This is a genomic window from Geopseudomonas sagittaria (assembly GCF_900115715.1).
Lineage (GTDB): Bacteria > Pseudomonadota > Gammaproteobacteria > Pseudomonadales > Pseudomonadaceae > Geopseudomonas > Geopseudomonas sagittaria.
Genome location: NZ_FOXM01000010.1, coordinates 1 through 55,777 on the forward strand (window position 1 = coordinate 1; position 55,777 = coordinate 55,777).

Sequence of the window (55,777 nt, forward strand, 5' to 3'; positions counted from 1 at the left end):
GCGGATTGCCGAGCAGGCGATCCACACGCTTGATGGCGTGCTTGGGGTAGGCCTGCCCCGGCAACGAGCGTCCCAGCGCCGTCAGGGTCAGGCGCTGACCTTGTAGCAAGGCGCTGACGCAAGCCATGAGTGCGGTCAGGCGGCGAGCGTGAATGGTCGGCAGTGCTTGAGCGAACGCGGTATGTAAAAATTGGACGGCCTGCATGGGGAACGGGTGTGGTGGCTATGTTTGGCGACAACCACCGTGCCCGCCCATGCAGGCATCTTCAAGCCCTATCCTTTTGATTCGTAAAGATTTTTTGTGGGGATTCCTCAGAATCTGTCCCCTTTCTTTCTTATTTTACGAGCGATTTTAACCATTTGTTAGCCATTGAGAGGTTGTCAGGGCTCATCAGACAGGAATCTGGCAAATTCTAGGTCGTGAGGGACTGGCTCAAAGAGTGCCTGGATATCTGACTCATACATTTTTGTCAGTACTCCAAGGTTAATTCTGCTGGGGCTGGCGAACTTTTGCTTGCACCATTCCTCCAGCATGCCGTCAATGTATTGCTCTGCTATCTCTGCATCAATCCTGAACCACTCTGACTTACTATCTTCATGGTTGTTTATTCTGTAATCTTGAAATTCATAGTGAATTCCTGACTCGAATTTTTCAATTTTACCGAGGTGCTCTGGTATGTAGTAGGCGACAACCAGCGCAAGACATGGATCCCCTGTGCGCAACTGCCTATATCTAACAAGAGGGTTATTAATGGTTTTGCCTATCTTGCAGCGACTGTAGTCTGCAGAACTAAGCAAAATGTATATCCAGCCGCCAGGTAAGTTTCTCATATTCATATAGCTAACGTTTGGTTAAGGGGACGACTTTAGCCGGCCCCGAGTGAGCGAAGCGAACGGTTTTAACCAGTTGCTAGGCTGCACCACTAAAGTGACCAATACTTTTTTGCCAACCACTCGATATCGTCTCGATCAATAAAAAACACACTTCCGCTTAATTTCTTATCAATTTTTTCATTTATTTTTCTGACGGCATTTTCGCTTATTTTTCCGCTGATTATTATAAATAGTTCAGATATGTGATAGTTTTTTGCCTGTCCAGGCCCCTGCACTGGCATTGAGAAGGCATCATCAATTTGCGCAATTATGGTGTCGATTAATGAGTTTGCTCCACCACTGATGTCTCCGACCTTTACTTGTGCTGCGCATCTACGTGAATTTCCAAAGCGATCAAGTTCACTAAATAAAACATCTCGACCGAATTCTGTGGTTCCGTGATTGTATCTTACATGCTGGAATCCCATCTTTTGCATCAGAGGGATTATTAATTCTTTCGTAAATACACTCTCAACAACATCGAATTCCTGTTTCCAGTAAAATCCAAGCAGCCGAGACTCCGCCTGAACTACAAGATCTTTTGCCAGTTGTAGCTTTTCTGAAATTAGATTAAATAAGTCTTCATTGTTACTAGCAATGTCGGCATAGATGAATATATCCCCATCAGCGTACTCGGAGGAAATTTTATCACCGCAATCATTAATCGTTAGCAGTTCAGAAATTTCTCTGTGCATAGCTTTGGTAGAAAGTTTTTCGCCCCAAACACCTTCTTCTTCTCCGAATGAAATAGAGAATGAGTAACCTTCGCCCGCTCTATATATGCAGTATCTGTTCGCCTTAGGTATAAGGAGGTCTTGACTGATATTCAAGCTGGCAATTAATAGGTCAGGTAATTCGGAGGCCTTTAAGCCTTTCAAGTCCGAAAGATCACATTCGACTTCGCTCTCAAGGATCTCGCTGTGGCTAATTAGTTTAATTTTCTTTTCGTTTATATATGCAGCAGGTGGGTTTCCGGTTATCAAAAGCATGCGAGTCTCTTGCGTAATTTGCCTAAAACTGGAATTAAGCCGCCCGCTTTAGCGGATCGACTTAAACGACTTATTAGAGGATTTACAGCGCGAACTGTTGTAACACATTGCGAAGCCTTGATTCATGAGACTGGCTTCGCTTGCAGTTTTCCAAAAGGTCGCTGGCGAATTTTTCAAGGCCATCAAGGAAGGCCAGATATGTATCTTCAATGTGGGCGGGCACATGAGCGCCACTATCAATTTGCCTTGTTGCAGTGAAAAAGGCGAGAGCCATTGGGCTATCTTTTGGCCCCGAGCAGTACTGAATTTGTCTTGCCTTGCCGGCACTAGAAAGGTCTGATTGTGCAGTAAACGTGTGAAGAACCGAGCAGCGAGCAGCCCAGAAATCGACTTCGTTAAACTCAAGGCCGGGATAGGTAAGCATGTATTTATTTACCCAATCCTTGAATGATTGACCCGAAGCGCTAGTTTGATTTGCTGGCGCATCCAGTAGCCCCATGGAATCAATGGACGAGTAAATAACCACCATTAAATGGCCGTACAGGCTGTTAGAGTATAAAAGGTGAGTAGCCTTAAGAGTATTGATAATAAAGCAATTGATCAAGTCTTCTATATTCTGCCGCACTTAGTTAAATCCTCTACCGATTAATAGACACCAATATTCACAACACCCCGAACAGGTTTGGTTAATAACATCACCAGACAGGAGAAGGGAGCCGCTCTGGTATGCGGCCTTGAGAAAGGCACTGGGTGTGAAGGTGGCTTATACGCCATGACTGCAAATCCCTTGCTTGCGGGGGTATCCAACAAGCACCGAGGGTATCGCGCGCCCCCAAAAAAGAAAACCGGGACAGCCATCGCCGTCCCGGTTCTTGAAGCGAAAATACGATTTTGTCTGCCGACCGCCCTACCCCAACCGCTCCTCGATCGCCCGCCGTACCTCCGGGTCCTGCTCATCCAGCACCCGCAGCGCCTCCAGCGGCGCGTTCTCCACCGCCGCCAGGCGCACGGTCCAGTCGGGGTCGTGGAGCATGTCGATCACGTCCTCGCCCTTGAGCCGCGAGGCGACGATGCGGCGCACTTCCGGTTCGGGGTCCTGGGCCATCAGGCCCAGGCTCATTTCCGGCAGGCGCTTGGCGACCAGCTTGCGCACCTGGCGGTCTTCGTCGCGGATGAAGCGGAACAGCCGGCCGGGGGCGATGCGCTGGACCACGTAGGCGCGCACCAGGTAGTCGCGGTCGCCGGCCATCTGTTCGAGCTGTTCGAGTGGCAGGCGGTCGGCGACGGTGATGCGCACTTCGCGGTCTTCGTCCTGCATCAGCGCGACCAGCTGCTCACGGGGCAGGCGATAGGCGACCGCACGGCGCACCACCTCGTCGCTGTCGCGGATCAGCGGCGTGAGCGCCTCGACCGGGGCGTAGCGCACGGCGATGGCGCGGCGCTCCCAGAACGGGTCGCCGAGGTACTGCCCGGCCACCTGCGGGTTGTTGCGGAAGAAGCGGTCGATCTGCCGGCCGCTCTCCACCGCCACGCAGGCATCGCCCGGGGTACAGCGGCCGGCCAGCAGCAGGCTGCGGTGGAAGGGGCATTCGCGGCAATCGCCAATGGGGGTGTGGTCTGGGCCTTGATCGTCGAGCATGCCGCACCTCAATCGGGGATGACTTCGGCCAGGACGATGCCGGAGGCGGCGTCGGGGTCGTTGCTCAGCACCGAGCAGTGATCGCTGGAGTTGACCAGATAGAGGTTGAAGCGCGGACGTTCGACCAGCGGCTTGGCGTTGACCATGATGTCGTCGTCCATGCACCAGGTGAAGTGCACGCCGGGGTTGGCGCTGCGCAGGCTGGCGAGCAGGGCGTCGTCGAGCACGCCCTCCTCGGCCCGGCGAACGACGTCGTCGATTACGGCTTGGCTGATCATGGCTGTGTCCTCATCCTGAACTATCGGAAGTGAATCGCACGCGCTGGCCTGGCTCGGCGCCCATCGCCTTGGCCAGCCAGGGTGGTGGCGTGGTCGCCAGCACGCGCTGCAGCTCCTCGACGATCTCGCGAGCCGGCTGCGCGCTGGCGTGCTTGATCGGGTGCACCCCGGCGCGGATCACCTTGGCCGCCGCCGGGCCGCCGATGCTGAGGGTGTAGAGCAGCTGGCAGTCGTGGAGCAGTTCGGCACGGCGGGTGTTGCGGTCGTCGTCCTCGCTGCAGGGGCCGGGCTCGCGCAGGTCGATCAGGCGGCTTTCGCGCGGCGAGATCTGGTAGATCAGAAAGCGCGCGCAGCTGCCGAAGCTGCCGTCCAGACGCTCGCCGCTGTTGGAGGCGCAGGCGATGCGCACCGAGTCGGGCAGCTCGCCGTCGCGGTAGGGCTGTACAACCGGCAGCGGCTCTTCGGGCATGCGCACGCCGCGGCCCTTGAGCAGGCCGACGGCACGCTGCAGCTGGCGCTCGGTGAGTTCCGGCTGCGGCGCCTCGTTGGGCCCCGGAGTCAGCAGCGCGGCACGCAGACGGGCCATGCGCAGCTTGCTCAGGCGGGCTTCGGTAATCGGCTCGCCGGTCACCGCCAGCAACGCGCGCAGCAGGCGCGCGGTATCCACGTCCTTGAGCTCGCGTGCCGCCAGGGCAATGCGCAGCGCCAGATGGCCCGGCAGTTGCGCAGGCCTGGACAGCGGTGGCGTGGCCATGGCTCAGGCCTCGCCGGCCCGCTTGGCGCGCAGGGTGATCGGCAGCTTCGGCGGTGCCGAAAGCGGTTCGAGATAGTAGCTGGAGCCGTCAGCCAGGGTGACTTCGCCGCCCCAGCGCTCGGGGCTGTCGAACTCCAGCGCGGTGACGATTTCCTCCTGGTCCTTCTTGGCGATGTAGAAGGTCAGCTGACCTTTGGCGTTGTGACGAAGCATGACGCTGGGCATGGCACGTTCTCCAGGAACAGGTGGCTGGCGTCGGCGGCGCGCGGCGGCCGGTGGGGCCGCCACGCGTGCGGATCGCCAGTGGAAAGGCCGGGGCGGACAGCGCCGCCCCGGCCGGTACCACAGTCAGACAACCGACCTCAGCGCACCAGGTCGTAGTTGTAGTCGGTGGTCTGCATGCCACGGGTTTCCTCGTCCAGACGCTCCAGCACCGAGTTGACGATGGTGGTCAGCATCTGCATGGCACCCTCGTAGCCCAGGGTGGTCTGGCGGTGCAGGTGGTGACGGTCGAAGATCGGGAAGCCGAGGCGGATCAGCGGGACTTCGAACTCCTTGCCCTTGTGCAGGGTGTCGCGCTGGATGAACTTGCCGTAGCTGTTGCCGATCATGAAGTCCGGCTTGTTGGTGAACACCAGCGAGCGCAGGTGCCAGAGGTCCTTGCCGATGTAGACGGTGCAGTCCTTGCCGTACGGCGAAGCTTCCAGGATCGCATCCAGGGCCTTCTTCCAGCGCTTGCTGCCGTTGTTGCAGAGGATGTGGGTCGGCTCGCAACCCAGCTCCAGCAGGAACTTGGCCAGGCCCATGACGAAGTCCGGGTCACCCCAGATGGCAAACTTCTTGCCGTGCAGCCAGGTGTGCGAGTCGGTGATCATGTCGACCAGGCGACCACGCTCCTTTTCCAGGCTGGCCGGGATCGGCTGGCCGGTGATTTCGCTGATCTTCATCAGGAATTCGTCGGTCCAGTCCAGGCCCATCGGGATGCTCAGCTTGGGTACTTCGTGCTTCCAGGTGCCTTCGACCAGCTTCTTGGTCTTGTCCAACTGCCACGGCTGCAGCAGCAGGGTGGTGGTGGCGTTCGGCGCGTCCTTGATTTCGGCCTGGGTGGTGCCGCCGGCGTACATGCGGAACTGACCGTCAGCCGGGGTATCCAGCACCTCTTCCGGGTCGGAGAGGAAACTGTAGTCGACGTCCATTTCCTTGAGCATGCGCTTGATGACGCGGAAGTTGCCCAGGTAGGTCTCGAAGCCCGGAACGATGTTGACCTTGCCGTTGCTGCCAACGACCTTGTCTTCCATGTAGTTGAGGGTGAAGTAGCGGGCGATGCCTTCGAACATGTTGTCCCAGCCGGTCACGTGGCTGCCGACGAAGCTCGGGGTGTGGGCGTACGGAACCGGGTAGTCCTGCTCGATGAACCCTTCCTTCTTCGAGTTGTTGATGAAGGCGTTGAGGTCGTCACCGATGACCTCGGCCATGCAGGTGGTGGACACGGCGATCATGTCGGGCTTGTAGGTCGCCTTGCAGTTCTGCAGACCGTCCTTCATGTTCTGCTGGCCGCCGAACACCGCCGCGTCTTCGGTCATCGAGTCGGATACGCAGGACACCGGCTCGCGGAAGTGGCGGTTGAAGTAGGTACGGAAGTAGGCGACGCAGCCTTGCGAACCGTGCACGTAGGGCATGGTCTTTTCGAAGCCCAGCGAGCAGAGCACCGCACCCAGCGGCTGGCAGGCCTTGGCCGGGTTGATGGTCAGCGCTTCGCGCGCAAAGTTCAGTTCCTGGTATTCCTGGGTGGTGGTCCACTGGAAGACTTCGTCGATCTTGTCCTGCGGATGCTTCTCTTCGAAGTCATCGCGCTTGCGGTCAAGCATCTGCTTGTATTCTTCGTCGCGGAACAGCGGGTAGCTGGGTTTGATGTTGTCGACTTGCTGGCTCATGACTCTTCTCCTGCGCCTCACTCATCTGTGAACGGCGCTAGCGGAAATCGGCCGCGGGCATGCCCTTGCTTGCAAGGGGCCGCCCGCAGCGGACGTTGCGTACGGTTGCGGACAATCAGGCGCTGACGGCGACTTTCTCGGCGGCGGCTTCAGTCTTCTGCCAGGGAGCCTGCAGCTTGCTCCAGCACGGATTGTTCAGGGTCATGTCCATGTCACGGGCGAAGATGGCGAAGCCGTCGAAGCCGTGGTACGGGCCGGAGTAGTCCCAGGAGTGCATCTGGCGGAAGGGGATGCCCATCTTCTGGAAGATGAACTTTTCCTTGATGCCGGAACCGATCAGGTCGGGCTTGACGCGCTTGACGAACTCTTCGAACTCGTAGCCGGTGACATCGTCGTACAGCAGGGTGGCGCTGCCCATTTCCTTCATGGTGCGGTCGTAGTCGTCGTTGTGACCGAACTCATAACCGGTACCGACCACTTCCATGCCCAGATCTTCATAGGCACCGATCACGTGGCGCGGGCGCAGGCCGCCGATGTAGAGCATGACGCGCTTGCCTTCCAGGCGCGGACGGTACTTGGCGACGACGGCTTCCCACTCGGCCTTGTACTTGGCACACACTTCTTCGCACTTGGCCTGGATCGACTCGTCGAACTGGGCGGCGATGGCGCGCAGCGACTCGATGGTCTTGGTCGGGCCGAAGAAGTTGTATTCCATCCATGGGATACCGTACTTCTCTTCCATGTGACGGGAGATGTAGTTCATCGAGCGGTAGCAGTGCACCAGGTTCAGCTTGACCTTCGGGGTCAGCTCGATTTCGGCGATGGAGCCGTCGCCGGACCACTGGGCAACCACGCGCAGGCCCATTTCCTCGAGGAGGATGCGCGAGGACCAGGCGTCGCCACCGATGTTGTAGTCACCGATGATGGCCACGTCGTAAGGCGTGGTCTGGAAGGAGTTGTCCTCGTCGCGGGCACCCAGCACCCAGTCGCGCACGGCGTCGTTGGCGATGTGGTGACCGAGGGACTGCGACACGCCGCGGAAACCTTCGCAACGCACCGGCACCACGGTGGTGTCGTGCTCGGCAGCCTTCTTCTTGGCGACGGCTTCGATGTCGTCGCCGATCAGGCCGATCGGGCACTCGGACTGGATGGAAACGCCCTTGTTCAGCGGGAACAGGGTTTCGACTTCGTCGATCAGCTTGGCGAGCTTCTTGTCGCCGCCGAAGACGATGTCCTTCTCCTGGAAGTCGGAGGTGAAGTTCATGGTGACGAAGGCGTTCACGCCGGTGGTGCCGATGTAGTAGTTACGGCGGCCCGCACGCGAATACTGCCCGCAGCCGACCGGGCCGTGGGAGATGTGGATCATGTCCTTGATCGGACCCCAGACCACACCCTTGGAGCCGGCGTAGGCGCAGCCGCGGATGGTCATCAGACCCGGCAGCGACTTCTTGTTGGAGGTGATGCACTTCTTCGATTGTTCCAGGGTCGGATCGTTCGGAGACAGGTGCTTCGCGCGGTCCTTGCGGGCCTTCTCGGGATAGACTTCCAGGACTTCCTGGATGAGGCTTTCGACCTCTTCGCGTGACATACCGGACATGGGTATGACTCCTCTTGCCTTGCGTTCATATGCGGGTAACGGATCAGTCGCACTGCGCACCGCGCAGTGCGACTATCCGGCAGGGCCCATCTGCCCTGCCCCGTCCTGCTGCAACGGTGCGATCAGGCACTGACCTCGTCGGCGGCGGTCTTGCCGACGATGCTCTCGTCCTCGACATCCATGACGCCGAACTCCATCAGCAGGGCTTCGAGTTCGTCCATGGTGATCGGGGTCGGGATGACCAGGTTCTTGTTCTCGTAGATCTTCTTGGCCAGAGCGCGGTACTCGTCGGCCTGCTTGGCGGCCGGGTCGTACTCGATCACGGTCATGCGGCGGATTTCGGCGCGCTGTACCACGTTGTCGCGCGGTACGAAATGGATCATCTGGGTGCCCATCTTGTCCGCCAGGGCCATGATCAGCTCGTCCTCGCGGTCGGTCTGACGGCTGTTGCAGATCAGGCCGGCCAGGCGCACGCTGCCGGAGTTGGCGTACTTGACGATGCCCTTGGAGATGTTGTTGGCGGCGTACATCGCCATCATCTCGCCGGAGCAGACGATGTAGATTTCCTGGGCCTTGTTCTCGCGGATGGGCATGGCGAAGCCGCCGCACACCACGTCGCCGAGCACGTCGTAGAACACGAAGTCCAGGTCCTCGTCATAGGCGCCTTCCTCTTCGAGGAAGTTGATCGCGGTGATCACGCCACGGCCGGCGCAGCCAACACCTGGCTCCGGGCCACCCGACTCGACGCACTTGACGCCGCCGTAGCCGACCTTGAGCACGTCTTCCAGTTCGAGGTCTTCCACGGTGCCGGCCTCGGCAGCCATTTCCATGATGGTGTTCTGGGCCTTGGAGTGCAGGATCAGGCGAGTGGAGTCGGCTTTCGGATCGCAACCGACGATCATCACCTTCTTGCCCATCTCGGCCAGGGCTGCCACGAGGTTCTGGGTGGTAGTGGATTTGCCAATCCCACCCTTACCGTAGATAGCGCATTGACGCATTGCCATAATTGAGTTCCTCAGGTTTCGTTTCCACATCAAGTGGGCTGTAGGCACGAACAAGCCTGCGCATCGAGATAAATGCAGTGTCTGTGCCAGCCTCGAAAAACAAACCCAAGTTATTGTTTTAAAAGGAGTTATTTTTATCATTCGAATTGTCGCGGACGTTTGATACACAACAAACGCGCGCCGCCCGATGTATCAATGGCGACAACCCAACAAACTTCCCGATAACCACCAGCACACTCTCCAGTGAACTTTGCGCAGTTGTGGCAAATACGACAATTGTCGCGAAACAACTCGCTCCAGCCCGTCAAAGTGCGCTACGTTAAACTCCCGAACATCAATGAATCCTTTCAAGATCAATGAGTTGTAACGATCACAAAAAGTGGCGCGGATATTGCGATTGGACACTGCAGCACTACGCCCTTATTCCCAGCAGGAGAGTCCAGTGAACAGCAGCCAGATAAAGGAGATCCTTGCCCAGCTCGGCAGCGGCGACGTCGTTCCCTACCTGGGCCCCGGCGTCCTCGACGGCGTGGTCGACCGCGTGAGCGGCCAGCCGATCCCCGCCGACAGCGACAGCCTGATCCTCGCCATGACCGGCGGCCAGCCGATGTCGCCGCGGCTGATGTACGAGTTCCCGCGCGCCGCCATGCACCTGGAGAACAAGAAGGGGCGCAGCTACATCGAGCGCTTCCTGACCCAGACCTACGGCGGCGACAACTGGACGCCCTCGCCCATGCACCAGTGGCTGGCCGACCTGCAGCTGCCCTACGTCATCGACTGCAACCGCGACACCCAGCTGCAGCGCTGCTATGCCGACCGTGCACACACCCTGGTGGTCGGCGCCGCGCGCCTGGCCGGCACGCCCTACCGCTTCGACCTCTACCAGGGCGAGGGCGGCCAGTACCGGCCGATCAGCCTGGCCGAGGTGGATACGGCGCTGCCGGTGCTGTTCAAGCCGCTGGGCACGCCGCTGCCCAAGCCGAGCTTTGTTGCCTCGGATGCCGACTTCGTCGACTACATCACCGAGCTGATGGGCGGCTTCGCCGTGCCGGCCTGGGTCAAGCTCAAGCGCCGCAACCAGCGCTACCTGTTCCTCGGCATGCCCTTCAACCGCGACACCGAGCGCATGGTGATGAGCGACCTGATCCACGACGCCGCCACGCCGGCCGGCTGGGCGCTGATTGCCGCACCCGGCAACAGCGCGCGCAAGCTCTGCGCGCGCAAGCACGTGCAACTGATCGAGGCCGACTGGAGCAGCCTGTTTGCCCTCGGCAACCCCGCCACCGCCGCCCACGCCCCCTGCGGCGGCCTGAATCCCTTGACCGACATGAGAGCCTGACCATGCTGCTGAAAACCTACGAAGCCCAAAACCTGCTGTGCAACCTGAGCGTGCTCGGTGCCACCAGCCGGATCGACACCTACGCCTTCCGGGGCGACCTGGTGCTCGAGGAAGGCGAGATCGCCGACGACGCCGGCCGCCGCCTGCCGCCGACCGCGGTGGTCAAGCAGTCCATCGTGCTGGTGAGCGGCAACAAGCTGGCCATGGTCGCCGGCGGCCTGGTGCATCTGCGCGAGCTGCCGCTGTTCATCGAGCGCTATCGCGGCGACCTGGCCGCCGGGGTCAGCGTGCTGTTCTACGTCGAGGACCTGACCAAGGCGCTCATCACCGAGCTGGACGGCGTGCCGATGATCCTGCTGCCGCACGAGGAAGGCGCCATCTGGAACACCCTGATGGGCGACCTGCGTCTGGACAAGGAGGACTTCAAGGGCCAGAGCGCCGAAGACAAGGTGATCACACAGTACGAAGCGCTGAAGACCTTCAAGCCCAAGCTGGAAACCGTCGCCTTCGAGACCGCCCTGACCTTCGTCAGCAAGATCCAGCGCGAGCATCGCGGTCCGGTCTGATTCATTTGCTCTACAGAGTCCCGCTTGGCCTATAAGCCACTCCCCCGCTCCAGGGGGAGTTTTTCTTTGCGCGGCCTACCGCGGTCGCCGCAGCGCGGTAAACGCCCCCAGCTCCCACTCGCGCAGCGCCAGCAGCAGCCCGCAGCCGTGCCGCTTGCTCAGCGGGGCGGCGAGACTCTCCTCGTGCAGTTCGGCGAACTTCTGCCGCAGCTTGCGGATCTCCGCCTGCAGGCGGGCCTGTGCCGACTCGGTGAGCATGCCGTGGGAGAACGCCAGCACCTCGTCGCTGCCGGTGAAGTCGCTGGCGAGGAAGTCGGCCAGGCCGCGGCGACGGAAGAACGCGCGGATCGGGCCGTCGGGCAGCCAGTCGAAGTCGCGCGCCACGTTGAGGCGCACGCGGTTGCCCGGCAGCAGCTGGATCAGGCGCAGGCGGTCCAGGCGCGCCAGGCGCTGGATGCACTCGGCCTCGCTCAGTCGGTATACGCCGAGGATCTCCGCCAGGGTCCACTGGTTGAGCACGCACACCGCCACCAGCAGCAGCTTCTCGTCGCCGATCAGCTCCTGTTCCTGGTCTTCACTGAGGGTGTGCAGGCGGCTTTCGCCGAGCGCCGCCTCCTGGGTCAGTTCGGCGAGGGTGAAGCCGAGCAGGTGGCTGATCTCCAGCAGTCGTTCCAGACTGAAGCGTTGCGTGGCGAACATGCGCTTGATGCTCGGCTCGGAGACGCCGAGGGCGCTGGCCAGCTCGCGGTAGGTCATGCCGTGGATCTTCAGGCGGCGCTTGAGGGTGGCCACCAGCTGGTCGAGTTCGCTCATGGGAAAGTCGCATATTCCGATACTTTGCCGGTCAGTCTACGCGCCTTTTTCCGCCAAAGTTCAACCAATTCTTGCCGGCAGGCATCCTGAGCCCGTCCATTTCAGGGAGAAATGCCATGAACCGCCTGCGCCACCATCTGCCCCTCGCGCTCACCGCGCTGCTATGCATCGCTGCCCTGCTCTACGGCCCCATCGCCCAGCTGGCCAACTACCACGCCTTCGCCGACCAGAGCGAAGTCTTCGGCATCGCGCACTTCGCCGACGTGCTGTCCAACCTCGGCTTCGCCCTGGTCGCGCTGTGGGGTCTGTGGCGCCTGGTGCCGGCGCGCCACTCGGCCGCTCTGGTTCACGGCTGGCCCGGCTACTGCCTGTTTCTCGTCGGCCTGCTGCTGACCGCCTTCGGCTCCAGCTGGTATCACCTCGATCCCGACAACGCGCGGCTGGTCTGGGACCGCGTGCCCATCGCCCTGGCCAGCGTCGGCCTGCTCGCCGGGGTGTGGGGCGACTGCCGCCAGCGCAGCTGCGCCCTGCTCGCTGGTGTGCTGGCCGTGGCCGCGCCGCTGAGCGTCGCATGGTGGTACTGGACCGATCTGGCCGGCGCCGACGACCTGCGCCCCTACCTGCTGCTGCAGGTGCTGCCGATCGTGCTGATCCCGCTGTGGCAGTGGCTGCACGGCCGCCCGCGCGGCGAGCGCCTGGCCTTCGCTGCGGCGCTGGCGCTGTACCTGGTCGGCAAGTGCGCCGAACTGCTCGACCACCAGCTCGCCGCACTGCTCGGCCCGCTCAGCGGCCACACCCTCAAGCACCTGCTGTCCAGCGTCGCCACCGCCGTGGTGGTCGCCCAACTGGTCCGGCGCAGCCGCACGACTCTGCAGAATCCGCGCGCCCCGCTGGCCGCCGACACGGCCGCGGTGGCACCATCGCGGCACAGCACTCCCCATCACTGAGGTCAGGGAACGATCATGCTCAAGACTCTCCTGCGCCGCCTGTTCCAGGCCCTGTTGCGCGTCCGCGTCCACGGCGATCCCGAGGTGTTGCGCAACCCGCGCACGCTGATCGTCGCCAACCACGAGTCGTTCCTCGACGGTCTGCTGCTCGGCCTGTTCCTGCCGGTCGACGCGGTGTTCGTGGTCCACACGCAGATCGCCAACCGCCCGCTGTTCCGCTGCCTGCTGTATTTCGTGCCGCACCTGGCGGTCGATTCGACCAGCCCGCTGGCGATCAAGCAGATCGTCAAGCTGGTGGAAAGCGGCCGGCCGGTGATGATCTTCCCCGAGGGGCGGATCACCCGCACCGGCTCGCTGATGAAGGTCTACGACGGCGCCGCCTTCGTCGCCGCCAAGACCGGCGCGACCATCGTGCCGGTGCGCATCGACGGTGCCGCGCAGAGCTACTTCGGCCGTCTGGCCGGCGTCTATCCGCGCCGCGCGCTGCCCCAGGTGAGCATCGCCATCCAGCCGCGCCGCTACATCCCGATGCCCGCGCTGCCGTCGGCCAAGCTGCGCCGCCGGCGTGCCGGCGAGCTGCTGCGCCACATCCTCCTCGACATGCTGGTCGCCACCCGCCCGCAGCGCACCCTGTTCGAGGCCTTCCTCGAGGCCAAAGCCACCTTCGGCAGCCACTACAAGCTGGTCGAGGACATCCGCCTGCAGGAGGAGTCCTACGGCTCGCTGCTGAAGATGGCCCTGGGCCTGGCCCGCCTGATGGCGCGGCACAGCGCGCCGGGCGAGGTGGTCGGCGTGCTCACCCCCAACGCCGCGCCGACCCTCGGCCTGGTGCTCGGTCTGTCGCTGTCCGCGCGCATCCCCGCCCTGCTCAACTACACCGCCGGCAGCGAGGGCCTGCGCGCCGCCTGCACCGCCGCCAACATCAAGACCATCGTCGCCTCGCGCACCTTCATCGACAAGGCGCGCCTCGGCCACCTGCTCGACCAGCTCGACGGCATCCGCGTGCTGTACCTGGAGGACCTCAAGCGCGAGCTGACCATCGCCGACCGCCTGTGGCTGCTCGCCCACCTGTTCGCCCCGCGCCGCGCCGCGCTGCCCCAGCAGCCCGACGATGCCGCGCTGGTGCTGTTCACCTCCGGCTCGGAAGGCAAGCCCAAGGGCGTGGTGCATTCGCACAGCTCGCTGCTGTCCAACGTCGCCCAGGTGCGCGCGGTGGCCGACTTCACCCCGCTCGACAAGTTCATGATGGCGCTGCCGCTGTTCCACTCCTTCGGCCTGACCTGCGGCGTGCTGCTGCCGCTGGTGTCCGGCTGCAAGGTGTTCCTCTACCCCAGCCCGCTGCACTACCGGATCATTCCGGAGATCGTCTACGACCGCGACTGCACCGTGCTGTTCGGTACCTCGACCTTCCTCGCCCACTACGGCAAGTTCGCCCACCCCTACGACTTCGGCCGCCTGCGCTACGTGGTCGCCGGCGCCGAGCGCCTCAACGACGAGGTGCGCCAGCTGTGGATCGACAAGTTCGGCATCCGCATCCTCGAAGGCTACGGCGTCACCGAGTGCGCGCCGGTGGTGGCGGTCAACGTGCCGATGGCCTGCCGCCGCGGCAGCGTCGGCCAGCTGCTGCCCGGCATGCGCTACCAGCTCGAAGCGGTGCCCGGCATCGACAACGGCGGCGCGCTGCACGTGCAGGGGCCGAACCTGATGAAGGGCTACCTGCTGTTCGACCAGCCCGGCATCATCCAGCCGCCGCCGGCCAGCAGCCCCGGCTGGTACGCCACCGGCGACATCGTCGAGTTCGACGCCGACGGTTTCCTGCACATCCGCGGCCGCCTCAAGCGCTTCGCCAAACTGGCCGGCGAGATGGTCTCCCTGGAGGTGGTCGAGCAGATCGCCGCCAGCGCCGCGCCCGGCGCCCTGCACGCCGCCTCGACGCGCAGCGACGCCGGCAAGGGCGAGGCGCTGGTGCTGTTCACCAGCGCCGCCGAGCTCGGCCGCGAACAGCTGCTCGCCGCGGCGCGCAGCCTCGGCGCCCCGGAACTGGCCGTGCCGCGCGACATCCGCCGCGTCGCCGAGATCCCCCTGCTCGGCTCGGGCAAGACCGACTACGTCACCCTCAAGCGCATGGCCGAGGCCGGCGCCGAGCGTCCCGCCATCGCGGCGGATGCCAGCCAGGACAGCCCGACATGAGCTCGCCCCTCGACCTGCTCAAGGCGCGCCGCTTCGGCCCGCTGTTCGCCACCCAGTTCCTCGGCGCGTTCAACGACAACCTGTTCAAGAACGCGCTGGTGGTGCTGCTGACCTTCCAGGCCGCGCAGTGGACCACGCTGAGCATCGGCGTGCTGGCCAACCTGGCGGCGGGCATCTTCATCCTGCCGTTCTTCCTGTTCTCGGCCACCGCCGGCCAGCTCGCCGACAAGTACGACAAGGCGCGCGTCGCGCGCTGGACCAAGCTGCTGGAGATCGTCATCGTCCTGCTCGCCGGCGCCGGGTTCTGGGCGCACAGCCTGGAGCTGCTGCTCGCCGCGCTGTTCCTGCTCGGCCTGCAGTCGACCCTGTTCGGCCCGGTGAAGTACGCCATCCTGCCGCAGCACCTGCGCGAGGAAGAGCTGGTCGGCGGCAACGCGCTGATCGAGGCCGGCACCTTCGTCGCCATCCTCATCGGCACCCTGGCCGGCGGCCTGCTCGCCGGCATCGACGACGGCAGCCGGTGGATCACCGCCGCCTGCCTGCTGGTCGCCGTGCTCGGCTACTGGAGCAGCCTCGGCATTCCCGTGGCGCCGGCGCCCGAGCCGGGCCTGAAGGTCAACCTCAACCCGCTGGTGGAAACCTGGCGCAACATCGGCTTCGCCCGCGAGAGCCGCACGGTGTTCCTGGCGATCCTTGGCATCTCCTGGTTCTGGCTGTACGGCGCGCTGCTGCTCGCCCAGTTCCCGGCCTACGCCAAGGACGTGCTGGGCGGCACGGAAACCGGGGTGACCCTGCTGCTCGGCGTGTTCACCCTCGGCATCGGCGTCGGCTCGATGCTCTGCGAGCGCCTGTCGGGCAAGCTGGTGGAGATCGGCCTGGTGCCGCTGGGCTCGATCGGCCTGACCCTGTTCGGCCTCGACCTGGCCTTTGCCTCGCCGGCCAGCCCGCCGCCCGCGCCGCTGGGCCTGGGCGCGCTGCTGCAGGCGCCCGGCACCCTGCGCGTGCTGTTCGATCTGTTCGGACTGGGACTGTTCGGCGGCTTCTTCATCGTGCCGCTGTACGCGTTGATGCAGCTGCGCTCCAACCCGGCGCACCGCGCGCGAATCATCGCCGCCAACAACATCATGAACGCGCTGTTCATGGTGATCGGCGCCGGCGCCGCGGCCGCGCTGCTGAGCGGCGGCCTGTCGATCCCCACCCTGTTCGCCGTCGCCGCGCTGTGCAACGCCGTGGTGGCGCTGTACATCTACCGCCTGGTGCCGGAATTCCTCCTGCGCTTCATCGTCTGGATGCTGGTGCACTCGGTGTACCGGCTGGACAAGCACAACGTCGAGCGCATCCCCCTGAGCGGCCCGGCGCTGTTGGTGTGCAACCACGTCAGCTACGTCGACGCCCTGGTGATCACCGCCGCCTGCCGCCGGCCGATCCGCTTCGTCATGGACCACCGCATCTTCCGCTGGCCGCTGCTGTCGTTCGTGTTCCGCACCGCCCGCGCCATCCCCATCGCCCCGGCCAAGGAGGATGCCGCGCTGCTGGACAAGGCCTACGACGAGGTGGCCGCCGCGCTGGCCGCCGGCGAGCTGGTGGCGATCTTCCCGGAAGGCCGGCTCAGCCCGGACGGCGAACTCGGCCCGTTCCGCCCCGGCACCCAGCGCATCCTCGAACGCCACCCGGTCGATGTACTGCCCATGGCCCTGTCCGGGCTGTGGGACAGCCCGTTCTCGCACAAGGCCGCCTCGCTGCTGGAGCGCCTGCGCCGGCTGCATCCGCTGCGCCGCATCGCCCTCAGCGTGGGCGCACCGCTGCCGGCGCTGGCCGCCGAGCCGGAACGGCTGCGCGCGCAGGTGCTGGAACTGCGCGGCAGCGTGAAGTGAAGCGCCTCGCGCCGGGCCAGGGAGTGGCTGCACCGCTGGGCCGGTAGCGGCTCGCCCGGCTGCGCGACCGGGGTATGCTCGAACGCATGGCAACTTCGCTGGATGAAGGAGTCGTGATGGACAGCCCTGCGAATCTCACCCGCCGCCGGCTGCTCGGCGCGCTCGCCGCAGCGGCCCTGCTCGGCCCGGCGCTGGGACTGGCGCGCCAGAGCGGCCCGGCCACCCGCAGCATCCCTTCCAGCGGCGAGGCCCTGCCGCTGGTCGGCCTGGGCAGCTGGATCACCTTCAACGTCGGCAACGACCGCGCCGCGCGCGACGCCAGCGCCGAGGTGATGCGCAACTTCTTCCGCGCCGGCGGGCGGCTGATCGACAGCTCGCCCATGTACGGCTCGGCGCAGGAAGTCATCGGCTACGGCCTCGCGAAGCTGGGGCATCCCGCACAGCTGTTCGCCGCCGACAAGGTGTGGATTGCCGACGGCGCGGCCGGTCGTGCGCAGATGGAAACCTCGCGCCAGCGCTGGGGCATCCCGCGCTTCGACCTGCTGCAGGTGCACAACCTGGTGTCGTGGCAGGCGCACCTGCCGACGCTGCTGGCGATGAAGGCGGCCGGCCAGCTGCGCTATGTGGGCATCACCACCTCCCACGGGCACCGCCATGCCGAGATGGCGCGGATCATGGCCAGCCAGCCGCTGGACTTCGTCCAACTGACCTACAACCTCGTCGACCGCGAGGCCGAGCAGCGCCTGCTGCCGCTCGCCCGCGAACACGGCATCGCGGTCATCGTCAACCGGCCGTTCCAGCGCGGCGAGCTGCTGCGCCGGCTCGACCGCCATCCGCTGCCGGCGTGGGCAGGCGAAATCGACTGCACCAGCTGGGCCCAGTTCGCCCTCAAGTTCGTCATTTCCCATCCGCACGTCACCTGCGCGATTCCCGCCACCACCCGCGTCGACCACGTGCTGGAGAACCTCGGCAGCGCCTCCGGACGCCTGCCGGATCAGGCCATGCGCAGCCGCATGGCCGCATTCGTGGCCCAGCTCTGATGGCGGAGTGGTGGCTCTACGGCCCGCGCGATCTGCTGCTGTTTGCGCCGCGTACCTACTACCGGCTGTTCGAGCTCTACAACCTCGAACTGTGGCCGCTGCAGCTGCTCGCCCTCGCGCTCGGCCTGGCAGTACTGGTGTTGGCGCGGCGCGGCGGCGAGCGGGCGGGACGTGCCAGCGCCGTGATCCTGGTGCTCTGCTGGCTGTGGGTCGCCTGGGGGTTCCACTGGCAGCGCTACGCCAGCATCAACCTGGCCGCCGGCTATTTCGCCCTGGCCTTCGTCGTCCAGGCGGCGCTGCTGCTCTGGTCTGGGGTCCTGCGCGGCCGACTCGCACCGCCATCTCCCACGCGGCTGCAGAAGCGCGCCGGCCTGGTCCTGCTGCTGTTTGCCCTGCTGGTCTTTCCGGCGATCGGCCCGCTGCTGGGGAGAAGCTGGACGCAGGCGGAGCTGTTCGGCATGGCCCCCGACCCGACCGCGCTGGCCACCCTCGGCGTCCTGCTGCTGGTCGGCGGGCGGCCGGCGTGGGGCCTGTGGCCGATTCCGGTGGCCTGGTGCCTGCTCAGCGGCACGACCCTGTGGGCGATGGAAGCGCCCGACTTTGCGCTGGCGCCGCTGCTGGCGTTGCTGGCGGTCGGCCTGGCCGTCGGCGGTGCCGCGAGGCGCTCGAGGTGACGCCCCCGCGCAGTCAGCCGCCACCCGCCCTCTCCCGCCGCAGCCATCTTCGTGTTGCGGCTGGGAGGATCACGCGGAACGAGGCTCAGAAGCCAAACTGGCCGAGGGCGGCCATCAGCACCAGCGCCAGCACGGCGAGGCCGACGCACTGGACGTAGGTCTCCTCGCGCCGGCCGCTCAACCAGCCGTGGCGGGGATACTTGCCGAGGGTGAACAGCTTCACCCAAGGCCAGCCGGCCCAGTAGCAGAGGGTGCCGAAGAACAGCTCGACGAGGATATGGGCGAGAAAGCGAGCGACCAGGGACAGCAGCTCATCCATTGCTTACGGGCTCCAACTACCGATTCGCTTGTTTACCAAGCGGGATATAGCCCTTGCATGCGGGAAAACTGGAGCAGCCCCACAACTGTTTTCCCGCATGAGCTCCGCTCTTGACCGTGCGGAGTAGTGTCAGCCCACCACACTTTGGACAAACGGGCGCCTTATCCTGAGAGTCTGTTGCAGGCGACAATTGAGCGGTTGGATTCTGGCTCTCCATGTCGTTGGGTTTCGGCGCCGGCTCCAGCTTGATAACTGCCACCTGCTGAATGGATTCCCGCACATCCTGAATGGTGTACGTGGCCTTCGCTACAAACCTGGCCAGCGGCAAGCCGGCTGCACGGCATGCCTCTTCCACGAAAGTGTCCCGCTCCTTGCGCCGTGCCTGTTGATGGGATGCGTCGTCCAGCTCAATGGCGCAGACGATCTCGAGGGTTTCCTTGTCGCACAACACAAAGTCGGCATGCTTGCGGTTGATTCGGTTCAGGGCAATTGTGCGGGCAGACCTGCCGATGCCGGTTCTCACCGCGAGCAGGTCTGCAAGCCGCACTTGGGCATACACACGATATTGGCCGCCAATCGCTTGCTCAAGCACGCCCAGAAATGAGCGCTCCGCAGGGGTTAGCAGACAATCCTTCTTGATGTAAGGAAACGGCTGGCCAGAGGCTCCTTTAGCGGATTTTCCCGCAGCAATGATTACTGCCATAAGCACGGCCAATACAACTACCGCAATCAGTAGCCACGTCATCTAATTCCTCCATGAACACATAACATCCGTGCCCCAAGTCTTCATTTACTGGATCGCAGCCACAGCATCGGCTGGGAAATGCAGGGTGATTGCATCCTTGGCGAAATGCAGGGCGGGACGTTAACCCTCCCCCCAATGCTTGTCTACCGGTTAGACAACCTGCACGGTCAGTACAAAACCAAAACGGCCGAAGCAGATCCAATCTCCGCTCCGGCCGTGGCAACTGGCGCTCAGGTCCTGCCAACGCAGTTCAAGCCACCTCTTCCTCCTCCCACTCGAACCGCACCCGCTCCTCCGCACTGCGCCCCAGCAGCTTGGCCAGCCACGGCGGCGGCGAGCCGGCCATGACCTGCTGCAGCTCGGCCAGGACCTCCTCGGCGCGACCGCCATTGGGTTTCTTCAGCGGGTAGATGTTGGCGCGCACCACCTTGGCCGCGGCCGGGCCGCCGATGGAGACGACGAACAGCACCTGGCAGTCGGCGATCTGCTCGACGCGCCAGGCGTTCTTGTCCTCGGCCAGATCCGCTTCCAGGGTCGAGCGGATGTCGATCAGCGTGCTGTCGCTGGCGCCGACCTGGTAGATCAGAAAGCGCGGGCAGGTGCCGAAGTGGCCGTCCAGCTGCTCGCCGTTGTTGGAGGCGACGGCGACGCGGATCGAACCTGCCGGAACGCTGGCCAGGACCATCGGCTGCGGCAGATCGTCGGCCACGGTCTCGCCCCAGAGAATGCGCACGGCCTCCTTGAGGGCTTCCATTGGCGTATCGAGCAGGTCGACGTCCTCCTCCGAGCCGGCCAGGCCGATCTTCAGGTCGGTGACGGTCACCCCCTGCAGGCTCTTTTCGGTCAGCGGGCCGTTGACCTGCTGGTGGAGGATTTCCAGCAGCTGGCCCACGCTGGTGCCGGGCAGGGCCCGGGCGGCCAGGGCGATGCGCAATGCGGTGTCGCGGCTCATGCTTACAGGACTATTCATCAGCGGGCTCCTGGACGACCGGGACGGCCGTCATGGTGATTGGGTCGAGCACGGGGCAGGCAACACGGCCGGGGGAACATCCCGCTCAGGCGTCGTCGTCCGCCTCGGCGAAACGCAGACGTCGTTCGGCATGCTGGCCGAGCAGCTTGGCCAGCCACGGCGGCGGCGCGCTGGCCATCACCGCCTGCAGCGCGGCGAGGATCTGCGCCGCTTCGCCGCCGGCGATCTTCATGATCGGGTAGATGCCGGCGCGGACCACCTTGGAGGCCGCCGGGCCGCCGATGGTGACTGCGTAGAGCACCTGGCAGTCGGCGATCAGGTCGCGCCGGTAGCCGTTGCGGTCTTCGGCGAGATCGGCCTCGCGGGCCGAGCGCACGTCGATCAGGGTCAGCTGCGCGCTGCTCACCTGGTAGATCAGGAAGCGCTGGCAGGAACCGAAGTGGCCATCCAGCCGTTCGCCGCAGTTGGAGGCGACGGCCACGCGGATCGAGCCCGGCGGCAGTTCCGCGAGGGGCGTGGCGCGCGGCAGCTCGCCGGGCACGCTTTCGCCCCAGAGGATGCGCACGGCCTCCTTGAAGGCTTCCATCGGCGTGTCGAGCAGGTCGACGTCGTCTTCGGAACCAGCCAGGCCGATCTTCAGGTCGCTGACGGTCACCCGTTGCAGGGTCGACTCGATGAGCGGGGCATCGATGCGCTCGCGAAGGATCGCCAGCAACTGGCGCACGGGGACATCGGGCAGCACGCGGGCGGCCAGCGCGATGCGCAGGGCTGCTTCACGGCTCAGGGGCGCGGCAGTATCCATCGGTGCCTCCTCGACTGCGGCTTACGCCGGGTGGTGCCCTTCCCCGCCGCACGCATGCTCGTCGTGGGGCTGGCCGGGTGGCAGGGCGTCGGCGAGGAAGGCCTTGACTGCCCGTTCGGGGTCGCTTTCGCCAGTGGTGAGCAGGATCACGCCGCGCTCGCCGAGGCGCCGGGTCACGCCGTCGCCGGCACTGCCGGCAATCGCCACGTCCACCGCGTGCAGCGGGTGGCGCTCGGGCTGCGCGCAGACGTGCCACTCGTGCAGGCAGGCGTGCTCGTCCAGCTCGAGGGTGTAGGCGCCGTCCGGAGCCTCGCCCGGCCAGACGTCGAACACGCGCCAGCGGTGGGCGCGGCCGGCGTGTCCGGCCACCTGGCCCTGGCGATCGATGGCGACGGCGATCAGTCGACGGGGATCACTCATGTTCACAGCACCTCAGCCGAACGGGAAAAGCGCACGCGTTGCTCGGCGCCGTCGCCGAGCAGCTTGGCCAGCCAGGGTGGCGGCGAACCGGCCATGACCGCCTGCAGGTCGGCGAGGATGTCCGCAGCCAGGCCGCCTTCGATCCGCTTGATCGGGTAGATGTCGGCGCGCACCACCTTGGCCGCCGCCGGTCCGCCGACCGACACCACGTAGAGCACCTGGCAGTCGCGGATCAGGTCGACGCGAAAGCCGTTCTTGTCCTCGGCGAAGTCCGCCTCCAGGGCGGAGCGCACATCGACCAGCGCCACCTGCTCGGCGCTCACCTGATAGACCAGAAAGCGCAGGCAGGAGCCGAAGTGGCCGTCGAGGTTCTCGCCGCTGTTGGAAGCGATGGCCACACGGATCGAGCGCTCCGGCAGCGTGTCGAGAACCACCGGCTGCGGCAGATCGCTGTCCACGGTCTCGCCCCAGAGGATGCGCACCGCATCCTTGATCGCCGGCAGGCCGACGCTGATGTCCTCGCCGTCCTCCTCGCCGTCGGCGCTGGCGAAGCCGGTCTTGAGGTTGGTGACGGTCACCGTCTGCAGGCTCTCCTCGGTCAGCGGCCCCTCGATGCTCTGGTGCAGCATCTCCAGCAGGCGGCCGACGCCGATGCCGGGCAACGCCCGGGCGGCCAGGGCGATACGCAGTGCGGTCTCGCGACTCATGTTCATGGGGGTTTGCATCAGTGGCCTCCCGGGCAAGCCAACAGCGGATCAATCGTCGTCATCGTCATCGTCTTCGTCGAGCACCCGCGTGATGCGCTGGTAGATCTCCACGCGATCGCCCTCCTTCAGGCAACTGTCGAGCTTCACGAACTTGCCGAACACGCCGACCTTCTGCTTCTTCAGGTCGATCTCCGGGCAGTAGCGCAGCAGCCCGGACCGTTCGATGGCCTGCGCCACGGTGCTGCCTTCTTCGACCTGGCAGGTCAGCAGCAGCGGCTGGGGAGCAACGGCGTACACCACACCAACTTTCATGGCTTCACTCCTGTGCCGGACTCATTGCAGAACCACCAGCTCGCCGTGGCTCTTGATCCTGCGCTCGGCGCGCTTGCGGTCGAGCACGCGCTTGCCGGCGAGCAGGAAGCCCAGGACGATGAACGCACCCGGCGGCAGGATGGCCAGCAGGATGCCCTGGAAGCCGGGCAGCACGGTGATCTCCAGCCACTGGAAGTGTGCGCCGAGCAGCGACGAGGCCTGGGCGAACAGGGTGCCGCTGCCGAGGATCTCGCGGATGCCGCCGATCACCACCAGCACCCAGGTGAAGCCGATGCCCATGCCGGCGCCGTCGAGCATCGCGGGAATCACCGGGTTCCTCAGGCTGAACGATTCGGCGCGGCCGAGCACCGCGCAGTTGGTGACGATCAGCGCGATGAACAGGCCGAGCACCTTGTACATCTCATGCATCCAGGCGTTCATCGCCATGTCGATCAGGGTCACCACGCCGGCGATGATGGCGATCATCACCGGGTTGCGTACCTCGGGGGCGATGCTGTGGCGCAGCGCGGAGATGATCGCGTTGGTGCAGATCAGCACCAGGGTGGTGGCCAGGCCCATGCCCAGGCCGTTGGTCGCGGTGGTGGTGACCGCCAGCGCCGGGCACAGCGCGAGCATCTGCACCAGGGCGACGTTGTAGTCCCACAGCGCCGAGGTGAAGTAGTGCCACGGCCGTTTCGCTTCGCTCATCGTTGTGCCTCCTCTGCGGTCGCGCCCAGCCGCGCGGCCTGGCGGACCTGGAACTGCAGGGCCTGCAGCACGCTCTTGACCACCGCGCGCGGGGTGATGGTGGCGCCGGCGAACTGGTCGAACTGGCCGCCGTCCTTCTTCACCTTCCACTGCACCAGCGGGGTGTTGGCCAGCGACAGGCCATCGAACGCCTTGATCCAGTCGCTGCGCGACACTTCGATCTTGTCGGCCAGGCCGGGGGTCTCCTTGTGGCTGAGCACCCGCACGCCGAGGATCTGCCCTTCGCGGCTCAGCGCGATCAGGTGCAGGATCGGACCGCCGTAGCCGATGTTGCTGACCTGGAAGGCCACCGCCACCAGATGGCCGTCCTTGCGCGCCGGATACACCTCGACCGCGCCCAGCTCGGCGTCCTGCACGGTGAAGGCGTCGCTCAGCGGGTTGTTGTCGTACAGCCGCTGCGGCAGGACCTGGCGCAGCACGGCGAGGCGGTCGGCCTCCTGCTGGGCGGTGATCTGCTCGTGGGTCAGCTGGTTGCCGAGCAGCAGCGACAGCGCTACCAGCGCGCAGATCGCCGCCAGCGACAGGCCCTGGTACTCGACCCGCGAACGCCAGCGTTGCAGCAGCGAAGGCGGCGCGACGACCTCCTCCGCAGGGGTCAGCGTGTTCTCGCTCATGGCTTGCCCTCCTGGTTGACCGGATTGGTTTGCCGACCGATGGGCAGCGGCTTGCCACGTGCGTTGCGGCCGTAGGCGCGCGGCCGCCAGTAGCGGTCGAGCAGCGGGGTCAGCGCGTTCATGAACAGCACGGCGAAGGCCACCGCCTCGGGGAAGCTGCCCCAGGTGCGGATCACGTAGATCAGCACGCCGCTGCCGGCGCCGAACAGCAGCCGGCCGCTGCGGCTGACCGGCGAGGTGACCGGATCGGTGGCGATGAACAGCGCGCCGAGCAGCAGGCCACCGCTGGCCAGGTGGTAGAGCCCGCCGGGATAGCGCCCGGGATTGATCTGGTGGGCGATGGCCGCCAGCAGCACCACGGCGAGCAGCATGCTCAGCGGGATTTCCCAGTGGATGATGCGCCGCGCCAGCAGCCAGGCGCCGCCGAGCAGGAGCAGCAGTTCGGAGGTTTCGCCCAGGCTGCCGGCGCTGTGGCCCAGCAGCGCCGCCAGCAGGCTGAAGTCGCCGGCGAGGATCGCCTCGGCGCTGTGGCCCAGGGTCAGCTCGGTCTTCAGATGGCCCAGCGCGGTGGCGCCGCTCATGCCGTCGGCCAGTGGCGCGCCGGCGAAGGTGATCGCCAGGCCGTCGAGGAAACCCGGCGCGCCGGCCGAACCCAGAGGCTGCGGCAGCGCCCAGCTGGTCATCTGCAGCGGGAAGGCGATCAGCAGGGCGACCCGTGCCAGCATCGCCGGGTTGAACAGGTTCTGGCCGATGCCGCCGTACAGCTGCTTGCCGATACCTATGGCGAACGCGGCGCCGCCGACGGCGATCCACCAGGGCGCCGTCGGCGGCAGCGACAGCGCCAGCAGCCAGCCGGTGAGCAGCGCCGAACCATCGAGCAGACGCGCCATCGGCTGGTCGAGCCAGCGCAGGCACAGCGCCTCGGTGGCCAGCGCGCTGGCGCAGGTCAGCAGCCACAGGTTGATCGCCGGCCAGCCGAACAGGTAGAGGCCGAACAGGGTGGTCGGCAGCAGCGCCAGGCTGACCTGCAGCATGATGCGGTTGACCGAGGAGCGGTCGTGGGCGAAGGGCCCGGAGGCGATGTCTAGGCTACTCATGGCTTCTCCACCTCGCTGGACGCTGCGGTCTGGGCCGGTTTGGCCTTGGCGGCGGCCTTGGCTGCCTTGACCGCGGCCTTGGCGGCTTCCTCCGCCGCCAGACGCGCGGCGCGCGCCTCGGTCAGCTGGCGGATGTAATCGTTCTTGCGCGCGGCGCTGCGCCGTTCGTCCTGCTGGCCCATGGCGTGCTGGAAGTACTGCACCAGCGGGATGTGCGAGGGGCACACGTAGGAGCAGCAGCCACAGAGGATGCAGTCGCGCAGGCCGTAGTCGCTGGCCCCGTCGAGATCGTCGACGCGGGCGCGGGCGGCCATTTCCAGCGGCAGCAGGCCCATCGGGCAGGCGTCCACGCAGCTGGCGCAGCGGATGCACGGCGAGGCCTGGTCGTTGCGCAGCTCGTGGCGCGCCAGGGCCAGCAGGCCGGTGGCGCCCTTGATCATCGGCACCTGCGGCGAGGGCAGCGCCACACCCATCATCGGCCCGCCGAGCAGCAGGCGCGCCGGCTCCTGCTGCAGGCCACCGCAGGCGTCGAGCAGCAGCTGCGCCGGGGTGCCGATGGGCACCTCCAGGTTGCGCGGACTGGTCACGCAGCTGCCCGCCACGCTGACCACCCGCGAGATCAGCGGGCGGCCGTGGCGCAGCGCCTGCTGGATGGCGTAGACGGTGCCGACGTTGTGCACCAGCGCGCCGACCGAGGTGCTGCGCGCGTCGGCCGGCACCTCGCGGCCGGTGACCGACTGGATCAGCTGCTTGGCCGAGCCCATCGGGTACAGCGCCGGCACCGCTTCCACCTCGATGGCGCCGAACGGCTCGCTGGCCGCGCGCATGGCCGCCAGCGCCTCGGGCTTATTGTCCTCGATGGCGATCACCACCCGGTAGGCGCGCAGGATGTGCTGGATCAGCCGCGCGCCGTCGACGATGGCCTCGGCGCGCTCGCGCATCAGGCGGTCGTCGCAGGTCAGGTAGGGCTCGCACTCGCTGCCGTTGACCAGCACGGTCTTGATCTCGTGGCGGGTGCCCTGCTTGAGCTTGACCGCCGCCGGGAAGATCGCCCCGCCCATGCCGACGATGCCGGCCCGGGCGACACGGTCGGCGAGCAGCAGCGGACTCTCGGCGAAGGGATTGGCCGGCACGTCCAGCTCGATCCAGCGCTCCGCGCCGTCGCACTCGAGCACCATGCCGTTGACCGTCAGGCCGGAGGGGTGCGGGGCGAGGATCGGACCGATCTCGACGATGCGCCCGGAACTCGGCGCGTGGATCGGCGCCGACATTTCCGCCGGTGAGCCGGCGATCAGCTGGCCCTTGAGCACCCGCTCGCCGACCCTGACCAGCGGCAGGGCCTCGGCCCCGGCGTGCTGGCGCAGCGGCAGGTAGAGACGCGGCGGCAGCGCCAGGCTGCCGATCGGCAGCGCGGCCGAGCGGTCCTTGTGGGCTGCGGGATGGATACCGCCGCGGATGCGGGCGAGATTGAACATGGCAATGCTCCGTGGTCGGTTCAGACGGCCTGGGGCTTGGCCCAGCGCCAGGTGTCCAGGCTCGGTGCCTGCGCGGCGAGGACGATGCAGTCTTCCGGGCAGGCGTCTAGGCACTTGCCGCAGCCGGTGCAGGCGCCGCCCAGCACGCTGTGGATCTGCCCGCTGGCGCCGACGATGGCGTCGGTCGGACAGGCGCGATAGCAGCGGGTGCAGCCGGTGCATTGCGTGGCGTCGATGCGCGCCAGCTGCGGCACGCTCACCTGCCCGGCATCCAGGGTCACGCCTAGCAGCGCGGCGAGCTGCTCGGCCAGGGCCACGCCGCCGGGAGGACAGCAGGTAATCGCTGCCTGGCCTTCGACCAGCGCCGCGGCCGCCGAGCCGCAGCCGGGAAAACCGCACTGACCGCACTGGCTGCCCGGCAGCAGTTGCTCGATTTCCTTGACCAGCGGGTTTTCGTCGCTGACCGCGAACTTGCGCGCCGCCAGGCCCAGGCCACCGCCCAGCAGCAGGCCCATCACCGCCAGGGTCAGGATTGCCACCACCATCTCGCGCTCCTCGCCGGCCTCGGCCGGCCATCAGTGTCGATTCAGATCAGGCCGCCGAAGCCCATGAACGCCATGGCCAGCAGGCCGGCGGTGACGAAGGCAATCGGCGCGCCGGCGAAGGCCGCCGGCACGCTGGCCAGGGCCAGGCGCTCGCGCAGGCCGGCGAAGATCACCATGACCAAGGAGAAGGCCAGCGCCGAGCCGAAGCCGAACAGCCCGGCCTGCAGCAGGCCGTGGTTGTCGCGCACGCTGATCAAGGGCACGCCGAGCACCGCGCAGTTGGTGGTGATCAGCGGCAGGTAGACGCCGAGGGCGCGGTGCAGCGGCGGGCTGACCTTGCGGATGATCAGTTCGATCAGCTGCACCAGCGAGGCGATCACCACGATGTAGGCGAGGATGCGCAGGAAACCGATGCCCAGCGGCTGCAGCACGTGGTGCTCGAGCAGCCAGCTGCTGATGCCGCCGAGGGTCATCACCAGGGTGGTGGCCACGCTCATGCCCACCGAGGGATCGAGCTTGCCGGACACCCCCATGAACGGACACAGGCCGAGGAAGTGCACCAGCACCACGTTGTTGACCAGCACGGTGCCGATCAGAAACAGCAGATAATCCATAACGACCCACCCACTTGGCTGACCTCTGCAGTGCACCCTTGTCGGGCGTGCTGCGCTGTGGGTGTATCTGCAGCAAGCGTGCCATGGCCCGGCGCGCCGACGATCCGCTCGCCCAGGCCCCGGAAAGCTTGATCCAGATCAACGGCGCTGCAGACAAATCCGCGCTGGCCGGCCCTCTGCGCTGGGCCTTTGTCGGCTTTGCGACAGACAACGGCGGCCATCCGCAGCCCCGCGTGGGCTTTCGCACAGGAAAAGCCGGCCAACCGCGGCAAAACCGCTCTGCCAAGCCGCTTTTGCGCGCCTGACCGGCCTCCCGAGCGGCATTTGGCGGCGGCACAGTGTTTGCACAAGTCCCTACACCTGCTGTGCCTTTGTCGCTACCGTGACCTCAGCGTGCCGCAGGCGAGTTCCGCGTTCACTGGTTCTCCGTGGATTGAAGAGGCAAAGCGCATGACCCAGGGCATTCCGACCCGCAGCAACGAGACGCCAGTGGCCAGTGCCGCGAGCGATGAGCTGTTACCCGAGGCATTCCGGCAGATGGCGGAACACGCGCCGATCGCCATTTCGATCACCGACCTCAAGGCCAACATCCTCTACGCCAACCGGGCCTTCAGCAGCATCACCGGCTACAGCCGCGAGGAAGTGATCGGCAAGAACGAATCCCTGCTGTCCAACGGCACCACGCCACGGCTGGTCTACCAGGCGCTGTGGAGCCGGCTGGCGCAGAAGAAGCCGTGGTCCGGCGTGCTGGTCAACCGACGCAAGGACGGCAGCCTGTATCTGGCCGAACTGACCGTGGCGCCGGTGTTCGCCGAAAACGGCGAGACCCTTCATTACCTGGGCATGCACCGCGACAGCAGCGACCTGCACGAACTGGAGCAGCGCGTCAGCAACCAGCGCCTGATGATCGAGGCGGTGGTCAGCGCCGCCCCGGCGGCGATGGTGGTGCTCGACCGCGAGCACCGCGTCGAGCTGTCCAACCCGAGCTTCGCCCGCCTGGCGCGGGAGCTGACCAGCGATGGCAGCGGCGACAGCCTGGTGGCCTTGCTGCGCGAAAATCTCGCCATGCCGTTCGCCGCCCTGGAAGAGGAAGGCCACCCCTTCTCCGGCAAGGAAATCCCCTTCGACCTCGGCGGGTATGCCCCGCGCTGGCTGTCCTGCCACGGCATGGCCATCCATATCGAGGACGAACGGGCCCAGGTGTTCTTCTCGCCCAGCGAGGAACGCTACCTGCTGCTGACCATCAACGACATCTCCGAGCTGCGTCAGAAGCAACAGGACTCGCGCCTCAATGCGCTGAAAGCGCTGATGGCCGAGGAGGAGCTGCTCGACGGCATGCGCGAAACCTTCAACGGCGCCATCCATCGCCTGCAGGGGCCGGTCAACCTGATCGGCGCCGCGTTGCGCATGCTCGAACGGCGCCTCGGCGAGAAGGCCGGCAACGATCCGGTGCTGAGCGCCATGCGCGAGGCCAGCCTGGCCGGCCAGGAGGCGCTGGACAGCCTGTCCGGAGCCATGCCGGTGCGGCGCATCGAGGCGAAGATGCCGGTCAACGTCAACCAGCTGATCCGCGAAGTGATCACCTTGTGCACCGACAACCTGCTCGCCCAGGGCATCGTCGTCGACTGGCAGCCGGCGCTGCGCCTGCCTTGGGTGATGGGTGCGGAAAGCCGCCTGCGCAGCATGATCAAGCAACTGCTGATGAATGCCATCGAGGCGATTGGCCACAGCCAGGTCAGCCGCCGCGAGCTGTTCATCAGCACCCGGGTGGAGAACCAGCAGGTGGTGCGCATGGAAATCACCGACAGCGGACCGGGGATTGCGCCCGAGCTGGTGCTCAAGGTGTTCGAGCCGTTCTTCAGCACCAAACCGCCGCATAGCGCCGGCCATGGCATGGGCCTGGCCATGGTCCAGGAGATCGTCAGCGAACATGCCGGCACCGTGCATATCGACACCAGCTACCAGCAGGGTTGCCGGGTGGTGGTCGAACTTCCCTTCACCGCCAGTTGACCCATGGAGCGCAAGCCGATGAATACCCAGATCGCTCAGCGCCCTGCGCCGACGTCGCGCCCCGACCTCTACGACAGTCAGCTGCAGGCCCTGGCGCGCATTTCCCGCACCCTCAGCCGGGTGCAGCAGATCGAGGACATCCTCGCCCAGATCCTCGCCGTGCTGCACAACGACCTCGGCCTGCTGCACGGTCTGGTGTCGATTTCCGACTCCGGGCATAGCGCCCTGCAGGTCGGCGCCATCCACAGCGACTCCGAGGCGGTGGTCAGCGCCTGCGAGTCGGTGCGCTACCGGATCGGCGAGGGGGTGATCGGCAACATCTTCAAGCACGGCAACAGCGTGGTGCTCGGGCGCATCTCGTCCGAGCCGCGCTTTCTCGATCGTCTGGCGCTCTACGACCTCGAGCTGCCGTTCATCGCCGTACCGATCAAGACCCACGAGGGCAACACCATCGGCGTGCTGGCCGCGCAGCCGCAGGGTCGCGCCGACGAGCTGCTGCCCGACCGCGCGCGCTTCATGGAGATCGTCGCCAACCTGCTGGCGCAGACCGTACGCCTGGTGGTGAACATCGAGGACAGCCGCGAGGTGGCCAACGAGCGCGACGAACTGCGCCGCGAGGTGCGCGGCAAGTACGGCTTCGAGAACATGGTGGTCGGCCACACGCCGTCGATGCGCCGGGTGTTCGACCAGGTGCGCCGGGTCGGCAAGTGGGACAGCACGGTGCTGGTGCTCGGCGAGTCGGGTACCGGCAAGGAGCTGATCGCCAGCGCCATCCACTACAACTCGCCGCGCGCCCACCAGCCGTTCGTGCGCCTGAACTGCGCGGCGCTGCCGGAAACCTTGCTCGAGTCGGAACTGTTCGGCCACGAGAAGGGCGCCTTCACCGGCGCGGTCAAGCAGCGCAAGGGGCGCTTCGAGCAGGCCGACGGCGGCACCCTGTTCCTCGACGAGATCGGCGAGATCTCGCCGATGTTCCAGGCCAAGCTGCTGCGCGTGCTGCAGGAGGGCGAGTTCGAGCGGGTCGGCGGCAACCAGACGGTGCGGGTCAACGTGCGCATCGTCGCCGCCACCAACCGCGACCTGGAAAGCGAGGTGGACAAGGGCAAGTTCCGCGAGGACCTCTACTACCGCCTCAACGTGATGGCCATCCGCATCCCGCCGCTGCGCGAGCGCAGCGCCGACATCCCCGAGCTGGCCGAATTCCTCCTCGCCAAGATCGCCCGCCAGCAGGGCCGTGCGCTGTCGATCACCGACAGCGCCATCCGCCTGCTGATGGGCCACCGCTGGCCGGGCAACGTGCGCGAGCTGGAGAACTGCCTGGAGCGTTCGGCGATCATGAGCGAGGACGGCAGCATCGGCCGCGACGTGGTGTCGCTCGGCGGTCTCGACCACGACAGCCTGCCGCTCGCCCCGCTGCCCGAGATCGACCTGGCCGACGAGGGGCTGGACGACCGCGAGCGGGTGGTCGCCGCGCTGGAACAGGCCGGCTGGGTGCAGGCCAAGGCCGCGCGCCTCTTGGGCATGACCCCGCGGCAGATCGCCTACCGGATCCAGACCCTGAACATCCACATGCGCAAGATCTGAGTCCTCGCGGCTCCTCCCCCCTCTCCCATTCATGGGAGAGGGGCCGGGTCGACGGGCCGCCACACGCTCCCACCCTCACCCCAGCCCTCTCCCGCCAGCGGGAGAGGGAGCAACTCTCTGGCCCCATATCGACGCGCCCTTGTCGCCTATCCGACAAAGCCATGCCCGCGCCCCTGTCGGCTGCCCGACAAAGCCCCTTCGACCCGCGCCAGAAACTCCTTTGAAAACAACGAGTTAACGATTGGGCACGGCGATTGCTCAGTCTCTCGGGACTTTCTCTTTCCCGGAGACCGACCATGGAACTGAGCGTACTTGGGCAAAACGAGGCGGAGCAGCACAGTGCTGGCGGTTGCTCCTCTGGATCCTGCGGCAGCACGGACGATCAGCTTTCCCAGCTGCCGGAACATATCCGCGAGAAGGTGCACAACCACCCCTGCTACTCGGAAGAAGCCCACCACTACTTCGCCCGCATGCACGTGGCGGTGGCGCCGGCCTGCAACATCCAGTGCCACTACTGCAACCGCAAGTACGACTGCGCCAACGAGTCGCGCCCCGGTGTGGTTTCCGAGGTGCTCGATCCGCTGCAGGCGGTGAAGAAGGTCAAGGCGGTGGCGGCGACCATCCCGCAGATGACCGTGCTCGGCATCGCCGGCCCCGGCGATCCCTTGGCCAACCCGCAGCGCACCTTCGAGACCTTCCGCATGCTCAGCGAGGAGGCGCCGGACATCAAGCTGTGCGTCTCCACCAACGGCCTGGCGCTGCCGGACTGCGTCGACGAGCTGGCCAAGCACAACATCGACCACGTGACCATCACCATCAACTGCGTGGACCCGGAAATCGGCGCCAAGATCTACCCGTGGATCTACTGGAACAACAAGCGCATCCGCGGCGTCAAGGCAGCGAAGATCCTCATCGAGCGCCAACAGAAAGGCCTGGAAATGCTGATCGAGCGCGGCATCCTGGTGAAGGTCAACTCGGTGCTAATCCCCGGGGTCAACGACGAGCACCTCAAGGAAGTCAGCAAGATCGTCAAGTCCAAGGGTGCTTTCCTGCACAACGTCATGCCGCTGATCGCCGAAGCCGAGCATGGCACCTTCTACGGCGTAATGGGCCAGCGCAGCCCCGAGCCGGAGGAGCTGCAGGACCTGCAGGACGCCTGTGCCGGCGACATGAACATGATGCGCCACTGCCGCCAGTGCCGTGCCGATGCGGTCGGCTTGCTCGGCGAGGACCGCGGCGACGAGTTCACCATCGACAAGATCGAGGAAATGGACATCGACTACGAGGCCGCCATGGTCAAGCGCGCCGTCATCCACGCCGCAATCAAGGAAGAGCTGGACGAGAAGGCCGCGAAGAAGGCGCGTCTGGCCAGCCTGTCGGTGCCCAAGTTCGACGCCCCGGCCGGCAAGGCGCATCGCCCGGTGCTGATGGCGGTGGCCACCAGCGGCGGCGGCCTGATCAACCAGCACTACGGCCATGCCACCGAGTTTCTCGTCTACGAGGCCTCCGCCAACGGCGTGCGCTTCATCGGCCACCGTAAGGTCGACCAGTACTGCGTCGGCAACGACAGCTGCGGCGAGAAGGAAAGCGCGCTGGCCGGCAGCATCCGCGCCCTCAAGGGCTGCGAGGCGGTGCTCTGCTCGAAGATCGGTTTCGAGCCGTGGGGACTGCTCGAGGAGGCCGGCATCCAGCCCAATGGCGAGCATGCCATGGAGCCCATCGAGGAAGCGGTGCTGGCGGTCTATCAGGAAATGCTCCAGGCCGGCCGCCTGCAGCAGGACGAGGCGCCGCTGCGGGCCAACGCCTGAGCCGCTATCCGGGACAGTTCAAGCGATTCGTGGAGGTGCAAGATGGCGCTGAAAATCGAGGAATCCTGTGTCAACTGCTGGGCCTGCGTGGATGTCTGCCCGAGCGAGGCGGTATCCCCGGGCGGTACGCACTTCAAGATCAGTGCGCACAAGTGCACCGAGTGCGACGGCGACTTCGCCGAGCAGCAGTGCGCGAGCATCTGTCCGATCGAGGGGGCCATTCTGCTGGCCGACGGCAGCCCGGCCAATCCGCCCGGCTCGCTGACCGGCATCCCGCCGGAGCGCCTGGCCGAGGCCATGCGCGAAATCCAGGCACGCTGAGGGCCGGGTCATGACCGCCGTCGTCTTCTACGAGAAACCCGGCTGCGCCAGCAACCGCCGGCAGCAACAACTGCTGCGCGCGGCCGGTATCGACCTGCAGGTGCGCGACCTGCTCGGCGAGGCATGGAGCGCCGAGCGCCTGCGGCCCTTCTTTGCCGGGCGACCGGTGGGCGAGTGGTTCAACCGTGCGGCGCCGGCGATCAAGTCCGGCGCGCTGGATCCCCGGCAGCTGAGCGCCGAGCAGGCCCTGGCGCTGCTGCTGGCCGAGCCGCTGCTGATCCGCCGTCCGCTGCTCCAGCTGGGCGCCGCACACCTGGTCGGCTTCGACCCGGCGGCGCTCAACGCCCTGCTGCCGGCCGCGCAGCAGCTGCCGGCAGCGCCGGATGGCGGCGACGGTTGCGCGCGCGCAGCCCACGGCCACGCCGCCTGTCCGCCACCCCGGGAGTCGCGACCATGATCAGCCAGCCCCTCCCCCGCAGCGCCCAGCCGGCGCCCGCCCGGCGCAGCCCCAATCCTGGCTGGCTGGCGCAGATCCTCCTGGCCCAGCGCAACGGCCACAGTTGCCTGCCGCTGCACCTCGGTCTGGACGCGCTAACTCACGCGGCATTGATCCAGGCCAGCTTTCCCGATCTGGCCAGGCAGTACGGTAGCGCTCCGCCGCGGGCCGAGGAATGCGATGCCCTGCGCGCGGAGTTGCTGGAGCTGCGCCGCGACGAGTGGCAGGAGCTGCGCGACCTGCTGCTCGGCGCACGACGCGGCCGCGAGGCGGAGGAAGAGGCGCTGGCCAGCATCGTCGCCGCCGCCTGCCTGGGCGGCGGCCACCTGTGGCACGACCTGGGCCTGAATTCGCGCGAACAGCTGCGCGAGCTGCTGGAATACAACTTCCCCCAGCTCGCCAGCCGCAACGTGAACAACATGCGCTGGAAGAAGTTTTTCTACAAACAGCTGTGCGAACAGGACGGCGGCTACGTCTGCCGCTCGCCCACCTGCGAAGACTGCCCCACCTACCATGACTGTTTTGGAGAAGAGCTATGAGCGACTTCAAGTGCATCAGCGTCGAACACGCCGAGGCATTGCTGCGCGGCGGGGAGAACGTGATGCTGCTGGACATCCGCGACGCCCGCGCCTACTGCCAGGGACATGACCCGCGCGCCATCCACCTCAGCGACACCACCCTGCGCTCGCTGGTGCGCTTCACCCCGCGCCAGGTGCACCTGATCGTCTACGGCGACGAGGCCCCGGCCAGCGCGGAGATGGTGCGTTTCTTCAGCGACTACGGTTTCGTCAACAGCTACAGCCTCGACGGCGGCTACGCGGCCTGGCAGGCGCGGCGCGGCCAGCAGGCCGGGATGCCGCGCCGCGCGGCCCTGTCCCTCGCCGCCCACGGCTGAAAAGGAAGAGATCATGCAGGTACTGGATACCGAAACGCGCATCCGCCAGCAGATCGCCGACAACCCGGTGATCCTCTACATGAAGGGCACACCCGAGGCGCCGGAGTGCGGCTTTTCCCGCGCGGCGGTGGCGGCGCTGCACAAGACCGGCAAACCCTTCGCCTTCGTCAATGTGCTGACCGCCCCGCACATCCGCGAGAAGCTGCCGAAGATCTCGCAGTGGCCCACCTACCCGCAGCTGTTCGTCAACGGCGAGCTGGTCGGCGGCTGCGACATCATCCTCGGCCTGGAAGCCGACGGCAGCCTGCCGACCTTGCTGGCCGGCGCCCCGGCCTGAGTTGTCCAGCGCCGCCGCACGTGGCGTCACTCCCCGGACGCCACGTGCGGCGGCGCTGCCTTATGCCTCGACCTGCCCCGGCGGGACCAGGCCCAGGAACTGCGCGATATCGGCAGGCGCGAACGGCCAGCCCAGCTCGGCGCCGCTGTCCAGCCGGCGCAGCAGCGGAATGCGCAGGCCGTAGGCCGCCACCCATTCCTCCCGCTCGGCGATGTCGACCAGCTCGATCTGCACGCCCGCGGCGGCGAAGGGCATCAGCACGTCCTCGGCCTGTTCGCACAGGTGGCAGCCGAGGGTTCCGAACAGTTGGCAGGCGGGCAGCATGACATCACTCATGGAGAAGAAACGGCCGGCAGTTTAGCATTCGTCATGCGCGTCTCGACCCCGGACGCCGACGTCCGGGAGCGGGCATCCCGTCTCACCCTGCCGGACCCTTCGCATGGAGCACTGCCGTTGTTCGTCAACCTGCTGATCATCCTGGCCGCCTCGCTGCTGGTCATCGCCCTGTTTCGCCACCTGAAACTGCCGCCGCTGCTGGCCTACATGAGCGTCGGCCTGGCGCTCGGCCCCGGCAGCCTGGGCTGGCTGCAGCACCACGAGGACATGCCGCTGCTCGCCGAGTTCGGCGTGGTGTTCCTGCTGTTCAGTCTCGGCCTGGAGTTCTCCCTGCCGCGCATGCTCGCCCTGCGCCGGGTGGTGTTCGGTCTGGGCAGCCTGCAGGTGATCGTCTGCACCCTGCCGCTGGCCGGCCTGCTGCACCTCGCCGGCCTGGCCCTGCCGGCGGCGCTGCTGATCGGCGGCGGCCTGGCGCTGTCGTCCACCGCCATCGTCACCAAGGAGCTGAGCAGCCTCGGCGAGGTGTTCAGCTCCCACGGCCAGAACTCCATCGGCGTGCTGCTGTTCCAGGACCTGGTCGCGGTGCTGCTGCTGACCATGATTCCGGTGATCGCCGGCGGCACCGAGCAGGCCTGGTACTGGGCCCTGCCGATCACCCTGAGCAAGGCCGCGCTGCTGTTCGCCGGCCTGCTGGTGGCCAGCCGCTGGCTGCTGCCGCGACTGTTCCACGAGGTGGCGCAGGCCAACGCCGCCGAGCTGTTCGTGCTGCTGGCGCTGGTCATCGTGCTGCTCACCGCCTGGCTGACCCACCTGCTCGGCCTGTCGATGGCGCTGGGCGCCTTCCTGGCCGGAATGCTGCTCGGCGAGAGCCACTATCGCCACCAGATCGAAGCCGACATCCGTCCGTTCCGCGACGTGCTGCTCGGCCTGTTCTTCGTCAGCGTCGGCATGCTGATCGACGTCAGCCTGTTCGCCTCCCACGGCCTGCTGATCCTCGGCATGACCCTGGCCCTGCTGCTGATCAAGGGCAGCCTGGTGGCGCTGCTGGTGCGCCTGCGCGGCGGCGACAACGAGACGGCCTGGCGCAGCGGCCTGACCCTGGCCCAGGGCGGCGAGTTCTGCTTTGCCCTGGTCGCCCAGGCACAGCTGGTCAAGCTGGTGCCGGCCGAACTCAGCGGACTGATTCTCGCCGCCACCTTCTGCTCGATGGCGGTCACCCCGCTGCTGCTGCGCGCCGCGCCGCAGATGGCGGCGCGGCTGAGCAAGCGGCCGCATGCCGAAGGCCGTGCCGAGGAGATCGCCAGCGCCTGCGAGGAACACGAGCAGCATGTGCTGATCTGCGGCTTCGGCCGGGTCGGCCAGTCGATCGGCCGCTTCCTGCGCCGCGAGGGCATTCCCTTCGTCGCCCTGGACAACGACCCGATCCGCGTGCAGGAAGCCGCCGCCGGCGAGCTCAGCGTGCACTACGGCGACTCGCGGCGCGGCGAGCTGCTGGAGGCCCTGGGCGTGACGCGGGCGCGACTGCTGGTGGTGGCCGCCGACAACCCCGCCCACGCCCTGGAGACGGTCAAGCAGGCGCGCAAGCTGTCGACGACCCTGCCGATCCTAGTGCGCACCCGCGACGACAGCCACCTGGCCAGCCTGCAGGAAGCTGGCGCCAGCGAGGTGGTGCCGGAACTGCTGGAGTCCAGCCTGATGCTGGCCTCCCATGCCCTGGTGATGCTCGGCCTGCCGGAACGCCGGGTCCAGGCGCGCATCGACGAGGTGCGCCGCGACCGCTACCACCTGCTGCATGGCTTCTATCACGGCACCAGCGCCAACCTGCTCGACCAGCAGGGCCGCCCGCGCATCCTGCTGCACGCGGTCAACCTCAGCGCCGACGCCTACGCCTGCGGGCGCCCGCTGAACGAGCTGCGCCTGAACGAACTGGGCGTCGAGCTGCAGGCGGTGCGCCGCGCCGGCGACGAACTGGCGCTGACCGACAATCCGCTGCTGCGCGAGGCCGACGCCCTGCTGCTGACCGGCACGCTGGACGCCATCGAAAGAGCCGAAGCCCGGCTGCTGGCCGGCACCCAGTAAGGAATCTGCCAGGAGCTAACAGGCCAACCAGTCATGGTTGGCCTGTTAGTTCACCATCAAACGGCTGGAATGCGGCAATTCTCCGCACCAATCGGCGCAGCTCATACTAAGATCACGCAATGTCATCTGACTGACGCAATTCATTCATGCGGCTTTCACATAGAGCTGTTTCCACCTGCCCCAGCGTAAAGACTCAGGAGTATTTCCCATGAACCTGACTCCGCTTGCTCGCGCTGTCGCCTTCGCGACCGTCGGCGCCGCCATGCTCGTGCCCAGCCTCGCCCAGGCGGCCTTCGTCGAAGACAGCAAGGCCAGCCTGGAACTGCGCAACTTCTACTTCAACCGTGATTTCCGCCAGGGACATGACGACGCTCCGGCACTCGGCACCGTGACCGGCAAGGCACCGGAAGTACGCAGCAAGTCGGAAGAGTGGGCCCAGGGCTTCCTGCTGCGACTGGAGTCCGGCTACACCGAGGGCACCGTCGGCTTCGGCGTGGATGCCCTCGGCACCCTCGGCATCAAGCTGGACTCCGGCCGCGGCACCAGTGGCAGCGGCCTGCTGCTGGTCGATCGGGAAACCGGCGAAGCCCAGGACACCTTCGGCGACCTGGGCGTCACCGCCAAGGCCAAGGTCTCCAACAGCGTGCTGAAGGTCGGCACCCTGCTGCCGACCCTGCCGACCGTCACCCGCAGCGACTCGCGCCTGCTGCCGCAGACCTTCCAGGGCGCACACCTGAACTCGCTGGAGATCGACGGCCTGACCCTCGATCTGGGCATGCTCAACCGGGTCAACAACCGCGACTCGCAGGACCACGAGACGATGCTGATCACCAGTGGCGGCCGCCGTGGCATTTCCGTCGCCCCCGGCACCGACAGCGACGAATTCAACTTCGCCAGCGCCAGCTACAAGTGGAACAGCCAGCTGAGCACCGGCTACCACTACGGCAACCTGGAAGACTTCTACCGCCAGCACATCATCAACGTGGTGCACGCGCTGCCGATCGGCGAAGACCACAGCTTCAAGAGCGACCTGCGCTACGCCCGCTCGCTGGATGCGGGCACCAGCAACGTCGACAACAAGGCCATGGGCGCGCTGTTCACCTACAGCCTGCAGGGCCACAGCCTGGGCCTGGGCTACCAGTCGATGACCGGCGAGACCGGTTTTGCCTACATCAACGGCACCGACCCGTTCCTGGTCAACTACGTGCAGATCGGCGACTTCGCCAATCGCGATGAGAAGTCCTGGCAGGCACGCTACGACTACAACTTCGCCAGCATCGGCATCCCCGGCCTGACCTTCATGACCCGCTACCTCAGCGGAGACAACGTCGATCTGGGTGCCAACCGCGCGGAAGGCAAGGAGTGGGAGCGCAACAGCGAGCTGATGTACGTGTTCCAGCAAGGCGCGCTGAAGAACCTCGGCCTGCGCTGGCGCAACGCCACCGTGCGCTCCAACTTCGCCAACGACCTCGACGAGAACCGCCTGATCGTCAGCTACACCCTGCCGCTGTTCTAGGCACCTGACCGGTAACGCAGGAGCCCGCTCTCGAGCGGGCTCCTGCGTGTGCGGGACGGCGCTTACTCGTGGCTGGTGGCGCCGATCTTGTGGATCGACAGGTCCGCGCCGTAGTACTCCTCTTCCTGACTCAGTCGAATGCCCAGGGTGCCCTTGAGCAGGCCATACACCGCCAGGCCGCCGAGCAGCGCCACGACGATGCCCAGCGCAGTACCGATCAGCTGGCTGGTCAGGCTGACGCCGCCCAGGCCGCCGAGCGCGGTCTGCCCGAAGATGCCGCAGGCGATCCCGCCCCACACCCCGCACAGGCCGTGCAGCGGCCAGACACCGAGCACGTCGTCGATCTTCCAGCGGTTCTGGGTGGCGGTGAAGGCCCAGACGAACAGCGCACCGGCAATCGCCCCGGTGAGCAGCGCACCAATCGGGTGCATCAGGTCGGAACCGGCGCACACCGCGACCAGACCGGCCAGCGGGCCGTTGTGCAGGAAGCCGGGGTCGTTGCGGCCGACCAGCAGCGCCGCCAGGGTGCCGCCGACCATGGCCAGCAGCGAGTTGACCGCCACCAGGCCGCTGACGCCCTGCAGCGTCTGCGCACTCATTACGTTGAAGCCGAACCAGCCGACGATCAGGATCCACGAGCCCAGTGCCAGGAACGGGATGTTCGAGGGCGCGAAGGCCACCAGCTTGCCGTCGCGGTAGCGGCCGTTGCGGTGGCCGAGCAGCAGCACCGCGGCCAGCGCCAGCCAGCCGCCGACGCCATGCACCACCACCGAACCGGCGAAGTCGTGGAAGGCAGCGCCGAAGCGCGCCTCCAGCCAGGCCTGCAGGCCGAAGTTGCCGTTCCAGATCAGCCCCTCGAAGAACGGGTAGATGAAGGCGACGATCAGCGCGGTCGCGCACAACTGCGGGCCGAACTTCGAGCGCTCGGCGATCCCGCCGGAGATGATCGCCGGGATCGCCGCGGCGAAGGTCAGCAGGAAGAAGAACTTCACCAGCGCGTAGCCGTGGTCGGCGCTCAGCACGCTGGCCGGCTCGAGGAAGCTCACCCCGTAGGAGATCCAGTAGCCGACGAAGAAGTAGGCCAGCGTCGACACCGCGAAATCGGCAAGGATCTTCGATAGGGCGTTGACCTGGTTCTTCTGCCGCACGGTGCCGACTTCGAGGAAGGCAAAGCCGGCGTGCATGGCCAGGACCATGACCGCACCGAGCAGGATGAACAGGGTGTTGGAACCATGGATCAGGGTTTCCACGGCACTATTGAGGTTTTCCATCGGCGCAGCGCGCTCCTCTGACAAGCAGTAAGGCACCAAAGCGGATCACTGACAGCTCGCCGCGCACTACTGGCGGGCGCGCGCACCATCCGGAAGCACTGATCACGATAGACCAGTCAGCCTGGAAACTCCGGTCAGTCAGGCCAGCTTTGGCAGCTGGTTCTTGTAAATCAAGGGGTTGAGTGCGTGTGGCGACATCCTGTCGGTCATCGCCCCGGCCCCGATGTCGGGCAGGTGCAGGTGCACACGCATCAATCCAATGCAAGCAACATGCCGATACGCACCATCAACTGGCGGGAGTGGCGCAGCAATGTGCACTCGCCGCCCGGCAGCCGACCAGAGCGCCGCCCTCGCGCCAGACGCAGACCATCCGCGCCTGGACGCATGCCTCAATCCGGGCCTCGCGGCACCGAAAGCGCGCGTGGCGGCCCCGCGAGGCGCGGCAGCCAGGCGCCGGCAGGCCCGACGAGGCCAGCCAGGGCACCGAAAGCGGGCACGACCACGCCCACAGCGCCTCTTTCCGCCCGCCGGGGAAAGCTGGCCGCATTCTTGCTTGCTCACGCCATCCGCCCGTGTGGGTCACTGCTGGAGCCTGTTGTGTTCGATGGCCAACCGCTTGCCGTCTTCCAACCCTTTGTCGATACCGCCACCGGCCTGATCGCCGGCGTGGAAGCCCTCGCCCGCCTGCGCGACGACCATGGCCACCTGCGCTCGGCCGGCCCGCTGTTCGCCAGCCCGCACACCGACCAGGGCGCCCTGCGCCGCCTCGACCGCCAGGTGCGCGAGCAGGCCCTGCAGCGCCTGCGACTGGCGCCGCGCGACTGGTTCCTCAGCCTGAACATCTCGCCGCGCTGGATCAGTCGCCTGCAGCCCGGCCAGCCGCTGCCGAGCCTGCGCCAGCTCGACCGGCACCAGGTCGATGCGCGGCGCATCGTCTTCGAGATCACCGAACTCGACGGCGACAGCCCGCGCCTGCTCGACGCCGTGGCGCAATACCGCCAGGCCGGCGCGCGCATCGCCGTCGACGACTTCGGCGCCGGCTATTCGCAGCTCGATCGGGTGCTGGCCCTGCAGCCGGACATCCTCAAGCTGGACATGCGCCTGTTCAAGGACGCCGCGCGCGGCGGCCCCAGCTGCGAGGTGGTCAAGGCGCTGGCGCAGATGGCGGAAAAGACCGGCTGCCAGATCATCGCCGAGGGCGTGGAGAGCGAAGCCGAACTGGATTTCGCCCTGGAGTGCGGCGCCCGCTATGTGCAGGGCTTCCTGTTCGCCGAGGGCCAGGCGCTGTTCCCGGCCGCCGACGCCTTTGCCCGCCGCTTCGCCGCCCTGCGCGACCGTTACGTGCTGGGCAAGCTGGCCGAACGCGCGCGGCTGATCGAGCTGCGCCGCCAGCTCGGCGAACTGATGGGCCGCCTGCGCCCGTGGGCGGAAAGCCGCGCCGGTGCCAGCGCCCTGCCGCTCATGAAGGAGTACCCGTGGCTGCTGCGCATCTACCAGTGCGACCGCAGCGGCGCGCAGATCACCCCGAACTTCGACCGCCAGGGCGATGGCTGGCGCGAGGATCCCAGCTACCTGCGCCACAACTGGTCGTGGCGCCCCTACTTCCACCAGCTGCTGGCCGAGGGGCTCGACGAGTGGCGGCTGACCCTGTCCCCCACCTACCGCGACGTCACCAGCAACCAGTACTGCCTGACCGCCGGCCAGTGCATCGACCACGGCCGATGCCTGCTGCTGGTGGATATCGACGCCGCCGCCCTGAGCGCCTGCCCGCAGCCGGCCGGCCTGCACCCGGTCCCGTTCGGCCTCACCGGCTCCTGAACCGGCGGCGGGGCTTGCAGGCCGGCGCGCCAGCCAGCAAGCTGGAGTCTCCGCGATTGCTGAGGATCTCCCTTGGACTGGCACACCCTGCTTACCCGCGAACGTTTCGGCAAACCCGCACAGAGTTCGGAAGAACTCGGCCGCAGCGCCTTCCACAAGGACCACGACCGCATCATCTTCTCCGGCGCCTTCCGCCGCCTGGGGCGCAAGACCCAGGTGCATCCGGTGTCCAGCAACGACCACATCCATACCCGCCTGACCCACAGCCTGGAGGTCGCCTGCGTCGGCCGTTCGCTGGGCATGCGCGTCGGCGAGATCCTCCGCGACGCCCTGCCGCGCTGGTGCGATCCCAGCGATCTGGGGGTGATCGTGCAGTCCGCCTGCCTGGCCCACGACATCGGCAATCCGCCGTTCGGCCACTCCGGCGAGGACGCCATCCGCCACTGGTTCCAGCAGGCCGACGAGCGCGGCTGGCTGGATGCGCTGAGCGAGGCCGAGCGCGCCGACTTCCTCGGCTTCGAGGGCAACGCCCAGGGCTTTCGCGTGCTGACCCAGCTGGAGTACCACCAGTTCGACGGCGGCACCCGGCTGACCTACGCCACCCTCGGCAGCTACCTGAAGTACCCCTGGACCGCCCGGCACGCCGACGCCCAGGGCTACAAGAAGCACAAGTTCGGCTGCTACCAGAGCGAGCTGCCGCTGCTCGAGCAGATCGCCCGCAAGCTGGGACTGCCGCAGCTGGACAACGAACGCTGGGCGCGCCACCCGCTGGTCTACCTGATGGAGGCGGCCGACGACATCTGCTACGGCCTGATCGACCTCGAGGACGGCCTGGAGATGGACCTGCTCGACTATCCGGAGGTCGAGGCGCTGCTGCTCGACCTGGTCGGCGACGACCTGCCGGAGACCTACCGCCAGCTCGGCCCGCGCGACTCGCGGCGGCGCAAGCTGGCGATCCTGCGCGGCAAGGCCATCGAGCACCTGACCAACGCCGCCGCGCGCGCCTTCGTCGCCCAGCATGACGCCCTGCTCGCCGGCAGCCTGGAGGGCGATCTGGTCGAGCACATGCACGGCCCGGCCAAGCAGTGCGTGCTGCGCGCCAAGAGCCTGGCGCGCGAGAAGATCTTCCAGGACAAGCGCAAGACCCTGCACGAGATCGGCGCCTACACCACCCTGGAAATCCTCCTCAACTCCTTCTGCGGCGCCGCCCTGGAGCAGCATGGCGGGCGCACGCCGTCGTTCAAGAACCGGCGCATTCTCGATCTGCTCGGCAACAACGCCCCCGATCCACACTGGCCGCTGTACAAGGCCTACATGCGGGTGATCGACTTCATCGCCGGGATGACCGACAGCTACGCCACGGAAATGGCCCGCGAGATGACCGGCCGCTCCAGCCCGGTGTGAGCCCTCCGAAAACGCAAAAGCCCCGCGACACGTTCAGTGGCGCGGGGCTTTTGCACGAATCAGGCGATCAGGCGTTGATCGACTTTTCCGGATACCAGGCGTCGGCCAGCGCGCCGATGGTGTAGCTTTCCAGCTCGCTGCGGCCCTTGAGCCAGGCGTCGACCTTGCCACGCTGCTCTTCGCTGACCGAGCCACGCTTGCCCAGGCAGACCATGCCGAACTCGTCGCAACCGATGAAGATCATGTCGTTGGCGCTGATCGCTTCCTGGAGGAACTGCTGCAGGAAGGCGTCGGCGGCCGCCTCGTCGAGGTCTTCGCGGTAGTTGAGCAGCAGCTCGAAGCCGAGTTCCTGGAACTCGTCGACACACAGTTTCTTGCGCAGACGACGGGAGCGGTTGGTAGCCATGGGGTGAATCCTTGAACTGGTGGGGATGCGGCACTCTACCAGCTTCCGCACGGCAGGCCCATGACAGGCTGACCGTCCGGCTCGAAAAGCCACGGAATAGGGCCTTTGCGGCTTATAATGAAAAATGTCTATTCGTTCACGCATGTGAGCCTTCCCATGTCGTTTCGTTCTTCCCTGTCCTTGCTCGCCAAGGTCCAGAAAATCTGCCGCCCGCTGCGCCTGCTCAGCCTGGCCGGCCTGCTGCTGCCCGCCACCCTGCCGCTGCCCGCCAGCGCCGCTACCCTGCCGCCGCGGGTGGAACAGGCGCTCAAGGCTGGCAAGCTGAACAGCGATGCGCTGTCGCTGGCGGTCATCCCGCTCACCGGCCCCGGCAGCGCCAGCTACTTCAACGCCGACGTGTCGGTGAACCCGGCCTCGACCATGAAGCTGGTCACCACCTATGCGGCCCTCGAGCTGCTCGGCCCGACCCACCAGTGGAAGACCGCCTTCTACACCGACGGCCCGCTGCGCAACGGTGTGCTGCAGGGCAACCTCTACCTCAAGGGCGGTGGCGACCCCAAACTGACCATGGAGCGGCTGTGGCTGCTGCTGCGCGATCTGCGCAACGCCGGCGTGCAGCAGGTGCAGGGCGACCTGGTGCTGGAGCGCAGCCACTTCCGCACCGACGGCCAGACGCCCTTCGACGACGATGGCGGCGATTCGAGCAAGCCCTATCTGGTCGAGCCGGACGCGCTGATGGTCAACCTCAAAACCCTGCGCCTGATCGTCCGTGGCGAAGCCCGCGGCGCGGCCGTGCAGGTCGAGCCGCCGATCCCCTACATCAGCATCGACAACCGGGTGAAGGTGACCGCCGCATCCGCCTGTCCGGGCTGGCCACAGGTGACCTACAACTTCCAGCCGCAGGCGGATGGCAGCCTCAACGTGGTGGCCAGCGGGCAGATTCCGGAAGGCTGCAGCGGCCAGCGCTACCTGTCGCTGCTCGACCATCCGGCGTTCACCGGCGGCACCGTGCGCGCGCTGTGGAGCGAGCTGGGCGGCACCATCACCGGCCGCGACCGCCTGGGCGCCACCCCGGGCAACAGCCGCCTGCTGGCCCAGGCCTGGTCGCCGGACGTGGTGGAGGTGATCCGCGACATCAACAAGTACAGCAACAACACCATGGCCCGCCAGCTGTTCCTGTCGATCGGCGCGCGCCACCGCCTGCCGGGCGATGGCGACGATGCCGCCGCCGCCTACCGGGCCATCGACCAGTGGCTGGGCCGCAAGGGCATCCGCGCACCCAACCTGGTGATCGAGAACGGCTCCGGGCTGTCGCGCCGCGAGCGCATCACCGCGCGGGAGATGGCCGCCATGCTGCACGCCGCGTGGAAGAGCCCGTATGCCGCCGAGTTCGTTTCCTCGCTGCCGCTGGCGGCGATGGACGGCACCCTGCGCAAGCGCATGCGCAACACCCCGCTGGCCGGCAATGCGCACCTGAAGACCGGCACGCTGAACAACGTGCGCGCCCTCGCCGGTTTCAGCCGCGACGCCCAGGGCCACACCTGGGCGGTGGTGGCGATCCTCAACCACCCGCGGCCGTGGGGCGCCTCGGCGATCCTCGACCAGGTCGTCCAGGAACTGTACCGCCAGCCGGACATCCTCAGCGCCGGCCTGCAACGCTGAGCCCGTAACACTGAGCCCGCAACGACAAAGCCGCCTGCCCGGGACACCGGACAGGCGGCTTTTTCATGCCTGGCAACTCGCGCAGCCAGACAGGGTGGCCAACTCGCGCCAGCGATTGTCCGCCTTCGGCGGCGCAGGGCAGCGGTAGAAGATCGCTGCGCGAGTCTTCTACCCTACCCCTTGCGGCCAGGACACCCTCCTAGCGGGCAGTCAGACGCCAGGCGCGGTGGATCTTCGGGTTGCGGGCGAAGTCCGGGTCGAGGGTCTGCGCACTGATCTCCTCCACCGCATAGCGCTGCTCCAGCGCCGGATCGAGCTGGAACTTGCGGAAGTTGTTGGAGAAGTACAGCACGCCGCCCCTGGCCAGGCGCGCCATGGCCAGATCGATCAGGTGCACGTGGTCACGCTGCACGTCGAACACGCCTTCCATGCGCTTGGAGTTGGAGAAGGTCGGCGGATCGATGAAGATCAGCTCGTATTCGTTCCGATCGGCCTCCAGCCACTCCATCACGTCGCCCTGCTCGAGCTTGTGCTTGTCGGAGAAGCCGTTGAGCGCCAGGTTGCGCCGCGCCCAGTCCAGGTAGGTCTTCGACAGGTCGACGCTGGTGGTGCTGCGCGCGCCGCCCTTGGCCGCATGCACGGTGGCGGTCGCGGTGTAGCAGTACAGGTTGAGGAAGCGCTTGCCGGCCGCCTCGCGCTGGATGCGCATGCGCAGCGGACGGTGGTCGAGGAACAGGCCGGTATCGAGGTAGTCGGTCAGGTTGACCAGCAGCTTGACGCCGCCCTCGCTGACCTCCATGAAGCGGCCCTGCTGGTCCTGGCGCTCGTACTGCTTCTTGCCGGCCTGGCGCTCGCGGCGCTTGATCACCACCCGCGCCGGATCCATGTCCAGCGCCTGGGGAATCGCCGCCAGGGCGTCGAGCAGGCGCGCCTGGGCCTTGTCCGGATCGATCGAACGCGGCGGCGCGTATTCCTGCACGTGCACCCAGTCGCGGTACAGGTCCACCGCCAGGGCGTATTCGGGCATGTCGGCATCGTACAGGCGGTAGCACTCGACGCCTTCCTTGCGCGCCCACTTGCCCAGGGTCTTGAGGTTCTTCTGCAGGCGGTTGGCGAACATCTGCCCGCCCTCGGACAGGCGTGCCGGTTCGCTGCGCACCGCCGGCGGACGCTCGACCAGCTGGCCGCCGATCATCCGCGCCTGGCTCGGCACCGGCTGCGTGGCCGACTCGTTGCGCCCGGTGACGAACTGCTCGGGCAGCACCTTGAACAGCAGCAGCTTGCACGGCAGCGCGCCGTTCCAGAAGGCGTACTGCTTGTGGCTGCGGATGCCCATGCGCTTGCCCAGCTCCGGGGCGCCGGTGAATACCGCCGCTTCCCAGTTCAGGCACGCCTGGCGCAGGCGCTCGCCGAGGTTCTGGTAGAGATACAGCAGGCTGGCTTCGTCGCCGAGGCGCTCGCCGTAGGGCGGGTTGCACACCACCAGGCCCTTCTGGTTCTGGTCCGGACGCGGCTCGAAGGTGGCCAGTTCGCCCTGGTAGATCTTCACCCACTCGGCCAGCCCGGCGCGCTCGACGTTGTTGCGCCCCGGCTGGATCAGGCGCGGATCGGCCTCGTAGCCACGGATCCACAACGGCTCGCGGGCCAGGCCGGCGGCGGCGCGCGCCTCGGCTTCCTCGTGGAGTTTCTTCCAGATGGCCGGCACGTGACCGAGCCAGTTGGAGAAGCCCCACTTCTCGCGCTTGAGGTTGGGGGCGATGTCGGCGGCGATCATCCCCGCCTCGACCAGGAAGGTGCCGACACCGCACATCGGGTCGGCCAGCGCGCCGCCCTCGGCGGCGATGCGCGGCCAGCCGGCACGGATCAGGATCGCCGCGGCGAGGTTTTCCTTGAGTGGCGCCGCACCCTGCTGCAGGCGGTAGCCGCGCTGGTGCAGGCTGAAGCCGGACAGATCCAGCGACAGCACCAGCTCGCCGCGCTCGAGACGCGCGTGGATGCGCAGGTCGGGCTCGTACTTGTCCACCGACGGGCGCTCGCCGGACGCGGTGCGCAGGCTGTCGACGATGCCGTCCTTGACCTTGAGGGCACCGAAGTGGGTGTTGTCGATGCCGGCGCCACGCCCGGAGAACTCCACCGCCAGGCTGCCAGTGGGCAGCATGTGCTCGCTCCAGTCGATCGAGCGCACCGCCTCGTAGAGCATCTCGGCGTTGTCCACCGGGAAGCGGCCAAGGACCAGCAGCACACGGTTGGCCAGGCGCGACCACAGGCACAGGCGATAGGCGGTTTCCAGGCTGCCCTGGCCCTGCACGGCGGCCACCTGCGAGCGTCCCTCGAGCAGGCCCAGTGCGTTGGCCTCCTCGAGCAGCAGGGTTTCCAGGCCCTTGGGACTGGTGAGAACGAGTGGGTACAGATCTGACATGCAGTAATCCAGGGGCAGGGCCCGTAATGGCCAGAGGGCGGAGCCCGTAATGGGTAATTGATTGTAACGCCGGGTTACAGGCAACCCTTCGTCGGAAGATGGCCGCCGGCAGTGGCGACCCTCCTCAAAGTGTTCAGTATCGGTACAAAGTCTGCCACAACGCGAGCCAGCGGGTGCGCCAGGCGATGGCCGAGGCGACTTCTTATAGTCTAGATACCATTTTGATTAAGCCCTTATGACAAAACGATCATTCACAGGATCGTGGGCATTGGTTAGAACTGAACTCAGTCCGCAGCCGCAAGAGCTGCGGAATTTGCTCGCCACGCCGGCAGCGGGCAGCACGCAAGTGGCAGACAATCTGCCTGGCCTCCAAGAGGCCAACGGGACAGTACAGTCAACGAACGAGGGCAATACCCGATGAGAAGACTTAAGCGTGATCCGTTGGAAAGAGCCTTTTTGCGCGGTTATCAGTATGGCGTCAGCGGGAAATCCCGTGACATGTGCCCCTTCACCCTTCCCACCGCTCGCCAGGCCTGGCTCAGCGGCTGGCGCGAAGGGCGTGTCGACAACTGGGAGGGCATGACCGGCGCCGCCGGCGTTCATCGTCTCAACGAGCTACACGCTGTCGGCTGAACCTGACTCCGGTTCAGCCCACCAACACCGGCTTTTTCCATCCATCCTCGCCAGGGCTCCTTCGGGAGCCCTGTTCTTTTCCGGCTCGCCGCTTACGGCTTGCCGGATGCCGCGATGGCATCCACCGCGGCACGGATCAGCGCCGGCCCCTTGTAGATGAAGCCGGAGTAGATCTGCACCAGGCTGGCACCGGCGGCAATCTTCTCCGCCGCATGCACGCCCTCGGTGATCCCGCCCACCGCAATGATCGGCAGACGCCCCGCCAGCTCACCGGCCAGCACGCGGACGGTGTGGGTGCTCTTGTCGCGCACCGGCGCACCGGACAGGCCGCCGGCCTCGTCGGCATGCGCCAGCCCTTCGACGCCCTCGCGACCGAGGGTGGTGTTGGTGGCGATCACCGCATCCATGCCGGTGTCCAGCAGGGCGCGGGCGACCAGCACGGTTTCCTCGTCGCTCATGTCCGGGGCGATCTTGATCGCCAGCGGCACGCGGCGGCCATGGCGCGCGGTCAGCTCTTCCTGGCGCACGCGCAGGGCCTCGAGCAGCTGCTTGAGCGAGTCGCCGAACTGCAGGCTGCGCAGGCCGGGGGTGTTCGGCGAGCTGACGTTGACCGTCACGTAGCTGGCATGGGCATAGACCTTGTCCAGGCCGATCAGGTAGTCGTCCACCGCGCGCTCGACGGGGGTATCGAAGTTCTTGCCGATGTTGATGCCCAGCACGCCGCGATACTTGGCCGCCTGGACCCGCTCCAGCAGGTGATCGACGCCCTGGTTGTTGAAGCCCATGCGGTTGATGATCGCCTCGGCCTGCGGCAGGCGGAACAGCCGCGGCTTGGGATTGCCCGGCTGCGGCCGCGGGGTGACGGTGCCGATCTCGATGAAGCCGAAGCCCAGCTGGGCAAAGCCGTCGATGGCGTCGCCGTTCTTGTCCAGACCGGCCGCCAGGCCGACCGGATTGGGGAATTCCAGGCCCATCACCGTCACCGGCAGGCGCGGGGTCTGGCAGACCAGGCGATTGAGGCCGAGTCGGCCACCGGCACCAATCAGGTCGACAGCCAGTTCGTGGGAGGTTTCCGGATTCAGTTTGAACAGCAGCTCGCGAGCCAGAGCATACATGGGCAGGGGTCATCAGCAGGTCATCGGGGCGCAGATTATAGCCCAGGCGCCGCTGCCGGGCGAAGTCGCCGCCGCCCATCCGAAAGCGGCCGTTTCCGGCACCAGCGATGCGCCAGCATTTTTTCGCAAGGCGAAGTCGGTTAATCTTGACGTCTGTTAGGCCGCTGCCGGCAGGCGCCATCCGCCACAGCACCTATAACTTATCTGTATGCAGGAAGCATTCAGGCGTGCACATGTCCTCTTTTTCTCTGATCGATCGTCTTGCAGGCATGCTCGGCCTCTTCGGCCTGGCGCGTCGCGGCAGTCAGCAGCTGCGCGAGCAGGCTGCCCGCCTGCGCCTGCCTTTCGGTCCGCTGCCGGAAGTACCGGACAGCATCTGGTGGCAGGAGGGCCCACCGTTGCAGCGCCTGGCCGATCTGCCCCGCAGTGCGCTGTCCGGGCCGGTCCAGGAGGACAAGGCGGCGGCTCACGCGGCACTGCGCGCCCTGATCACCCTGAACGCCCGGCCGATCAGCGAGTTCGACCTGCGCTGGGTCGACGGTCTCGGCGGTGCAGCCGAGCCGGGCGCCCGCTTCACCCGCTTCGAGGACTATGCGGCCTCACCGGCCTGCCGCAGCATCCGCCTGATCAGCTACAAGGACTTCAGTCGCACCCTGGCGCAGGCCCTGCCGCATCACGCCAGCGGCGAAACCCTGCACCTGCGCCAGGCCAACTGGCGCGGGGAGCGCTACTTCTGGAGCGGCGAGCAGGCGCCGCAGGCCTTCGCCTGTGCGGTCGCCTATGCCCGGCGTCGCGGCCTGACCCTGCAGATGCCGGCGGTGCTCAGCGAATACCGCCTCAACCGCGGCGGGCTCGAGCAGCTGGAAAGCGGTTACCACGTCCTCGCCATGCCCGCCGCCGCCTGGAGCGATGCGCGCTTCATGCGCCTGCTGCTCACTGGCATGCCCTACTCGCGCCTGGCCCTCCTGCGCGACAGCGGCGGCCCGGAGTTTCTCCTCCTGCCGCGTACCCAGAGCGAGGCCAACGCCCTCGGCGAGGGGCTGCGCGAGGCCGGCGCCGCCGACGTCTGCGCCTGGCTGCGCGCCCTGCTGCCGAACTGACTCCGGCCTTCAGTCAGGCCGGCACAGCGGCCTGTTCACGCGCCAGCCGCACCTGCGCCAGTGCCGCAGGCACCGGCCGGCCGCACAGGTAACCCTGCACCGCATCGCAACCCAGCGACCGCAGCAGCTCCAGCTGGCTCGCATTCTCGACGCCCTCGGCCACCACCCGCAGATCCAGACCCTGGCCCATGGCGATGATGGTGGCGACGATCTTGTCGGCCCGCGCGTCCTGGCCCAGACCGTCGATGAAGCTCTTGTCGATCTTCAGCTTGTCGATGGGGAAGCGGCTCAGATAGGCCAGCGACGAATAGCCGGTGCCGAAGTCGTCCACCGCCAGCTGCACGCCGAGCGCCTTGAGCTCGCCCAGACGCTCCTGGGTTTCCAGATTCTGCGCCATCAGCGCGCCCTCGGTGATCTCCAGCTCGAGCAGCTCGCCGGGCAGGCCGCTGTCCGCCAGCGCCTGGCGCACCAGTTCGACCACGTCCAGGTGCTGGAACTGGCGCGGTGACAGGTTGACGCTGACCGGCACCTTGTCCAGGCCGGCCGCGCGCCAGCGCACCGCCTGGCGGCAGGCCTCGTGCAGCACCCAGTCGCCGAGAGCGAGGATCAACCCGGTCTCCTCGAGCAGGGGAATGAACACCGCGGGCGAAACCCCCTCGCCACTTTCCGGACGCCAGCGCACCAGCGCCTCGAAGCCGAGGGTCCGGCCACTGGCGACATCCACCTGCGGCTGGTAGTACAGCTCGAACTCCTCCGCGGTGATCGCCCGGTGCAGGCGGCTTTCCAGGGCCTGGCGGTTTTCCGCGGCGCGGGTCAGTTCCAGGGTATGGAACTGGTAACCGTTGCGGCCGTTCTCCTTGGCCTGATACATGGCCACATCCGCACAGCGGATCAGCTCGGCCATTTCCTGACCATCGTCGGGGAACAGGCTGATGCCGATGCTGGCGCCGACGAACAGCTCGTGGCCGCTGCCGACGCGGAACGGCTGCTGCAGCAGGTTGATCAGGTCCTGGGCGACCAGCGCCGCCTCCTCCGGGTGACCGATGCCCTCGAGGATCAGCAGGAACTCGTCGCCGCCGAGGCGGGCGAACATGTCCTCGGCGCGGATGCGCTGGCACAGGCGGCGGGCGATCAGCACCAGCAGCTCGTCGCCCACCGAGTGGCCGAGACTGTCGTTGACCCGCTTGAAGCCATCGAGGTCGAGGAACAGCACCGCCACCTTGCAGTGCTGGCGACGGGCGCGCTCGATGGCGCTGTTGAGATGCGACTGCACCAGGATGCGGTTGGGCAGCTCGGTCAGCGGGTCGTAGTGGGCCAGACGCTCGAGCTGCGCCTCGGACTCCTTGAGCTGGGAAATGTCGCTGAATACCGCCACATAGTTGGTCAGCTTGCCCTTGTCGTCACGCACCGCGCTGATGCTGTGCCACTGCGGGAACACCTCGCCACTCCTGCGCCGGTTCCACACCTCGCCCTGCCAGTGGCCATCGGCGAGCAGGGTATCCCACATCTCGCGGTAGAACTCCTTGCTCTGCCGGCCGGAGCTGACGATGCTGGGATTGCGCCCGAGCACCTCGTGCTCCTCGTAGCCGGTGATGTCGCAGAAGGCGCGATTGACCGCAATGATCTGCGGACTGGTGTCGGTGATCACCACCCCCTCGCGGGCACTGGTGAACACCGCCGCGGCATGCCGCAGCTTCTCGTCGCTCACCTTGCGCGCGGAAATGTCGATCAGCAGGCTCTCGAGCCAGGTCGCCTCGCCGCTCGAGTCGCGATGCACGCGGGTATAGTCCTCGACCCACAGATAGCTGCCGACGCCGCTGCGGATGCGGTATTCGAGGACGAACTCGGGGCGCAGTTCGTGGATGCTGCGCTCGACCTCGGCGAGGACCTGCGCCAGGTCGTCGGGGTGGATCAGCGTGGTAAACCAGCGCGGGCCATCAAGCAGGCTGTCCACCGAGTAACCCCAGCGCTCGACGTTCTCCGACACATACTGCAGCGGCCAGCCGGTCTGCACCTTGCGGCGCAGCATGACCATCGGGCTGGCCACCACCGCATCCACCACCGCCTGGACGGTTTCGCGGTCCTTGTAACGCTGGGTCACGTCCAGCAGGGTGCCGATGATCGCCGGCATGCCATCCAGCTCGATGCGGGTACCAAAGGCCTCGGCCATGAACTCGCGACCAGTGCGGGTCAGCGCGCGGAACTCGTAGTGCGCCGACACCAGCTCGCCGCGCTCGCGCCGTTCGAGCATCTCGCAGACCAGCGCGCGGTCACTCTCGCAGACCAGATCCAGCAGCGAACGGGCCACCAGTTCCTGCGGCTGGTAGCCGAACCACTCGGCCAGGCGCGGGTTGGCGTACTCGAAGTGGCCGTCGCGCAGCACGTAGACCCCCACCAGCGACTGTTCGACCAGACCGCGGAAGCGCGCCTCGTTGGCCTGCAGCTCGGCGCCGGCATCCAGCTCCGCCTGGATGTCGAAGGCGCTGCCGAGGTAGCCACTGAACTGGCCATCACGCCCGACCAGCGGCTCGCCGTGCAGCTGCATCCAGTGGTGGCGACCGGAGCGCGTGCGCAGACGCAGGCGCATGGCAAAGGCCTCCCCGCACGCCCCCTGGCCGGGCCCCAGCAGCGACTCGAGGCGGGCGCGGTCGTCCGCGTGCAGCGCCTGCCACCATCCCTCATGCAGGCTCTCGGCCTGACTGAGGCCGGTGAAGTGGCTCCAGGCGGCGTTCACGTAGACACAGCGTTGCTGCGCATCCACCTGCCAGACCGGGCTGGGGATGCAGTTGAGCAGGTATTGGTTGTAGTCACGCGCGCTGATCACCCGCTGCATCAGGGCGCCGAACTCGGCAGCCAGCTGCCCGACCTCGTCGCCGCCGAGCACCGGCAGCGTGTCGATCCGTCCGCTGCTCAGGTGGCGGACATCCTGGAGCAGCTCCTCGATGCGATCGGTGAGCAGCCGCTTGAGCAACCAGGCCAGCAGCACGGCCATCAGCAACAGCGGCAGCAGCAACAGGAGCAGCTGGTTGCCGGTACGCGACCAGGCGTGGGCGCGCAGGGTATCGCTGCGCATGGCCAGCACCACCATGCCCTGCCCCGGCGCCGCGGGGTCTTCCACCAGCGGGTAGCCGCCGATCAGCAACTCTTCCCGCTCCAGCCAGTGCAGGTGATTGTCCGCCCCCTGTTCACGCTCGTGCAGCAGCCGCTCGATGGCCGGGACGCTCAGCGGCATGCGTGCGGCGCCCTGCGGCAGACTGAGGGTACGCATCTGCCCGGCATCGTCGAGCACCGCCGCGTAGACCAGCGCAGGATGGTTGAGGTGCTCGGAGAACAGGTGGCCGACCCGGTCGGTCGTCTCGGGGCTGCCCTGGCCCAGTCCGCTGGCCAGGAAGTGGCCGATAAAGTCGGTGGTGGTTTCCAGCTCGCCCATCGCCTCCTGCAGCGAGTGGCGATAGACCGACACCACCTGATAGACGGAGACCAACAGGCCGAAGCAGAGAAAGGCACTCAGCAGCAACGCACGCAGAGTGAACAGGCGACTCATCCGCAAGCTCTCCAGGGCAGAATTCTTCCACTAAGGCGATGAAAGCCGGTTCGGCGTATGCCAGGCAAACACTCCGCGGGCGCGGACGACGGGAAATCGAGGTGCACGAGGTTGCCGCTGTTGCTCAACGCTTCCGACGGCACACTTTGCATGCACCTGCGACAGAAATGCAAAAGGGTCACTCCTTAAAGCGTAACCCTTTGATTTACATCAAGAACTTGGTGCGCGAGGGGGGATTCGAACCCCCGACCTACCGCTTAGGAGGCGGTCGCTCTATCCAGCTGAGCTACAGGCGCACACGGCCGGCGATGTTAAACGAGGCGCTGCGACTTGTCATGCCCCGGCGGCACACATGGCTGCCTGATGTGGCCGATGCACGTCAGCCGATGCGGCAATGCAGAACCATTCGCAATTCCGGGACCGGCAACTGGCCATGGCTGCAGCCAGGGGGCACACTCGCGCCTCAGGCAATTTCGGAGAAAAACCATGCACAGGAATGCAATGGAAAGGAACAACGGCGGAGCAGAGCTTCGGGAGATGAACGCACGCCGGAAACTGCGGTCATAACGTCGTTACCTCGCATCCTCATCAGCAAACCTACTGCCCAACCGGTTATCGACAGCCTATGAAACAGAGTCCCCCCTCTCGCTCCAGCCGCAGCGCCGACAAGTTTGTCGTGCGGCTGCCCGAGGGCATGCGCGCACGCATCGCCGAAGTGGCCCGCCACTACCACCGCAGCATGAACTCCGAGATCATTGCCCGCCTGGAAAAGACCCTGCTGGCCGAGGGCAACCTGCCGAGCGAAACCGCCAGCGCGCCGACCCATACCGAACTGCATCCCCACGAGCATCAACTGCTCCAGCACTTTCGCCGCCTGCCGCAGCCCCAGCAGAGCGCGCTGATCGCCCTGCTCAACGTCAAGGGCTGACCCCCGCAAGCAAAAAGGCCCCCCGGCTTGCACCGGGGGGCCTGTTCAGCGACGGCCGCACGCGGCTCGCCAGGGCCTCAACCGACGAAGTTGAGCAGCACCCCCGCAGCCACCGCAGAACCGATCACCCCGGCCACGTTCGGCCCCATGGCGTGCATCAGCAGGAAGTTCTGCGGATTGGCCTCGAGGCCGACCT

General features: G+C 66.4%; 55 protein-coding genes, 1 tRNA gene and 1 pseudogene (1 of these 57 cut by a window edge). 24 read left to right on the plus strand and 33 right to left on the minus strand.

The genetic code is table 11. From position 1 onward, the window contains the following. The 11 genes and pseudogenes from BM297_RS12870 to nifH form a co-directional block, all read right to left on the minus strand. Positions 1–205: pseudogene (locus BM297_RS12870) on the minus strand (IS4 family transposase); the annotation flags it as partial. A 176-nt stretch (positions 206–381) separates the two neighbouring features. Continuing rightward, complete coding sequence (locus BM297_RS12875) at positions 382–837, minus strand: GIY-YIG nuclease family protein (protein ID WP_092432145.1); 456 nt, start codon at positions 835–837, stop codon at positions 382–384. Between the two features lie 86 nt (positions 838–923). Then, on the minus strand, positions 924–1,862 hold the full coding sequence (locus BM297_RS21570) for a hypothetical protein (RefSeq protein WP_139231056.1): 939 nt from the start codon (positions 1,860–1,862) through the stop codon (positions 924–926). Positions 1,863–1,944: 82 nt separating this feature from the next. Continuing rightward, the gene (locus BM297_RS12880) at positions 1,945–2,487 is read right to left on the minus strand and encodes a hypothetical protein (RefSeq protein WP_092432147.1); all 543 of its coding nucleotides are present in this window, start codon (positions 2,485–2,487) and stop codon (positions 1,945–1,947) included. 282 nt (positions 2,488–2,769) lie between these two features. After that, positions 2,770–3,501, minus strand: a complete 732-nt coding sequence (locus BM297_RS12885; protein WP_092432149.1) for a 4Fe4S-binding leucine-rich repeat protein — start codon at positions 3,499–3,501, stop codon at positions 2,770–2,772. Positions 3,502–3,509: 8 nt separating this feature from the next. Then, positions 3,510–3,779: a DUF6129 family protein gene (locus tag BM297_RS12890; protein ID WP_092432152.1), complete on the minus strand. Its 270-nt coding sequence runs from the start codon at positions 3,777–3,779 to the stop codon at positions 3,510–3,512. A gap of 10 nt (positions 3,780–3,789) precedes the next feature. Further along, positions 3,790–4,533, minus strand: a complete 744-nt coding sequence (locus BM297_RS12895) for a dinitrogenase iron-molybdenum cofactor biosynthesis protein (RefSeq protein ID WP_092432154.1) — start codon at positions 4,531–4,533, stop codon at positions 3,790–3,792. 3 nt (positions 4,534–4,536) lie between these two features. After that, positions 4,537–4,758, minus strand: a complete 222-nt coding sequence (gene nifT, locus BM297_RS12900) for a putative nitrogen fixation protein NifT (RefSeq protein WP_092432156.1) — start codon at positions 4,756–4,758, stop codon at positions 4,537–4,539. Positions 4,759–4,895: 137 nt separating this feature from the next. After that, positions 4,896–6,467 carry a nitrogenase molybdenum-iron protein subunit beta gene (nifK, locus tag BM297_RS12905; protein WP_092432159.1) on the minus strand — a complete coding sequence of 524 codons (1,572 nt, stop codon included), beginning with the start codon at positions 6,465–6,467 and terminating at the stop codon, positions 4,896–4,898. Between the two features lie 115 nt (positions 6,468–6,582). Beyond that, positions 6,583–8,064: a nitrogenase molybdenum-iron protein alpha chain gene (nifD, locus tag BM297_RS12910; protein WP_092432161.1), complete on the minus strand. Its 1,482-nt coding sequence runs from the start codon at positions 8,062–8,064 to the stop codon at positions 6,583–6,585. 122 nt (positions 8,065–8,186) lie between these two features. Then, positions 8,187–9,068: a nitrogenase iron protein gene (nifH, locus tag BM297_RS12915; protein ID WP_092432163.1), complete on the minus strand. Its 882-nt coding sequence runs from the start codon at positions 9,066–9,068 to the stop codon at positions 8,187–8,189. Between the two features lie 442 nt (positions 9,069–9,510). Between nifH and BM297_RS12920 the strand changes: the two genes are divergently transcribed. Then, entirely contained in the window at positions 9,511–10,407 is an 897-nt protein-coding gene (locus BM297_RS12920; RefSeq protein ID WP_092432165.1) for an SIR2 family protein, read from the plus strand. A 2-nt stretch (positions 10,408–10,409) separates the two neighbouring features. After that, complete coding sequence (locus BM297_RS12925; RefSeq protein WP_092432168.1) at positions 10,410–10,973, plus strand: hypothetical protein; 564 nt, start codon at positions 10,410–10,412, stop codon at positions 10,971–10,973. Between the two features lie 75 nt (positions 10,974–11,048). Here BM297_RS12925 and BM297_RS12930 read toward each other — a convergent pair whose 3' ends face one another. Next, the gene (locus BM297_RS12930; RefSeq protein ID WP_092432169.1) at positions 11,049–11,786 is read right to left on the minus strand and encodes a helix-turn-helix domain-containing protein; all 738 of its coding nucleotides are present in this window, start codon (positions 11,784–11,786) and stop codon (positions 11,049–11,051) included. Between the two features lie 116 nt (positions 11,787–11,902). Between BM297_RS12930 and BM297_RS12935 the strand changes: the two genes are divergently transcribed. The 5 genes from BM297_RS12935 (at position 11,903) to BM297_RS12955 (ending at position 18,511) form a co-directional block, all read left to right on the plus strand. Continuing rightward, complete coding sequence (locus BM297_RS12935) at positions 11,903–12,733, plus strand: hypothetical protein (protein ID WP_092432171.1); 831 nt, start codon at positions 11,903–11,905, stop codon at positions 12,731–12,733. 15 nt (positions 12,734–12,748) lie between these two features. Beyond that, the gene (aas, locus tag BM297_RS12940; RefSeq protein WP_092432173.1) at positions 12,749–14,923 is read left to right on the plus strand and encodes a bifunctional acyl-ACP--phospholipid O-acyltransferase/long-chain-fatty-acid--ACP ligase; all 2,175 of its coding nucleotides are present in this window, start codon (positions 12,749–12,751) and stop codon (positions 14,921–14,923) included. Beyond that, the gene (locus tag BM297_RS12945; protein ID WP_092432174.1) at positions 14,920–16,797 is read left to right on the plus strand and encodes an MFS transporter; all 1,878 of its coding nucleotides are present in this window, start codon (positions 14,920–14,922) and stop codon (positions 16,795–16,797) included. Before aas ends, BM297_RS12945 begins: the two co-directional genes overlap by 4 nt. Positions 16,798–16,913: 116 nt before the next feature. After that, positions 16,914–17,837, plus strand: coding sequence for an aldo/keto reductase (locus BM297_RS12950; protein WP_092432176.1), 924 nt, complete (start codon positions 16,914–16,916; stop codon positions 17,835–17,837). Next, a complete protein-coding gene (locus BM297_RS12955) occupies positions 17,837–18,511 on the plus strand; it encodes a DUF6064 family protein (RefSeq protein ID WP_092432178.1) in 675 nt (224 codons plus the stop codon). Before BM297_RS12950 ends, BM297_RS12955 begins: the two co-directional genes overlap by 1 nt. Positions 18,512–18,596: 85 nt before the next feature. Here the strand turns inward: BM297_RS12955 and BM297_RS12960 are convergent, their stop codons facing one another. The 13 genes from BM297_RS12960 to rsxA form a co-directional block, all read right to left on the minus strand. After that, positions 18,597–18,830 carry a hypothetical protein gene (locus BM297_RS12960; RefSeq protein WP_245768258.1) on the minus strand — a complete coding sequence of 78 codons (234 nt, stop codon included), beginning with the start codon at positions 18,828–18,830 and terminating at the stop codon, positions 18,597–18,599. 16 nt (positions 18,831–18,846) lie between these two features. Beyond that, positions 18,847–19,575, minus strand: coding sequence for a DUF2726 domain-containing protein (locus BM297_RS12965; RefSeq protein ID WP_092432180.1), 729 nt, complete (start codon positions 19,573–19,575; stop codon positions 18,847–18,849). A 250-nt stretch (positions 19,576–19,825) separates the two neighbouring features. After that, on the minus strand, positions 19,826–20,545 hold the full coding sequence (locus BM297_RS12970; RefSeq protein ID WP_092432182.1) for a dinitrogenase iron-molybdenum cofactor biosynthesis protein: 720 nt from the start codon (positions 20,543–20,545) through the stop codon (positions 19,826–19,828). Positions 20,546–20,630: 85 nt separating this feature from the next. Next, positions 20,631–21,347, minus strand: a complete 717-nt coding sequence (locus tag BM297_RS12975) for a dinitrogenase iron-molybdenum cofactor N-terminal domain-containing protein (protein ID WP_092432184.1) — start codon at positions 21,345–21,347, stop codon at positions 20,631–20,633. Positions 21,348–21,368: 21 nt separating this feature from the next. After that, on the minus strand, positions 21,369–21,767 hold the full coding sequence (locus BM297_RS12980; protein ID WP_092432185.1) for a NifB/NifX family molybdenum-iron cluster-binding protein: 399 nt from the start codon (positions 21,765–21,767) through the stop codon (positions 21,369–21,371). A 2-nt stretch (positions 21,768–21,769) separates the two neighbouring features. Beyond that, positions 21,770–22,492: a dinitrogenase iron-molybdenum cofactor biosynthesis protein gene (locus tag BM297_RS12985; RefSeq protein WP_092432186.1), complete on the minus strand. Its 723-nt coding sequence runs from the start codon at positions 22,490–22,492 to the stop codon at positions 21,770–21,772. 30 nt (positions 22,493–22,522) lie between these two features. Continuing rightward, positions 22,523–22,786: an RnfH family protein gene (locus BM297_RS12990; protein ID WP_092432187.1), complete on the minus strand. Its 264-nt coding sequence runs from the start codon at positions 22,784–22,786 to the stop codon at positions 22,523–22,525. A gap of 21 nt (positions 22,787–22,807) precedes the next feature. Further along, positions 22,808–23,494, minus strand: coding sequence for an electron transport complex subunit E (locus BM297_RS12995; RefSeq protein WP_092432189.1), 687 nt, complete (start codon positions 23,492–23,494; stop codon positions 22,808–22,810). Further along, entirely contained in the window at positions 23,491–24,168 is a 678-nt protein-coding gene (gene rsxG / locus BM297_RS13000) for an electron transport complex subunit RsxG (protein WP_092432193.1), read from the minus strand. Before rsxG ends, BM297_RS12995 begins: the two co-directional genes overlap by 4 nt. Next, complete coding sequence (locus tag BM297_RS13005) at positions 24,165–25,265, minus strand: RnfABCDGE type electron transport complex subunit D (protein ID WP_092432195.1); 1,101 nt, start codon at positions 25,263–25,265, stop codon at positions 24,165–24,167. Before BM297_RS13005 ends, rsxG begins: the two co-directional genes overlap by 4 nt. Then, the gene (rsxC, locus tag BM297_RS13010) at positions 25,262–26,740 is read right to left on the minus strand and encodes an electron transport complex subunit RsxC (protein ID WP_092432198.1); all 1,479 of its coding nucleotides are present in this window, start codon (positions 26,738–26,740) and stop codon (positions 25,262–25,264) included. The genes BM297_RS13005 and rsxC overlap by 4 nt, the downstream gene beginning before the upstream one ends. Positions 26,741–26,760: 20 nt before the next feature. Next, positions 26,761–27,285 carry an RnfABCDGE type electron transport complex subunit B gene (locus BM297_RS13015; RefSeq protein WP_092432201.1) on the minus strand — a complete coding sequence of 175 codons (525 nt, stop codon included), beginning with the start codon at positions 27,283–27,285 and terminating at the stop codon, positions 26,761–26,763. Between the two features lie 41 nt (positions 27,286–27,326). Continuing rightward, positions 27,327–27,899: an electron transport complex subunit RsxA gene (rsxA, locus tag BM297_RS13020; RefSeq protein ID WP_092432202.1), complete on the minus strand. Its 573-nt coding sequence runs from the start codon at positions 27,897–27,899 to the stop codon at positions 27,327–27,329. 83 nt (positions 27,900–27,982) lie between these two features. Between rsxA and BM297_RS13025 the strand changes: the two genes are divergently transcribed. The 9 genes from BM297_RS13025 to grxD all read left to right on the plus strand — a co-directional run bounded on the left by BM297_RS13025 (position 27,983) and on the right by grxD (position 35,350). Further along, complete coding sequence (locus tag BM297_RS13025; RefSeq protein ID WP_092432204.1) at positions 27,983–28,204, plus strand: hypothetical protein; 222 nt, start codon at positions 27,983–27,985, stop codon at positions 28,202–28,204. Positions 28,205–28,349: 145 nt separating this feature from the next. After that, the gene (nifL, locus tag BM297_RS13030) at positions 28,350–29,909 is read left to right on the plus strand and encodes a nitrogen fixation negative regulator NifL (RefSeq protein WP_092432206.1); all 1,560 of its coding nucleotides are present in this window, start codon (positions 28,350–28,352) and stop codon (positions 29,907–29,909) included. Positions 29,910–29,927: 18 nt separating this feature from the next. Then, a complete protein-coding gene (gene nifA / locus BM297_RS13035) occupies positions 29,928–31,493 on the plus strand; it encodes a nif-specific transcriptional activator NifA (RefSeq protein ID WP_092432208.1) in 1,566 nt (521 codons plus the stop codon). A gap of 296 nt (positions 31,494–31,789) precedes the next feature. Further along, positions 31,790–33,301: a nitrogenase cofactor biosynthesis protein NifB gene (gene nifB / locus BM297_RS13040; protein WP_092432210.1), complete on the plus strand. Its 1,512-nt coding sequence runs from the start codon at positions 31,790–31,792 to the stop codon at positions 33,299–33,301. Between the two features lie 42 nt (positions 33,302–33,343). Beyond that, positions 33,344–33,622, plus strand: coding sequence for a 4Fe-4S binding protein (locus tag BM297_RS13045; protein ID WP_092432211.1), 279 nt, complete (start codon positions 33,344–33,346; stop codon positions 33,620–33,622). 10 nt (positions 33,623–33,632) lie between these two features. Then, the gene (locus BM297_RS13050) at positions 33,633–34,079 is read left to right on the plus strand and encodes an ArsC/Spx/MgsR family protein (protein WP_092432213.1); all 447 of its coding nucleotides are present in this window, start codon (positions 33,633–33,635) and stop codon (positions 34,077–34,079) included. After that, entirely contained in the window at positions 34,076–34,657 is a 582-nt protein-coding gene (locus BM297_RS13055) for a nitrogen fixation protein NifQ (protein ID WP_092432215.1), read from the plus strand. Before BM297_RS13050 ends, BM297_RS13055 begins: the two co-directional genes overlap by 4 nt. Beyond that, on the plus strand, positions 34,654–35,013 hold the full coding sequence (locus tag BM297_RS13060) for a rhodanese-like domain-containing protein (RefSeq protein ID WP_092432216.1): 360 nt from the start codon (positions 34,654–34,656) through the stop codon (positions 35,011–35,013). The genes BM297_RS13055 and BM297_RS13060 overlap by 4 nt, the downstream gene beginning before the upstream one ends. A gap of 13 nt (positions 35,014–35,026) precedes the next feature. Beyond that, positions 35,027–35,350, plus strand: coding sequence for a Grx4 family monothiol glutaredoxin (gene grxD, locus BM297_RS13065; RefSeq protein ID WP_092432218.1), 324 nt, complete (start codon positions 35,027–35,029; stop codon positions 35,348–35,350). A gap of 60 nt (positions 35,351–35,410) precedes the next feature. On the opposite strand, the gene BM297_RS13070 is transcribed toward grxD, so the two are convergent. Then, complete coding sequence (locus BM297_RS13070) at positions 35,411–35,674, minus strand: glutaredoxin family protein (protein WP_092432221.1); 264 nt, start codon at positions 35,672–35,674, stop codon at positions 35,411–35,413. 129 nt (positions 35,675–35,803) lie between these two features. Here BM297_RS13070 and BM297_RS13075 point away from each other — a divergent pair, with 129 nt between their 5' ends. Continuing rightward, a complete protein-coding gene (locus BM297_RS13075) occupies positions 35,804–37,765 on the plus strand; it encodes a cation:proton antiporter (protein WP_092432223.1) in 1,962 nt (653 codons plus the stop codon). 208 nt (positions 37,766–37,973) lie between these two features. Then, positions 37,974–39,281: an OprD family porin gene (locus BM297_RS13080; RefSeq protein ID WP_092432226.1), complete on the plus strand. Its 1,308-nt coding sequence runs from the start codon at positions 37,974–37,976 to the stop codon at positions 39,279–39,281. 62 nt (positions 39,282–39,343) lie between these two features. On the opposite strand, the gene BM297_RS13085 is transcribed toward BM297_RS13080, so the two are convergent. Further along, on the minus strand, positions 39,344–40,552 hold the full coding sequence (locus BM297_RS13085) for an ammonium transporter (protein ID WP_092432229.1): 1,209 nt from the start codon (positions 40,550–40,552) through the stop codon (positions 39,344–39,346). A gap of 597 nt (positions 40,553–41,149) precedes the next feature. On the opposite strand from BM297_RS13085, the gene BM297_RS13090 reads away from it, so the two are divergent. Beyond that, the gene (locus BM297_RS13090; protein ID WP_092432231.1) at positions 41,150–42,370 is read left to right on the plus strand and encodes an EAL domain-containing protein; all 1,221 of its coding nucleotides are present in this window, start codon (positions 41,150–41,152) and stop codon (positions 42,368–42,370) included. A 72-nt stretch (positions 42,371–42,442) separates the two neighbouring features. After that, positions 42,443–43,774: a deoxyguanosinetriphosphate triphosphohydrolase gene (locus tag BM297_RS13095; RefSeq protein ID WP_092432233.1), complete on the plus strand. Its 1,332-nt coding sequence runs from the start codon at positions 42,443–42,445 to the stop codon at positions 43,772–43,774. 67 nt (positions 43,775–43,841) lie between these two features. On the opposite strand, the gene BM297_RS13100 is transcribed toward BM297_RS13095, so the two are convergent. Then, positions 43,842–44,180: a YggL 50S ribosome-binding family protein gene (locus tag BM297_RS13100; RefSeq protein ID WP_092432235.1), complete on the minus strand. Its 339-nt coding sequence runs from the start codon at positions 44,178–44,180 to the stop codon at positions 43,842–43,844. A gap of 201 nt (positions 44,181–44,381) precedes the next feature. On the opposite strand from BM297_RS13100, the gene dacB reads away from it, so the two are divergent. Further along, positions 44,382–45,842, plus strand: coding sequence for a D-alanyl-D-alanine carboxypeptidase/D-alanyl-D-alanine endopeptidase (dacB, locus tag BM297_RS13105; RefSeq protein ID WP_092432454.1), 1,461 nt, complete (start codon positions 44,382–44,384; stop codon positions 45,840–45,842). Positions 45,843–46,041: 199 nt separating this feature from the next. On the opposite strand, the gene rlmKL is transcribed toward dacB, so the two are convergent. Then, entirely contained in the window at positions 46,042–48,261 is a 2,220-nt protein-coding gene (rlmKL, locus tag BM297_RS13110) for a bifunctional 23S rRNA (guanine(2069)-N(7))-methyltransferase RlmK/23S rRNA (guanine(2445)-N(2))-methyltransferase RlmL (protein WP_092432237.1), read from the minus strand. A gap of 417 nt (positions 48,262–48,678) precedes the next feature. Here rlmKL and rmf point away from each other — a divergent pair, with 417 nt between their 5' ends. Beyond that, on the plus strand, positions 48,679–48,894 hold the full coding sequence (gene rmf, locus BM297_RS13115) for a ribosome modulation factor (protein WP_092432239.1): 216 nt from the start codon (positions 48,679–48,681) through the stop codon (positions 48,892–48,894). A gap of 92 nt (positions 48,895–48,986) precedes the next feature. On the opposite strand, the gene BM297_RS13120 is transcribed toward rmf, so the two are convergent. Further along, on the minus strand, positions 48,987–50,009 hold the full coding sequence (locus tag BM297_RS13120) for a quinone-dependent dihydroorotate dehydrogenase (protein WP_092432241.1): 1,023 nt from the start codon (positions 50,007–50,009) through the stop codon (positions 48,987–48,989). A 233-nt stretch (positions 50,010–50,242) separates the two neighbouring features. Between BM297_RS13120 and BM297_RS13125 the strand changes: the two genes are divergently transcribed. After that, complete coding sequence (locus BM297_RS13125; protein WP_092432243.1) at positions 50,243–51,109, plus strand: DUF6685 family protein; 867 nt, start codon at positions 50,243–50,245, stop codon at positions 51,107–51,109. Positions 51,110–51,122: 13 nt separating this feature from the next. Here the strand turns inward: BM297_RS13125 and BM297_RS13130 are convergent, their stop codons facing one another. Further along, a complete protein-coding gene (locus tag BM297_RS13130; protein ID WP_092432245.1) occupies positions 51,123–54,653 on the minus strand; it encodes an EAL domain-containing protein in 3,531 nt (1,176 codons plus the stop codon). A 219-nt stretch (positions 54,654–54,872) separates the two neighbouring features. Beyond that, positions 54,873–54,949, minus strand: a tRNA-Arg gene (locus tag BM297_RS13135). 329 nt (positions 54,950–55,278) lie between these two features. On the opposite strand from BM297_RS13135, the gene BM297_RS13140 reads away from it, so the two are divergent. Then, positions 55,279–55,581, plus strand: coding sequence for an Arc family DNA-binding protein (locus BM297_RS13140; protein WP_092432247.1), 303 nt, complete (start codon positions 55,279–55,281; stop codon positions 55,579–55,581). Positions 55,582–55,658: 77 nt separating this feature from the next. Here the strand turns inward: BM297_RS13140 and BM297_RS13145 are convergent, their stop codons facing one another. Beyond that, positions 55,659–55,777, minus strand: the end of a protein-coding gene (locus BM297_RS13145; RefSeq protein WP_092432248.1) for a sodium ion-translocating decarboxylase subunit beta. The gene runs 1,018 nt beyond the window's last position; only the last 119 of its 1,137 coding nucleotides appear in the window; its start codon lies beyond the right edge, outside the window; the stop codon is at positions 55,659–55,661.

Excerpts from the sequence above, each read along its gene's own strand:
- BM297_RS12875 (WP_092432145.1), bottom strand. The coding sequence starts at position 837 with ATGAATATGAGAAACTTACCTGGCGGCTGGATATACATTTTGCTTAGT.
- BM297_RS21570 (WP_139231056.1), bottom strand. The coding sequence starts at position 1,862 with ATGCTTTTGATAACCGGAAACCCACCTGCTGCATATATAAACGAAAAG.
- BM297_RS12885 (WP_092432149.1), bottom strand. The coding sequence starts at position 3,501 with ATGCTCGACGATCAAGGCCCAGACCACACCCCCATTGGCGATTGCCGC.
- BM297_RS12890 (WP_092432152.1), bottom strand. The coding sequence starts at position 3,779 with ATGATCAGCCAAGCCGTAATCGACGACGTCGTTCGCCGGGCCGAGGAG.
- BM297_RS12895 (WP_092432154.1), bottom strand. The coding sequence starts at position 4,533 with ATGGCCACGCCACCGCTGTCCAGGCCTGCGCAACTGCCGGGCCATCTG.
- nifT (WP_092432156.1), bottom strand. The coding sequence starts at position 4,758 with ATGCCCAGCGTCATGCTTCGTCACAACGCCAAAGGTCAGCTGACCTTC.
- nifK (WP_092432159.1), bottom strand. The coding sequence starts at position 6,467 with ATGAGCCAGCAAGTCGACAACATCAAACCCAGCTACCCGCTGTTCCGC.
- nifD (WP_092432161.1), bottom strand. The coding sequence starts at position 8,064 with ATGTCCGGTATGTCACGCGAAGAGGTCGAAAGCCTCATCCAGGAAGTC.
- nifH (WP_092432163.1), bottom strand. The coding sequence starts at position 9,068 with ATGGCAATGCGTCAATGCGCTATCTACGGTAAGGGTGGGATTGGCAAA.
- BM297_RS12925 (WP_092432168.1), top strand. The coding sequence starts at position 10,410 with ATGCTGCTGAAAACCTACGAAGCCCAAAACCTGCTGTGCAACCTGAGC.
- BM297_RS12930 (WP_092432169.1), bottom strand. The coding sequence starts at position 11,786 with ATGAGCGAACTCGACCAGCTGGTGGCCACCCTCAAGCGCCGCCTGAAG.
- BM297_RS12935 (WP_092432171.1), top strand. The coding sequence starts at position 11,903 with ATGAACCGCCTGCGCCACCATCTGCCCCTCGCGCTCACCGCGCTGCTA.
- aas (WP_092432173.1), top strand. The coding sequence starts at position 12,749 with ATGCTCAAGACTCTCCTGCGCCGCCTGTTCCAGGCCCTGTTGCGCGTC.
- BM297_RS12945 (WP_092432174.1), top strand. The coding sequence starts at position 14,920 with ATGAGCTCGCCCCTCGACCTGCTCAAGGCGCGCCGCTTCGGCCCGCTG.
- BM297_RS12950 (WP_092432176.1), top strand. The coding sequence starts at position 16,914 with ATGGACAGCCCTGCGAATCTCACCCGCCGCCGGCTGCTCGGCGCGCTC.
- BM297_RS12955 (WP_092432178.1), top strand. The coding sequence starts at position 17,837 with ATGGCGGAGTGGTGGCTCTACGGCCCGCGCGATCTGCTGCTGTTTGCG.
- BM297_RS12960 (WP_245768258.1), bottom strand. The coding sequence starts at position 18,830 with ATGGATGAGCTGCTGTCCCTGGTCGCTCGCTTTCTCGCCCATATCCTC.
- BM297_RS12965 (WP_092432180.1), bottom strand. The coding sequence starts at position 19,575 with ATGACGTGGCTACTGATTGCGGTAGTTGTATTGGCCGTGCTTATGGCA.
- BM297_RS12970 (WP_092432182.1), bottom strand. The coding sequence starts at position 20,545 with ATGAATAGTCCTGTAAGCATGAGCCGCGACACCGCATTGCGCATCGCC.
- BM297_RS12975 (WP_092432184.1), bottom strand. The coding sequence starts at position 21,347 with ATGGATACTGCCGCGCCCCTGAGCCGTGAAGCAGCCCTGCGCATCGCG.
- BM297_RS12980 (WP_092432185.1), bottom strand. The coding sequence starts at position 21,767 with ATGAGTGATCCCCGTCGACTGATCGCCGTCGCCATCGATCGCCAGGGC.
- BM297_RS12985 (WP_092432186.1), bottom strand. The coding sequence starts at position 22,492 with ATGCAAACCCCCATGAACATGAGTCGCGAGACCGCACTGCGTATCGCC.
- BM297_RS12990 (WP_092432187.1), bottom strand. The coding sequence starts at position 22,786 with ATGAAAGTTGGTGTGGTGTACGCCGTTGCTCCCCAGCCGCTGCTGCTG.
- BM297_RS12995 (WP_092432189.1), bottom strand. The coding sequence starts at position 23,494 with ATGAGCGAAGCGAAACGGCCGTGGCACTACTTCACCTCGGCGCTGTGG.
- rsxG (WP_092432193.1), bottom strand. The coding sequence starts at position 24,168 with ATGAGCGAGAACACGCTGACCCCTGCGGAGGAGGTCGTCGCGCCGCCT.
- BM297_RS13005 (WP_092432195.1), bottom strand. The coding sequence starts at position 25,265 with ATGAGTAGCCTAGACATCGCCTCCGGGCCCTTCGCCCACGACCGCTCC.
- rsxC (WP_092432198.1), bottom strand. The coding sequence starts at position 26,740 with ATGTTCAATCTCGCCCGCATCCGCGGCGGTATCCATCCCGCAGCCCAC.
- BM297_RS13015 (WP_092432201.1), bottom strand. The coding sequence starts at position 27,285 with ATGGTGGTGGCAATCCTGACCCTGGCGGTGATGGGCCTGCTGCTGGGC.
- rsxA (WP_092432202.1), bottom strand. The coding sequence starts at position 27,899 with ATGGATTATCTGCTGTTTCTGATCGGCACCGTGCTGGTCAACAACGTG.
- BM297_RS13025 (WP_092432204.1), top strand. The coding sequence starts at position 27,983 with ATGGCCCGGCGCGCCGACGATCCGCTCGCCCAGGCCCCGGAAAGCTTG.
- nifL (WP_092432206.1), top strand. The coding sequence starts at position 28,350 with ATGACCCAGGGCATTCCGACCCGCAGCAACGAGACGCCAGTGGCCAGT.
- nifA (WP_092432208.1), top strand. The coding sequence starts at position 29,928 with ATGAATACCCAGATCGCTCAGCGCCCTGCGCCGACGTCGCGCCCCGAC.
- nifB (WP_092432210.1), top strand. The coding sequence starts at position 31,790 with ATGGAACTGAGCGTACTTGGGCAAAACGAGGCGGAGCAGCACAGTGCT.
- BM297_RS13045 (WP_092432211.1), top strand. The coding sequence starts at position 33,344 with ATGGCGCTGAAAATCGAGGAATCCTGTGTCAACTGCTGGGCCTGCGTG.
- BM297_RS13050 (WP_092432213.1), top strand. The coding sequence starts at position 33,633 with ATGACCGCCGTCGTCTTCTACGAGAAACCCGGCTGCGCCAGCAACCGC.
- BM297_RS13055 (WP_092432215.1), top strand. The coding sequence starts at position 34,076 with ATGATCAGCCAGCCCCTCCCCCGCAGCGCCCAGCCGGCGCCCGCCCGG.
- BM297_RS13060 (WP_092432216.1), top strand. The coding sequence starts at position 34,654 with ATGAGCGACTTCAAGTGCATCAGCGTCGAACACGCCGAGGCATTGCTG.
- grxD (WP_092432218.1), top strand. The coding sequence starts at position 35,027 with ATGCAGGTACTGGATACCGAAACGCGCATCCGCCAGCAGATCGCCGAC.
- BM297_RS13070 (WP_092432221.1), bottom strand. The coding sequence starts at position 35,674 with ATGCTGCCCGCCTGCCAACTGTTCGGAACCCTCGGCTGCCACCTGTGC.
- BM297_RS13080 (WP_092432226.1), top strand. The coding sequence starts at position 37,974 with ATGAACCTGACTCCGCTTGCTCGCGCTGTCGCCTTCGCGACCGTCGGC.
- BM297_RS13085 (WP_092432229.1), bottom strand. The coding sequence starts at position 40,552 with ATGGAAAACCTCAATAGTGCCGTGGAAACCCTGATCCATGGTTCCAAC.
- BM297_RS13100 (WP_092432235.1), bottom strand. The coding sequence starts at position 44,180 with ATGGCTACCAACCGCTCCCGTCGTCTGCGCAAGAAACTGTGTGTCGAC.
- rlmKL (WP_092432237.1), bottom strand. The coding sequence starts at position 48,261 with ATGTCAGATCTGTACCCACTCGTTCTCACCAGTCCCAAGGGCCTGGAA.
- rmf (WP_092432239.1), top strand. The coding sequence starts at position 48,679 with ATGAGAAGACTTAAGCGTGATCCGTTGGAAAGAGCCTTTTTGCGCGGT.
- BM297_RS13120 (WP_092432241.1), bottom strand. The coding sequence starts at position 50,009 with ATGTATGCTCTGGCTCGCGAGCTGCTGTTCAAACTGAATCCGGAAACC.
- BM297_RS13125 (WP_092432243.1), top strand. The coding sequence starts at position 50,243 with ATGTCCTCTTTTTCTCTGATCGATCGTCTTGCAGGCATGCTCGGCCTC.
- BM297_RS13130 (WP_092432245.1), bottom strand. The coding sequence starts at position 54,653 with ATGAGTCGCCTGTTCACTCTGCGTGCGTTGCTGCTGAGTGCCTTTCTC.
- BM297_RS13140 (WP_092432247.1), top strand. The coding sequence starts at position 55,279 with ATGAAACAGAGTCCCCCCTCTCGCTCCAGCCGCAGCGCCGACAAGTTT.